Origin of the sequence: Amycolatopsis nivea (genome assembly GCF_004522235.1) — a bacterium.
Lineage (GTDB): Bacteria > Actinomycetota > Actinomycetes > Mycobacteriales > Pseudonocardiaceae > Amycolatopsis > Amycolatopsis nivea.
Genome location: NZ_SDLT01000010.1, coordinates 1 through 54,903 on the forward strand (window position 1 = coordinate 1; position 54,903 = coordinate 54,903).

Annotated in this window: 56 protein-coding genes and 1 tRNA gene (1 of these 57 only partly in view); 31 read left to right on the plus strand and 26 right to left on the minus strand. The window is 69.6% G+C overall.

The window, feature by feature from the left end:
• Positions 1–669 precede the first annotated feature (669 nt).
• Complete coding sequence (locus EIZ44_RS13965) at positions 670–1,266, minus strand: TetR/AcrR family transcriptional regulator (protein WP_043839820.1); 597 nt, start codon at positions 1,264–1,266, stop codon at positions 670–672.
• A 9-nt stretch (positions 1,267–1,275) separates the two neighbouring features.
• A complete protein-coding gene (locus EIZ44_RS13970) occupies positions 1,276–2,034 on the minus strand; it encodes a creatininase family protein (RefSeq protein WP_134728962.1) in 759 nt (252 codons plus the stop codon).
• 117 nt (positions 2,035–2,151) lie between these two features.
• On the opposite strand from EIZ44_RS13970, the gene EIZ44_RS13975 reads away from it, so the two are divergent.
• From EIZ44_RS13975 to EIZ44_RS13995, 5 genes are read left to right on the plus strand one after another with little or no spacing between them, the layout of a single operon-like run.
• Positions 2,152–3,324, plus strand: coding sequence for an LLM class flavin-dependent oxidoreductase (locus tag EIZ44_RS13975; protein WP_134728963.1), 1,173 nt, complete (start codon positions 2,152–2,154; stop codon positions 3,322–3,324).
• Positions 3,321–4,133: an enoyl-CoA hydratase/isomerase family protein gene (locus EIZ44_RS13980; protein WP_134728964.1), complete on the plus strand. Its 813-nt coding sequence runs from the start codon at positions 3,321–3,323 to the stop codon at positions 4,131–4,133. The genes EIZ44_RS13975 and EIZ44_RS13980 overlap by 4 nt, the downstream gene beginning before the upstream one ends.
• On the plus strand, positions 4,130–4,897 hold the full coding sequence (locus EIZ44_RS13985) for an enoyl-CoA hydratase/isomerase family protein (RefSeq protein WP_134728965.1): 768 nt from the start codon (positions 4,130–4,132) through the stop codon (positions 4,895–4,897). The genes EIZ44_RS13980 and EIZ44_RS13985 overlap by 4 nt, the downstream gene beginning before the upstream one ends.
• A complete protein-coding gene (locus EIZ44_RS13990; protein ID WP_134728966.1) occupies positions 4,890–5,432 on the plus strand; it encodes a flavin reductase family protein in 543 nt (180 codons plus the stop codon). The genes EIZ44_RS13985 and EIZ44_RS13990 overlap by 8 nt, the downstream gene beginning before the upstream one ends.
• Positions 5,423–7,219, plus strand: a complete 1,797-nt coding sequence (locus EIZ44_RS13995) for an AMP-dependent synthetase/ligase (protein ID WP_134728967.1) — start codon at positions 5,423–5,425, stop codon at positions 7,217–7,219. Before EIZ44_RS13990 ends, EIZ44_RS13995 begins: the two co-directional genes overlap by 10 nt.
• A gap of 37 nt (positions 7,220–7,256) precedes the next feature.
• On the opposite strand, the gene EIZ44_RS14000 is transcribed toward EIZ44_RS13995, so the two are convergent.
• Entirely contained in the window at positions 7,257–7,616 is a 360-nt protein-coding gene (locus EIZ44_RS14000; protein ID WP_240691297.1) for a VOC family protein, read from the minus strand.
• 72 nt (positions 7,617–7,688) lie between these two features.
• Here EIZ44_RS14000 and EIZ44_RS14005 point away from each other — a divergent pair, with 72 nt between their 5' ends.
• Positions 7,689–7,880 (plus strand): DUF2795 domain-containing protein, encoded by a 192-nt coding sequence (locus tag EIZ44_RS14005; RefSeq protein WP_199817499.1) that lies wholly within the window; start codon positions 7,689–7,691, stop codon positions 7,878–7,880.
• A 7-nt stretch (positions 7,881–7,887) separates the two neighbouring features.
• On the opposite strand, the gene EIZ44_RS14010 is transcribed toward EIZ44_RS14005, so the two are convergent.
• The 9 genes from EIZ44_RS14010 to selD all read right to left on the minus strand — a co-directional run bounded on the left by EIZ44_RS14010 (position 7,888) and on the right by selD (position 13,590).
• Entirely contained in the window at positions 7,888–8,325 is a 438-nt protein-coding gene (locus EIZ44_RS14010; protein ID WP_043839832.1) for a PPOX class F420-dependent oxidoreductase, read from the minus strand.
• Between the two features lie 71 nt (positions 8,326–8,396).
• Complete coding sequence (locus EIZ44_RS14015) at positions 8,397–10,178, minus strand: complex I subunit 5 family protein (RefSeq protein WP_134728969.1); 1,782 nt, start codon at positions 10,176–10,178, stop codon at positions 8,397–8,399.
• Positions 10,179–10,180: 2 nt separating this feature from the next.
• A complete protein-coding gene (locus tag EIZ44_RS14020) occupies positions 10,181–10,534 on the minus strand; it encodes an NADH-quinone oxidoreductase subunit K (RefSeq protein ID WP_134728970.1) in 354 nt (117 codons plus the stop codon).
• Positions 10,531–11,244, minus strand: coding sequence for an MnhB domain-containing protein (locus EIZ44_RS14025; RefSeq protein WP_134728971.1), 714 nt, complete (start codon positions 11,242–11,244; stop codon positions 10,531–10,533). The genes EIZ44_RS14020 and EIZ44_RS14025 overlap by 4 nt, the downstream gene beginning before the upstream one ends.
• Positions 11,241–11,477, minus strand: a complete 237-nt coding sequence (locus tag EIZ44_RS14030) for a Na(+)/H(+) antiporter subunit B (RefSeq protein ID WP_037810690.1) — start codon at positions 11,475–11,477, stop codon at positions 11,241–11,243. Before EIZ44_RS14030 ends, EIZ44_RS14025 begins: the two co-directional genes overlap by 4 nt.
• The gene (locus EIZ44_RS14035) at positions 11,474–11,773 is read right to left on the minus strand and encodes a cation:proton antiporter (RefSeq protein WP_037810692.1); all 300 of its coding nucleotides are present in this window, start codon (positions 11,771–11,773) and stop codon (positions 11,474–11,476) included. Before EIZ44_RS14035 ends, EIZ44_RS14030 begins: the two co-directional genes overlap by 4 nt.
• A complete protein-coding gene (locus tag EIZ44_RS14040; protein WP_037810694.1) occupies positions 11,770–12,021 on the minus strand; it encodes a monovalent cation/H+ antiporter complex subunit F in 252 nt (83 codons plus the stop codon). The genes EIZ44_RS14035 and EIZ44_RS14040 overlap by 4 nt, the downstream gene beginning before the upstream one ends.
• A complete protein-coding gene (locus EIZ44_RS14045) occupies positions 12,018–12,473 on the minus strand; it encodes a Na+/H+ antiporter subunit E (protein ID WP_134728972.1) in 456 nt (151 codons plus the stop codon). Before EIZ44_RS14045 ends, EIZ44_RS14040 begins: the two co-directional genes overlap by 4 nt.
• Positions 12,474–12,594: 121 nt before the next feature.
• Positions 12,595–13,590, minus strand: coding sequence for a selenide, water dikinase SelD (selD, locus tag EIZ44_RS14050; RefSeq protein WP_205673149.1), 996 nt, complete (start codon positions 13,588–13,590; stop codon positions 12,595–12,597).
• A gap of 45 nt (positions 13,591–13,635) precedes the next feature.
• On the opposite strand from selD, the gene EIZ44_RS14055 reads away from it, so the two are divergent.
• From EIZ44_RS14055 to nrfD, 7 genes are all read left to right on the plus strand, one after another.
• Positions 13,636–13,730 (plus strand) — tRNA-Sec (locus tag EIZ44_RS14055).
• The gene (locus EIZ44_RS46155) at positions 13,730–13,864 is read left to right on the plus strand and encodes a hypothetical protein (protein ID WP_369127025.1); all 135 of its coding nucleotides are present in this window, start codon (positions 13,730–13,732) and stop codon (positions 13,862–13,864) included. The genes EIZ44_RS14055 and EIZ44_RS46155 overlap by 1 nt, the downstream gene beginning before the upstream one ends.
• A complete protein-coding gene (selA, locus tag EIZ44_RS14060; protein ID WP_134728974.1) occupies positions 13,857–15,140 on the plus strand; it encodes an L-seryl-tRNA(Sec) selenium transferase in 1,284 nt (427 codons plus the stop codon). Before EIZ44_RS46155 ends, selA begins: the two co-directional genes overlap by 8 nt.
• Complete coding sequence (selB, locus tag EIZ44_RS14065) at positions 15,131–16,894, plus strand: selenocysteine-specific translation elongation factor (protein ID WP_134728975.1); 1,764 nt, start codon at positions 15,131–15,133, stop codon at positions 16,892–16,894. Before selA ends, selB begins: the two co-directional genes overlap by 10 nt.
• A gap of 4 nt (positions 16,895–16,898) precedes the next feature.
• Positions 16,899–20,111 (plus strand): formate dehydrogenase, encoded by a 3,213-nt coding sequence (gene fdh, locus EIZ44_RS14075; RefSeq protein WP_240691298.1) that lies wholly within the window; start codon positions 16,899–16,901, stop codon positions 20,109–20,111.
• Entirely contained in the window at positions 20,104–20,931 is an 828-nt protein-coding gene (locus EIZ44_RS14080) for a 4Fe-4S dicluster domain-containing protein (protein ID WP_037810706.1), read from the plus strand. The genes fdh and EIZ44_RS14080 overlap by 8 nt, the downstream gene beginning before the upstream one ends.
• Positions 20,928–21,866: an NrfD/PsrC family molybdoenzyme membrane anchor subunit gene (gene nrfD, locus EIZ44_RS14085; RefSeq protein WP_134728977.1), complete on the plus strand. Its 939-nt coding sequence runs from the start codon at positions 20,928–20,930 to the stop codon at positions 21,864–21,866. The genes EIZ44_RS14080 and nrfD overlap by 4 nt, the downstream gene beginning before the upstream one ends.
• A gap of 16 nt (positions 21,867–21,882) precedes the next feature.
• Here the strand turns inward: nrfD and EIZ44_RS14090 are convergent, their stop codons facing one another.
• Positions 21,883–23,073, minus strand: a complete 1,191-nt coding sequence (locus tag EIZ44_RS14090; RefSeq protein WP_134728978.1) for a zinc-dependent alcohol dehydrogenase — start codon at positions 23,071–23,073, stop codon at positions 21,883–21,885.
• A gap of 35 nt (positions 23,074–23,108) precedes the next feature.
• Entirely contained in the window at positions 23,109–23,726 is a 618-nt protein-coding gene (locus EIZ44_RS14095; RefSeq protein ID WP_134728979.1) for a UdgX family uracil-DNA binding protein, read from the minus strand.
• 77 nt (positions 23,727–23,803) lie between these two features.
• Here EIZ44_RS14095 and EIZ44_RS14100 point away from each other — a divergent pair, with 77 nt between their 5' ends.
• From EIZ44_RS14100 to EIZ44_RS14125, 6 genes are all read left to right on the plus strand, one after another.
• Positions 23,804–24,364, plus strand: coding sequence for a hemerythrin domain-containing protein (locus EIZ44_RS14100; protein WP_134728980.1), 561 nt, complete (start codon positions 23,804–23,806; stop codon positions 24,362–24,364).
• Entirely contained in the window at positions 24,364–25,176 is an 813-nt protein-coding gene (locus EIZ44_RS14105) for a family 1 encapsulin nanocompartment shell protein (RefSeq protein WP_037810716.1), read from the plus strand. The genes EIZ44_RS14100 and EIZ44_RS14105 overlap by 1 nt, the downstream gene beginning before the upstream one ends.
• A 121-nt stretch (positions 25,177–25,297) precedes the next feature.
• Complete coding sequence (locus tag EIZ44_RS14110; RefSeq protein ID WP_134728981.1) at positions 25,298–26,422, plus strand: NAD(P)-dependent malic enzyme; 1,125 nt, start codon at positions 25,298–25,300, stop codon at positions 26,420–26,422.
• Between the two features lie 11 nt (positions 26,423–26,433).
• On the plus strand, positions 26,434–27,861 hold the full coding sequence (locus EIZ44_RS14115; protein WP_134728982.1) for a CYTH and CHAD domain-containing protein: 1,428 nt from the start codon (positions 26,434–26,436) through the stop codon (positions 27,859–27,861).
• Positions 27,862–28,047: 186 nt separating this feature from the next.
• Positions 28,048–28,542, plus strand: a complete 495-nt coding sequence (locus EIZ44_RS14120) for a hypothetical protein (RefSeq protein WP_134728983.1) — start codon at positions 28,048–28,050, stop codon at positions 28,540–28,542.
• Between the two features lie 476 nt (positions 28,543–29,018).
• Positions 29,019–29,819 carry a SigB/SigF/SigG family RNA polymerase sigma factor gene (locus tag EIZ44_RS14125; RefSeq protein WP_167754119.1) on the plus strand — a complete coding sequence of 267 codons (801 nt, stop codon included), beginning with the start codon at positions 29,019–29,021 and terminating at the stop codon, positions 29,817–29,819.
• On the opposite strand, the gene EIZ44_RS14130 is transcribed toward EIZ44_RS14125, so the two are convergent.
• Positions 29,809–30,588 carry a helix-turn-helix domain-containing protein gene (locus EIZ44_RS14130; RefSeq protein WP_134728984.1) on the minus strand — a complete coding sequence of 260 codons (780 nt, stop codon included), beginning with the start codon at positions 30,586–30,588 and terminating at the stop codon, positions 29,809–29,811. The genes EIZ44_RS14125 and EIZ44_RS14130 overlap by 11 nt on opposite strands.
• Positions 30,589–30,647: 59 nt before the next feature.
• Between EIZ44_RS14130 and EIZ44_RS14135 the strand changes: the two genes are divergently transcribed.
• Positions 30,648–31,514, plus strand: coding sequence for an alpha/beta fold hydrolase (locus EIZ44_RS14135; RefSeq protein WP_134728985.1), 867 nt, complete (start codon positions 30,648–30,650; stop codon positions 31,512–31,514).
• Positions 31,515–31,546: 32 nt separating this feature from the next.
• Here EIZ44_RS14135 and EIZ44_RS14140 read toward each other — a convergent pair whose 3' ends face one another.
• Positions 31,547–32,881: an MFS transporter gene (locus tag EIZ44_RS14140; protein WP_134728986.1), complete on the minus strand. Its 1,335-nt coding sequence runs from the start codon at positions 32,879–32,881 to the stop codon at positions 31,547–31,549.
• A 16-nt stretch (positions 32,882–32,897) separates the two neighbouring features.
• The gene (locus tag EIZ44_RS14145) at positions 32,898–34,163 is read right to left on the minus strand and encodes a hydroxyacid-oxoacid transhydrogenase (RefSeq protein ID WP_134729183.1); all 1,266 of its coding nucleotides are present in this window, start codon (positions 34,161–34,163) and stop codon (positions 32,898–32,900) included.
• Positions 34,164–34,292: 129 nt separating this feature from the next.
• Here EIZ44_RS14145 and EIZ44_RS14150 point away from each other — a divergent pair, with 129 nt between their 5' ends.
• The gene (locus EIZ44_RS14150; RefSeq protein ID WP_134728987.1) at positions 34,293–37,157 is read left to right on the plus strand and encodes an FAD-binding and (Fe-S)-binding domain-containing protein; all 2,865 of its coding nucleotides are present in this window, start codon (positions 34,293–34,295) and stop codon (positions 37,155–37,157) included.
• 207 nt (positions 37,158–37,364) lie between these two features.
• On the opposite strand, the gene EIZ44_RS14160 is transcribed toward EIZ44_RS14150, so the two are convergent.
• Positions 37,365–38,156 (minus strand): IclR family transcriptional regulator, encoded by a 792-nt coding sequence (locus tag EIZ44_RS14160; RefSeq protein WP_134728988.1) that lies wholly within the window; start codon positions 38,154–38,156, stop codon positions 37,365–37,367.
• Positions 38,157–38,220: 64 nt separating this feature from the next.
• Entirely contained in the window at positions 38,221–39,153 is a 933-nt protein-coding gene (locus EIZ44_RS14165; protein WP_134728989.1) for a zinc-binding dehydrogenase, read from the minus strand.
• A gap of 95 nt (positions 39,154–39,248) precedes the next feature.
• Between EIZ44_RS14165 and EIZ44_RS14170 the strand changes: the two genes are divergently transcribed.
• Together EIZ44_RS14170 and EIZ44_RS14175 are read left to right on the plus strand one after the other, a co-directional pair.
• Positions 39,249–39,839, plus strand: coding sequence for a TetR/AcrR family transcriptional regulator (locus EIZ44_RS14170; protein ID WP_037810731.1), 591 nt, complete (start codon positions 39,249–39,251; stop codon positions 39,837–39,839).
• 53 nt (positions 39,840–39,892) lie between these two features.
• Positions 39,893–40,411: a MarR family winged helix-turn-helix transcriptional regulator gene (locus tag EIZ44_RS14175; RefSeq protein WP_134728990.1), complete on the plus strand. Its 519-nt coding sequence runs from the start codon at positions 39,893–39,895 to the stop codon at positions 40,409–40,411.
• On the opposite strand, the gene EIZ44_RS14180 is transcribed toward EIZ44_RS14175, so the two are convergent.
• Both EIZ44_RS14180 and EIZ44_RS14185 read right to left on the minus strand, forming a co-directional pair.
• Positions 40,360–41,175, minus strand: coding sequence for an SDR family oxidoreductase (locus tag EIZ44_RS14180; RefSeq protein WP_134728991.1), 816 nt, complete (start codon positions 41,173–41,175; stop codon positions 40,360–40,362). The two genes, EIZ44_RS14175 and EIZ44_RS14180, sit on opposite strands and share 52 nt — an antisense overlap.
• A gap of 47 nt (positions 41,176–41,222) precedes the next feature.
• A complete protein-coding gene (locus EIZ44_RS14185) occupies positions 41,223–42,236 on the minus strand; it encodes a DNA topoisomerase IB (RefSeq protein ID WP_134728992.1) in 1,014 nt (337 codons plus the stop codon).
• 141 nt (positions 42,237–42,377) lie between these two features.
• On the opposite strand from EIZ44_RS14185, the gene EIZ44_RS14190 reads away from it, so the two are divergent.
• The 3 genes from EIZ44_RS14190 to EIZ44_RS14200 all read left to right on the plus strand — a co-directional run bounded on the left by EIZ44_RS14190 (position 42,378) and on the right by EIZ44_RS14200 (position 45,266).
• Entirely contained in the window at positions 42,378–42,812 is a 435-nt protein-coding gene (locus EIZ44_RS14190; RefSeq protein WP_134728993.1) for a DUF4383 domain-containing protein, read from the plus strand.
• A complete protein-coding gene (locus tag EIZ44_RS14195) occupies positions 42,812–44,299 on the plus strand; it encodes an FAD-dependent oxidoreductase (protein ID WP_134728994.1) in 1,488 nt (495 codons plus the stop codon). The genes EIZ44_RS14190 and EIZ44_RS14195 overlap by 1 nt, the downstream gene beginning before the upstream one ends.
• A gap of 100 nt (positions 44,300–44,399) precedes the next feature.
• On the plus strand, positions 44,400–45,266 hold the full coding sequence (locus tag EIZ44_RS14200) for a manganese catalase (protein ID WP_134728995.1): 867 nt from the start codon (positions 44,400–44,402) through the stop codon (positions 45,264–45,266).
• A gap of 47 nt (positions 45,267–45,313) precedes the next feature.
• On the opposite strand, the gene EIZ44_RS14205 is transcribed toward EIZ44_RS14200, so the two are convergent.
• Positions 45,314–46,057: an SDR family oxidoreductase gene (locus EIZ44_RS14205; RefSeq protein WP_043839889.1), complete on the minus strand. Its 744-nt coding sequence runs from the start codon at positions 46,055–46,057 to the stop codon at positions 45,314–45,316.
• Between the two features lie 175 nt (positions 46,058–46,232).
• Here EIZ44_RS14205 and EIZ44_RS14210 point away from each other — a divergent pair, with 175 nt between their 5' ends.
• Entirely contained in the window at positions 46,233–46,973 is a 741-nt protein-coding gene (locus EIZ44_RS14210; protein ID WP_134728996.1) for an SDR family NAD(P)-dependent oxidoreductase, read from the plus strand.
• Between the two features lie 37 nt (positions 46,974–47,010).
• On the opposite strand, the gene EIZ44_RS14215 is transcribed toward EIZ44_RS14210, so the two are convergent.
• From EIZ44_RS14215 to EIZ44_RS14230, 4 genes are all read right to left on the minus strand, one after another.
• A complete protein-coding gene (locus EIZ44_RS14215) occupies positions 47,011–47,841 on the minus strand; it encodes an IclR family transcriptional regulator (RefSeq protein ID WP_134728997.1) in 831 nt (276 codons plus the stop codon).
• Between the two features lie 155 nt (positions 47,842–47,996).
• A complete protein-coding gene (locus EIZ44_RS14220) occupies positions 47,997–48,260 on the minus strand; it encodes a ferredoxin (protein WP_134728998.1) in 264 nt (87 codons plus the stop codon).
• Entirely contained in the window at positions 48,257–49,402 is a 1,146-nt protein-coding gene (locus tag EIZ44_RS14225; protein ID WP_037810750.1) for a 3-ketosteroid-9-alpha-monooxygenase, oxygenase component, read from the minus strand. Before EIZ44_RS14225 ends, EIZ44_RS14220 begins: the two co-directional genes overlap by 4 nt.
• Before the next feature lie 89 nt (positions 49,403–49,491).
• Entirely contained in the window at positions 49,492–49,878 is a 387-nt protein-coding gene (locus EIZ44_RS14230; protein WP_134669212.1) for a nuclear transport factor 2 family protein, read from the minus strand.
• A gap of 224 nt (positions 49,879–50,102) precedes the next feature.
• Here EIZ44_RS14230 and EIZ44_RS14235 point away from each other — a divergent pair, with 224 nt between their 5' ends.
• From EIZ44_RS14235 to EIZ44_RS46085, 4 genes are all read left to right on the plus strand, one after another.
• Entirely contained in the window at positions 50,103–51,122 is a 1,020-nt protein-coding gene (locus tag EIZ44_RS14235) for a 2Fe-2S iron-sulfur cluster-binding protein (protein ID WP_134728999.1), read from the plus strand.
• Positions 51,123–51,203: 81 nt separating this feature from the next.
• On the plus strand, positions 51,204–52,388 hold the full coding sequence (locus EIZ44_RS14240; protein WP_134669207.1) for an acyl-CoA dehydrogenase family protein: 1,185 nt from the start codon (positions 51,204–51,206) through the stop codon (positions 52,386–52,388).
• A 15-nt stretch (positions 52,389–52,403) separates the two neighbouring features.
• Positions 52,404–53,327, plus strand: a complete 924-nt coding sequence (locus EIZ44_RS14245; RefSeq protein ID WP_037810757.1) for a VOC family protein — start codon at positions 52,404–52,406, stop codon at positions 53,325–53,327.
• 28 nt (positions 53,328–53,355) lie between these two features.
• Positions 53,356–54,903, plus strand: partial view of a flavin-containing monooxygenase gene (locus EIZ44_RS46085; RefSeq protein ID WP_167754121.1) — the 5' portion only. 957 nt of this gene lie beyond the right edge of the window; the window shows 1,548 of its 2,505 coding nt (coding positions 1–1,548); the start codon lies at positions 53,356–53,358; its stop codon lies off the right edge, out of view.

Consider the following 54,903-nt stretch of genomic DNA (forward strand, 5'->3'; position numbering starts at 1 on the left):
CGCTTGACAAACAAAACCCAGGGATGTCTTCACGGACCTCATCGAGAGAGGGGCAGCCCGGCGCGTCTCCTCGACTGGTGCTCCGCAGGGCCTTGGCCAGCACAGCTACCGCCGACCCGCCGCGCACCACGCAGTCGGGGAAACCTCAGTGGGGCCATGAGTCCCACCGCCCAACCGTCAGGCGCCGCGCTGCCGGAACCCTCATTGGTGGGCTAGTCCCATCGCCGGGCCGCCGCACATCGCACTGCTGGGGAAACCTCAGTGGGGCCGTGAGTCTCAGGGCCTGGCAGCCGAACATCGGACTGCCGGGAAACCTCATCGGTGTACAAGTTCTGCCACTCAACTGCCCATCGCCGCGCTGCCGGGGGAACCTCGTTGGGGCACTAGCTCCGCCACCCAGCCACCGCTCACCGCGCTATCGGAAAGACCTCATTTGGGGCGCGAGCCCCACCATCCAACCGCCGCCGTTGCACCCAAAACATCGAGGCACCCAGCCCCTCCCGCGCACCCCGATACGAAGCCTCCCTGCGGTTCGGGGGTGCTTGTCAAGGCATCTTTCCCGCCTTGACAAGCACCCCCGAACCGTCAGCACAATCAAGCTTCGGGGTGCCCCACGCAACCACCGTGCGCAATGTCGCCGCCAGGCGACGAGCCGACCCCCCCAGAGGATCAAACACCCCCAGCAGGCACAAGCAACGCATTAACCGCCGCAGTACGAATCGTAGAAGCCACACTCTCCACATCCAGCCCGCTATTAAACTGCGGCACCGAATTAATCATAGAAAAAACAGCATGCGTCAACACCCGATTCTGCGCATCCGACAAATCCGGCCGCAACCGCTCCACCAGCGCACTCCACTCCTCGGCGTAGAGCCGCATCATCCGCCGCATCCGATGCCGTTCCTCCTCGGGCACGTTGTGCTCATTCTTCAAGAACACCAACGTAGAAGGCACATTCTGCAGACTCCGCGTAACGTGATAGTCGATCATCGCCTCAAGCGCCTTGCGCGGATCAGTAACCTCCGCCGCGGTCTCGCGCGCATTGGCCAGCAAATCCTTCAACGGATCCTCGAGCACCGCGATCAGCAACGCCTGCTTGCTGGGAAAATGCCGGTAAAGAGCAGGCCCAGTGACGCCAGCCCGCGCACCGATCATCTCGGTGGTGACCGCGTCGAAAGCCCGCTCGTGGAACAACTCGCCGGCGACCTTGATCAGCGTCTGCCTGCGCGAGGAACGCGGCGACGCGGCGCGAGATGAGCTCGTCATGACCCGAGTCTAGGTGAGAGGCCGATAACGAGCCGCCGCGTACTCTGCCAGCAGGGCCGCGACCGCGCTGAGGCAGGCAAAGCCCAGGTCGGTAGACATCCCGCGCGGATCGCCGAGCACCCCGTTCGGAGCAACCGCCTTGACGCCTCCGGTTAATACCCGAGCCAGCAGAGCATCGTCCATCGGCTCGGCAAGGCCAGGAGTGGCACGATCAGCGCGCACCGCCTCCGGCCGAAGCGCGAGCATGATCGAGCCTTCGGCGACATCGGCATGTCCGCCGACTTGGCTGGCTAGATCGGCGACGGCGGTGCGCCAGGCATCGAGCACCGCGGCCGAGTCGGCGAACGCGACCACATCCAGCTCAGCAGTCAGACGCGAGGAGAGCTTCGCCTCGATCTCGCTCAGCAGCGGATAGTTGCCGATGTGCGCGGAGAAGATCAACACCCGGCGAAACCCATGTACAGCAAGACTTTCGCAGCAGTCGAAACAGATGGCTTCCAGTGTTTCGGGCCGCACCGACAACGTCCCCGGGAAGCCGAGATGATGGGCGGAGCAGCCAAGGCGCACGGTCGGCAGGACGAGCGCATCGCCGAGCCGCTCCGCCACGAGCACGCCCAGCCGGTCGGCATGGTCGCTGTCGACTGAGAGCGGCAGGTGCGCGCCGTGCTGTTCGGTAGCTCCCAGCGGGAGGATCGCGGTCCGCATGCCGCTCGCCAGCGCGTCGGCGACTTCGGGCGAGGTCAGGTGCTCGATCCGTAGCTCGCTCATGCGCTCCTCCAAGCAAAGTTAGTAGCAAGTAACACGTTTCCTCCCAGATGGAGCCTTGACCACGGGTTGACTGCGTCTTATGTTATCGGTCAATAACATCGGCTGGAAGGGGCGATCATGGACTTCATCCTCATGTCGGAGGGGGACACCCCGGTCGGGCTCACCCACGAACACCGCTACCGAGAACTGATCGAGGAAGTGCTGCTCGCCGAGCAGGTCGGCTTCGACGCGTTCGGGAGTTCCGAACAGCACGTCGCCATCGGCACGGCGACCGTGTCCGCGCCGGAGGTGCTCTACCCGTACCTGATGGCGCTCACGAGCCGGATCCGCTTCATCCACCTCGTGACGCTGCTGCCGACGCGCATGAACCACGCGCTGCGCGTCGCGGAACGGATCGCGACCGAGGACATCCTCTCCAACGGCCGGATCGAACTCGGCACCGGCCGCGGCAACACGACGCTCGCGCTACGGGCGTTCGAGGTGGACCCGACGGAGAACAAATCCCAGTGGCGCGAAGGGATCGAGCTGATCCGCCGGGCGTTCCTCGACGATCCGTTCTCCTTCGTGGGCGAGCACTACAAGATCCCGCCGCGCAGCCTGGTGCCGAAGCCGTTGCAGACGCCGTATCCGCCGATCTCGGTCGCCGCGGGCAGCCCGAGTTCGGTCGAAACCGCCGCCGCGATGGGCATCGGCGCGATCATGGGCGGGTTCTACCTCGGCTACGACCTCGTGGAGAACATGCTGAAGCTCTACGACGAGACCCTCGCCGCCACCACCCACCCGTACCCGATCACGCCGCGCAAGATGGTGCTGGTCAGCGGCGGCATGCACTGCGCCGAAACGACCGCGCTGGCCCGCGAACAGGCCCGGCCGCTGTTCGAGATGTCCAAGCTTTCCACCGACGCGTACGGGCGGCTGGCGAAGCTCTCCCAGGACTACGCCTACATGGGCGCGATCAACGACGTCGATTTCAGCGACGAGGAGTACCTGTTCGAGCGCTCGCAGGGCTTCCTCGTCGGCGACCCGGAGCATTGCGCCGAGCACGTCCAGCGGTACGCGGACATGGGCGTGGAGTCGCTGGTGTTGCGAGTGGACAGTCTCCCGCACGACCAGTTGATGCGGTCGATCGAACTGTTCGGCAAGTACGTGATCCCGCGGTTCAAGCATCCGCGCAACGTGGTGCGCCCTGCCGACGACGTGCTGGCCGGCATCCGCGCCGCGCGTCCGGCGCACGAGGAAGCGCTGCGCCGGTTCCAGTCCGAGAACCAGACCGCGGAGGCAGTCCGATGAGCGGCCTTTACCAGCACGGCAGCGGAAACGTGCTCGTCGAGCGCCCGGCCGACGGCGTCCTGCTGATCACGATCAACCGGCCCGAGCGGTACAACGCGCTGCTGATGCCGATGTTCGACGAGCTGAGCGAGATCTGGGCCGACGTGGAGCGCGACGACGAGACGCGGGTCGTCGTGGTGACCGGGGCGGGCAAGGCGTTTTGCACCGGAATGGACGTGCGCGAACCCGATCCGACGCCGGAAGCGGCGCTCGCGATGCTGGAATCCGAGCGCCGGCGGATTTCGACGGTGCTCCGGATCGAAAAGCCGATCATTTCCGCGATCAACGGACCGGCGGTCGGCTACGGCCTGTCGACGGCGTTGCTCGCGGACATCAGCATCGCCGCCGAAGACGCGGTGCTGATCGAGGGCCACACCAAGGTCGGCGTGACCGCGGGCGACCACGCCGCGTTGATCTGGCCGCTGCTGGTCGGGATGGCCAAGACGAAGTATTACGTGCTGACCTCGGAAAAGCTGACCGGAGCGGAAGCTGAACGGATCGGGCTCGTGAGCCTGGCCGTGCCTCGCGAACAAGTGCTCCCGCGTGCCTTGGAGGTCGCCTCTCAGCTCGCGCAGGGATCGCAGCAGGCGCTCCGGTTCACGAAACGCGCGCTCAACATGTGGCTCACGAATGCGTTGCCGCAGCACGAGTTGTCCGGCGCGCTGGAAATTCTCGACTTCGCCGGAGCTGATTACCGGGAAGCGCGCCAAGCATTCCGGGAAAAGCGTGCTCCGGTTTTCCCGTCCGCTTCCGGCGTACCGGCGACATGACCACCGCTTCGCTCAGCGCCGTCCAGGTGTCCAGGGAAACGGACGGCGCGGTGGTCCTGACCCTGAGCCGTCCGCCCGCGAACGCGCTCAGCAACTCGCTGATCAGCCGGCTGACCACGACGCTGGAAGACCTCGCCCATGGCCCGGACGCTCCCGCCGTCGTCCTGACCGGCGCGGGCGACCGGTTCTTCTGCGCGGGCGGCGACCTCAAGGAAGCGGTCGGTTACGACGCCGAGTCGATGGCCGAACGGATGACCGCGTTCCACGCGCTGCTCTGCGCACTGGAGAACTATCCCCGGCCGCTGGTGTGCGCGGTGAACGGCTGGTGCGTCGGCGGCGGGATCGAGATGGCGCTGTTCTCCGATTTCGTTTACGCGTCATCGCGAGCGCGGTTCGTCTTCCCCGAGGTCGACCACGGGATGTTGCCTGCGGTGAAAGGGATCGCCCGCGTCCGCGAGGTGCTGGGCGACCGTGGCGCCCGGCGGCTGTTGCTGGGCGGGGAATCCGTCGACGCGTCCGAGGCGAAAGCGCTGGGCATCGTTGACGAAGTGGTTGAGCCGGGGGAGTTGCTGGAGGCCGCGTCCGCACACACACGCGCGGCGGCGGCGAAACCGCCCGCGGTGTTCGCGGCCTTGAAACTGGCTCTCCTCCAGGAAACCGCCGGCTGGCCGGACGAGAAACAACTGCAGGTCACGGCCGCCGACGCGCGAACAGTTTTCACCGACCCTGCCGCACGAGCTGCCCGGGAGGCATGGAATGGCTGACGTATCGCACGATCTGGACCCGGCCGTCTTCCGTTCGGCGCTGTCCCGTTTCCCGTCCGGCGTCACGATCGTGACGACCCGCGGCGAGGACGGCACGCTGCACGGATTCACCGCGAGTTCCTTCGCTTCGCTGTCGCTCGATCCGCCGCTGGTGCTCGTGTGCCTCGACCGGGGCGCGACGTGTTTCCCGGTTTTCATGGCGGCCGAGCGATTCGTCGTGAACGTGGTGACTCCCTCGCACGCCGAGCTGGCGACGCGGTTCGCCACGAAGGGCGAGAACAAGTTCGCGTACGGGAGCTTCGAGTTCGACGACCAGGGCCATCCGCTCCTTCCGGACGCGGCGGCGATCCTCCACTGTGAACTGGAGCAGGCGGTGCCCGGCGGGGATCACGTGATCCTCATCGGCCGGGTGCGCGAGGCGCGGGTCGGCGGCGGGCGGCCCGTGACGTGGTACCGGGGTGACTTCCTCCACCTCGGCGAGCGTGCCGCCGGAGCCGGGCTCGCGGCGGGAAGTGAGGGCTGGTCATGGAGCTGACCGAGTTCGAACCGGAGCGGACGCTGCCGGGCCTGCTGCTGGACCGCGCCCGCCGCGAGCCGGACGCCGTCGCGCTGCGGTATTCGCGCGGCGGGGCGATGCGGGCGATCACCTGGCGGACCTACCTCGACCGGGTGCGCGAACTCGCGTTCGGCCTGGTCGCGCAGGGGGTCCGGCACGGCGACCGGATCGCGGTGATGAGCAGCGCGCGTCCGGAATGGGTGTTCGCCGCGCTGGCGGTGCAGAGCGTCGGCGGGGTCGTGATCGGGGTGTATCCGACCAACTCGCCTGCCGAGATCGAACAGGTGCTCGCGCACAGCGAGGCGGTCGCGTTCATCGGTGAGACGGAAACGGAACTCGCCAAGGTCGCGAAGATCGCCGGGAACACTCCGGACCTGCGGCTGGTCGCCGGAATCGAGGCGGCCCCACCGGACCTGCCCGCGGGGATCACCGGCGTGAGCTGGGACGACCTGCGTGCGGCCGGGGAACCAGACGCGTTGACAGAGCTGATCGCCGCCACGACGCTCGACGACCCGGCCGTCCTCTTCTACACGTCCGGCTCCACCGGGGTGCCCAAGGGCGTCACCCATTCCCACCGCACGCTCCAGCACGCGATCCAGAGCGTCATCGGCCTCTACCCGGAGAGCCGGACCGCGCGGCACGACGTCGTCGGGTTCCTGCCGCTGGCGCACGTCGCGCCCGCGGTGCTGCTCGTTTTCACCCCGTTGCACACGCGGTTGGTCGTGACCTTCTGCCGGATCGAGGACTACGGCGAGGTGCTGCGTGCGGTACGGCCGACGGTCGTGCTGTGGCCGCCTCGGTTTTACGAGAAGCTCGCCGCCGAGCTGATCGCCCTCGCTGAGTCCTGGATGGGAATCCGCCGCCTCGCGTACCGGGCCGCGATGCGGATCGGCCGCCGGATGGCCGAGCGGCGGTGGGCCGGCCGCCGTGCGCCGGTGGTGCTGAGGATTGCTTACGCCGTCGCGGTTCGGGCAGTTTTCGTTCCGCTGCGGGCAAGTCTCGGCATGGACCGGCTGCGCGTCGCGTGGACGGCTTCGGCGGCCATGCCGGAAAGCGTCGTGGCGCTGTGGCAGATCTGGGGCCTCGACCTGCGCGAGAACTACGGGCTCACCGAGACCGGCGGGTGCCCGATCGGGCAGTTCGGGCAGCCGTTCCCGCGCCCGGGGCGGATCGGCCGGGAGTTCGCGGACCCTCGCTACCAGGTGAAAATCGCCGGCGACCGGGAGATGCTGATCCGCGCGCCGTTGTTGTTCAGCGGGTACTGGCGCAACCCCGGGGAAACCGAAGCGGTCTTCGAGGACGGCTGGTTCCGCACCGGCGACCTGATGGAGCGGACCGCCGACGGGGACATCCGGCTGATCGGGCGGAAGAAGGATGTGATCATCACCCGGGGCGGCAAGACCGTCGACCCGCAGCCGATCGAGATCCGGCTGAAGGAGAGCGTGCTGATCGAGGAAGCGATCGTGGTCGGCGACGGGCGGAAGTACCTGACCGTCCTGATCGAACCGAGCGCGGCCGCGAGCGCGGAGCTGGACGGGCGCTTGCGGGCCGAGGTGGAGCGGGTCAACGCGGACCTCGCGCGGGCGGAGCAGCTGAAGGATTTCCGGGTGTTGCCGCGGCCGTTGGAAGCTGCGCGAGGCGAGCGGACGGCGAACGGGAAGGTCAAGCGCGCGGCGGTGGTGGGTTCGTTCGCGGGGTTGATCGACGAGATGTACGGCGCGGACGACGACGCGGCGATCGCGGACCACGTACGGAGGCCGCGGTAGGCGAGCCGCAGCGGGACGGGGTCCCGCTGCGGTTCTGTTACTGGGGTCCGTAGACGACGATGGTGTTGCCCCACGGGTCGCGTGCTACGGCACGGACTTCGTGCGGGCCTTGTTCCGGTTGCCGGACAACGGTTCCACCACCGGCGACCAGCGCGGCCAGCGCGGCGGCGACGTCAGGCACCTTGAACGACGCGGCCGGAACCCCGTCGGTGACGTCTTCTTCCGGACCGGCGAGGGCGAGGGTCGTTCCGCCCGCGTCGAGGGCTGCGTAGCGGTCTCCGTCGACGAATTTCGCGGACAGGCCGAAGGTCGTGGCGTAGAACCGCACGGCTGAGCTGACGTCGGCGACGGGATGCAGCACGTTCCCGATCTTGGCCGGTTCCGGGGATTCGTTCACCAGTCGAGCCTAACCCGCATGATCCCGGAGCGGGCGGGTATGCCGGAGGGAGAACCCGAGGAAGGGAGCGCCATGTCTGACGTCCGGGAGTATTTAACGGAAGTCGAGTATCCGTGCGAGCGCGACGAGCTCCTCCGCCGGGCCGCCGCGAAGGGGGCGGGCGACGACGTCATCGGGCATCTCGGCAAGCTGCCCGAGCAGCGGTACGAGAACCTCGACGCGGTGCATCGGCTGCTCGGCGACGACATCGACCCGCACGGGTGAGGGCGCCTCAGTCCGCGACGCCTTTCTTCTGGTCGATGAACGTCTGCCGCTCCGGGGTGACCTGGAGGATGACGCGTTCGGACTTGATCGCGTCCGGCGGGTAGTCGCCGCCGGTGTACTTGCGGGCGAGCTGGTCCACCTGCGACCGCGCTCGCTCGCCGGTCTCGATGCCGGTCACGCGGCCGCGGACTTCCGCGTACCGGTACGGGTCCTGCTCGTCTCGGATGAGGACGGTGATCCGGTCGTCGCGCTCGACGTTGCGGTACTTCACCCGGTGGGTCTCGGTGTTGAGCACGATCCTGCCGTTCTCGACGTGCACCCAGATCATCTGCGTCTGCAGCCTGCCGCTTGGCAGCACCGTGGTGACCGCGGCGAAGTTCTTGCCGGTGGCGAGCTCTTCGGTTTCGGGCAGCAGTTTCGGGCCGTCGGCGGTGCTGGCGGGCACGGCAACTCCTCACGGTCGACGTCACGGGCCGCCCTGCGGGTAGCCCGGCCGACCGGCGGGTAAACGCGACGTCAGAGCCAGACCAGCCCGGCGAGGACGGCGACCCCCGCGAGCAGCCACGCCACGTAGTCGCCGACCTGGCCGGAGTGCGCGCGGTGCAGGACGGTGAGGGCTTCGTGCACCGGTTTCGGGGCGCGGCGTCGCGACCACAGCGCGAGTGCGGTGGCGGCGAGGGTGAGGACGGCGGTCGCGGCGGCGGACAGCAGGCCGGGGCCGGTCCAGGAAAGTTCGGGAGCCGTCGCGGGGAGTGGCGAAGGCAGCGTCGGCAGGACGTCGTGGAGGTAGCCCGCGCGGTCGACCGCCTGCGCGCCGGCGGCCGCGGCGACGTCGCGGATCCACGGCACGATCCCGGCGGCCAGCGCGAAAGCGAGCAGGACGACGATGGCGGCCAGCATCGGGATCGGGGTGCGTTCGATCGGCCGGCCGGTCTCGGGTTCCTCGCCGGAACCGGGTGTCGTGTCCTCGGAATCGTCGTCGGGCGGCCTGCCGAGTCCGAAGTAGACTCGGAGCCCGGCACGCAGCACTGCCGCGGCGGTCAGGGCGGAAATGATCGCGAACACGATCATCAGCCACTCCGGACCGGCGTGTTCGGCGGCGTCTTTGCCGAGCGCCAGACCGAACGGCGGCAGCCCGGCGAGGGCGGCTGCGGCGATGAGGAACAGCACTGCTTCGGTCCGTGAATGTGTTGCGCGGCCGAAGAGATCGTCCTCGTCGACGCTGCCGTAGCGGTCCTTCAACACGCCGGTCAGGAGGAACAGTGCGCCCTTTGCTCCGGCGTGTCCGAGCACGGAGAGCACGAACGCGGCGGTCGCTTCGCCGCCGGTGGCGGCGAGTCCACAGAGGAACAGTCCGATGTGGGCGATGGTCGAATAGGCCAGCAAGCGTTTCAGATGCCGCTGAGTGAAGCACAGCACGGCACCGAGGACAGCGCTGGCGATCCCGGCGGTGAGGTAGATCCGGCTGACGGTGGCGTCGTCGAGCACTGCCCCGAACACAGTCGTGCGGACGCGGAGCACGCCGTAGAGCCCGAGTTCGACCATGACGCCGGAGAACAGCACACACACCGGCGTCGGAGCGACGGCGTGCGCGTCGGCGAGCCAGAAATGGAACGGCACGCTCGCGGCTTTGACCAGCAATCCGGTGCACACCAACACGAACGCGGCGATGACCAGCGCGTCCGCCGGACGGCCGTCGAGCGCTACGCCCAGCTGAGCGAGCCCGAGCTGGCCGCCGCGGGCGTAGAGCAGGCCGATGCCCATCAGCGTGAAGTACGCGCCGAGTGAGTTGACTACGCCGAAGTTCAGCGCGCCCTGCACCGAGTCCGCCTCCTCGATCCGGTACCCGGTCAGCGCGTAGGCGACGCCGCTCATCAGCTCGAAGAACACGAACAGCGTGAACAGGTCGCCGGTGAAGAGGAAGCCGATCATGCCGGTCAGGAAGAGCAGCATCATCGCGTGGTAGCGGGCTTCGACGGCCTCGAAGTAATGCCAGCTGTAGAGCAGCGCGCAGACGGTCAGGAACGCGGCCAGCACGGCGAACGTCGTGTTCAACCCGTCCGCGACGAGCACGATGCCGACCGAGCGGGTGCCTTCCGGACTTTGGCGGCCGAGCCAGCTGACCACCCGCTCGTGGTGCGCGGCGGTCAGCAGGACCACGCACAGTGCGCACACCGCCGCCGCGGTCACCGTGGCCGTCACGTCGACGACGACGCGGGGGAGTTTGCCGCCGAGGCCGAGCAGCAGGCAGGCGGCGAGCAGCGGGACGGCGATGGCGAGTGCGGGCAGGGTCGTCATGGTCAGCCGCGCAGGGCCCGCAGCTCGTCGGGATCGACCGTGCCGTGGCGGCGCGAGATCTGCAGCGTCAGCGCGAGCAGGAGCGCGGTGATGGTCGCCGAGACGACGATGTCGGTGAGCGTCATGGCCTGCACCATCGGGTCGACCACCGGCTGCGCCTGCCCCTGCGACACGATCGGGGCGGTGGCCTGGTCCTGGTAGCCGATCGCGAGCAGCAGGACATACGTGCCGGATTGCGCGACCGACAGCGAGACCACGGTGTGCACGAGATGGCGGCTGCGCATGATCCCGGCGCAGCCGAGCAGCAACAGCCACGCCGCCACGCCGTAGCAGGCCGCCGACACCAGGCCCGTCACCGTTCCTCCAGCCCGTGCACGAAGAACCGCGAGAGCAGGACGACGAATCCGGCGGCGACCTCGATGCCGATCAGCACGCTCAGCACGAGGACGGTCCCGGACGACAGCAGCGAGCCGAATTGGCCGAGTGGCAATACGTTCGCGAGGAACGAGCCGCCGATGGCGAGTCCCAGCAGACCGGTCACGACGTACAGGCCGGTGGCCGCCGCTTCGGCGTATTCGCACCAGTCGATCGGGCGCAGCCGGGCCAGCGCGCGGTAGCTGCCGGAGAGGTAGAGCAGATGCCAGCCGGTGGCGAGGACGACGCCGCCTTGGAAACCGCCGCCGGGGGTCAGGTGCCCGTGCACGACGATGTCGATGCCCAGCAGCACCGAGACCGGCAGGAGCAGGAAACCGGCGAGCTTCACGGCGGGCAGGACGTAGCCGGTCCCGTCCGTTTCCGGCTCCTTCTCGGGCGGTTGCAGCAGCGCGAGCGTGCCGACGACGGCGGCGGCGACGATGGTTTCCTCGCCGAGGGTGTCGAGCGCGCGGAGGTCGAAGTTGATCGAGGACACCAGGTTCGGGGTGATTTCCCGGAACCCCATCGGCAGCACCAGGTCCCGGTAGACGTGGCTCGCGGACCCGGCGGCGGGCATCCGGGTGAACGCGGCGACGAACAGCGCCGCGACCCCGGCCAGCCCGGCGGCTCCGACGACGTCGCGGGTCCTCATCGCTTCCCCGTCTTCCGCAGGGTCAGCAGGACGAGCAGCGGGACGATCGCCGCGCCGACGGCGAGTTCGGACAGCGCGACGTCCGGGGCTTGGAAAACGACGAAAAGCACGGTGAGACAGAGGGAAAACACCGTGAGCGTGATCGCTTGCCGCTTCGGGTCGTGCGTCGCGACGACGGCGAAACCGGCCACGGCGACCAGTGCGAGGGCGACGAGCAGCACGGCGGCTGTCATGACGGAAGGTCCTCGTCGATCTCGCCGCGGTGGCGGGCTTCGAGCCGGGCGTTGGCCGATTGCAGGATCGGACTGGTGACCGCCAGCAGGACGACCGTCGCGAGGATCGCGCCCGAGCCGAGGTGGACGCCGTTGACCAGGACGAGCCCGACCCCGATGAGCGGCGCGCCGAGCGTGGTCGCCGGGGTGAGCAGGTGCAGGCGGGTCAGCAGGTCTTTCGCGCGCAGCAGGCCGACGGCCGAGGCGAGGACGACGAACACCCCGGCGAACACGAGAATCTGCGCGGCGAGGGTCATCGGGTCCCCAGGAGCCGCGCGAAGACGAGCGTTCCGGCGAAGGCGAGGACGGTCAGCGTCAGAGGGAGGATGACGGCGCTGGACGGGCCGTACGCTTGGACGAGCAGCAGGAGCGTCAGGATGGTGACGGTGCCGGCGAACTGCATCCCGGCGAGACGCTCGATCGCGGTGCCCCGGGCGGCGAGCCACAACGCGGTGCCGAGACCGCCTGCCATCAGCAGCAGCGCGGCGAGGAGCAGCCACGTCATCGCGTCACCCGATCGAGGGTCGAGGAGCCGGGGAGCAGCCGGTGGATGACGAGGTCGGTGTCGTCTGGCGGGCTCGCGACGACCATCGCGCCCGGGGTGCAGCCGACGACCACTGTCGCGATGGCGAGGCGTGCTTCGTGCTGCGCGCGCGGTTCGGCTGGGACGGTGACTTTTTCGCACTTTCCGGCAGACGGTCGTTGGAAGACCATGCGCAATGCAGCGACGGATTCGCTGACGGCGGCTTTGGGCAGCGGTGCCAGCCAGGTGAGCCAGCTCGGTTTGAGCTGCCACGCACCGTGCATCGCCCGGCGTGCGGAACGGGCGGCGACCGCGCAGACCGCCGCGGCGCCGGCCCCGACGATCAGTTCGGGTGCGGACGGGGTGGACAGCGTGAGGGTCCACAGCCCGGTCAGGGCAAGCCACCACAGCAGAATCTCGATCGCAGCGCGCATGTCTCACCTCGGGCAGGGGCTACCCACTTCGGAGACCCGCCAATCCGGCGCGGGTTCCGCCAGCCGTCCGTGAAGGGCTCCTTGAGGGAATCCAATTCCCTCAAGGAGCCCTTCACGGACCTCAGCCGACGACGATGGTGTGGCCGGTGCGGGACACCAGCTCGCCGATCACGGGGTAGCCGGGCAGTTCGCCCGCCACGAGCAGGCCGCCGGAAGTCTGTGCGTCGGCCAGCAACAGCGCCTCCTCCTCGGAGACCCGGGAGAGATCGGTGTGCGGCCGGACCCAGTCGAGGTTCCGGCGAGTCCCACCGCTGACATACCCGTCGCGCAGCGCCTCCCGCGCGCCCTCGAGATACGGGACAGCCGCCGGGTCCAGTCGCGCGGTGACGCCGCTCGCCCGCGCCAGTTTGTGCAGGTGGCCGAGCAATCCGAAGCCGGTGACGTCGGTCGCGCACACCGCGCCCGCCTCCAGCGCGGCGGCCGACGCGGCGCGGTTGAGCTCGGTCATCGCGGCGATCGCCTCCTCGGAGCGTTCGCCGGTGGCCTTGTGCCGCGAGTTCAGCACGCCGATCCCGAGCGGCTTGGTCAGCGTGAGCGGCGTGCCCGGCTTGCCCGAATCGTTGCGCAGCAAGCGGTCCGGGTCCGCGGTGCCGGTGACGGCGAGGCCGTACTTGGGTTCCGGGTCGTCGACGCTGTGCCCGCCGGACAGATGGCATCCGGCTCGCGCGCAGACGTCCAAGCCGCCGCGCAGCACCTCCGCGGCCAGCTCGAACGGCAGCACCTCGCGCGGCCAGCCGAGGAGATTGACCGCGACCACCGGGACGCCGCCCATCGCGTACACGTCGGACAGCGCGTTCGCGGCGGCGATCCGGCCCCAGTCGTACGGGTCGTCGACGACCGGGGTGAAGAAGTCCGTCGTCACGATGAGGGCGACGTTCCCGGCGATGCGCACGGCCGCCGCGTCGTCGCCGTCGTCGAGGCCGACCAGGAGTTCCCCGGGCGGGTTCTCCGGCGCTGCACCGGACAGGCCGCGGACGATCGTTTCCAGTTCGCCGGGCGGGATTTTGCACGCGCAGCCGCCGCCGTGGGCGTACTGGGTCAGCCTCATGGTTTTCATCATGCGGGGGCGCGACGGTCTTGGCAGGATGGCGGAATGCCCCAGGGAGGCGTATCCGGCCTGGTGACCGGCGCGGTCTTCAACACCGTTGAGCGGCAGGTCCTGCCGCTGGCGGGTTCGATTCCCGTCCGCCTCCGCCATGGGTGACCCGCGCCGGGCGATCCCGCGCACCGACGCGGTGCTCGGCGAGCCGAGAGTGGCGAGAGCTGTCGAGGTGCTTGGTGGTGGCCTGGTTGTGGGTCGATTGTTCGTGAGGGCGGCCGGTCATGGATGACCCGCGCCGGGCGATCCCGCGCACCGACGCGGTGCTCGGCGAGCCGAGGATCGCGAAAGCCGTCGAGACACTCGGCCGGGACTTGGTGAAGGCCCTGGTCTTAGCCGCGCAGCAACGGGCGCGCGCAGGCGAGATCGAGCCCGGCGAGGTCGTAGCGGAGGTGGTGGCCCGGCTGCCCTCGACGGTGTCCTCGCTGCGTCCGGTGCTCAACGCGACCGGCGTCCTCGTGCACACCAACCTCGGCCGTGCCCCGCTGTCCGCTGCCGCGTTGGACGCGGTCGTCGCGGCGGGCGGGGCCACGGACGTGGAGTTCGCGCTCGAAACAGGGGAGCGTGCGAAACGCGGCCGCGGCACCCTCGCCGCGTTGGCGGAGGCGGTGCCGCGCGCGGGGGCGGTGCACGTGGTCAACAACAACGCGGCGGCGTTGCTGCTGTGTGCGCTGACCTTGGCTCCAGGCAAGGAAATCGTGGTCAGCCGCGGCGAACTGGTCGAGATCGGCGACGGCTTCCGCATCCCGGACCTGCTCGCCTCGACCGATGCGCGGCTCCGCGAAGTCGGGACCACGAACCGGACTTCGGCGGCGGATTACGCGGCGGCCATCGGTCCGGACACGGGATTCGTGCTCAAAATCCATCCCTCCAACTACCAGGTCACCGGGTTCACCTCGGAGGCGAGCGTCGCCGAACTGGCCGGGCTCGGCGTGCCGGTGGTCGCCGACGTCGGGTCCGGGCTGCTCGCGCCGCATCCGCTGCTGCCGGACGAACCGGACGTCGCGACCGCGCTGGCCGACGGTGCGAACGTCGTCACGGCGAGCGGCGACAAGCTCCTCGGCGGTCCGCAGGCGGGCTTGCTCTTCGGAGACGCCGAACTGGTGTACCGGCTGCGACGGCATCCCGCGGCTCGCGCGCTCCGGGTCGACAAGTTGACCCTCGCCGCGCTCGAAGCCACCCTTCGCGGGCCGGAACCACCCGTGCGGGCGGCGCTTGTCGCGGAGGGTCTTCACCAACGTGCCGAGGCGCTTGCTCAGTCGCTGCGTTCGGCGGGCGTGGATGCCGAGGCGGTGGATTCGACCGCGGTCGTCGGCGGCGGTGGCGCGCCGGGAGTTGAGCTGCCCAGCGCGGCGGTCGCGTTGCCTGCCCGGTACGCACAGGCGTTGCGGCTGGGCGAACCCGCGGTGGTCGGCCGGATCGTGCGGGACCGGTGCCTGCTCGACCTCCGGACGGTGGCCCCGGCGGACGACGCGACCCTGCGGGAGGCGGTCCGCCGATGCGGGTGATCGCCACCGCCGGCCACGTCGACCACGGGAAATCCACCCTGATCCGCCGGCTCACCGGCATGGAACCGGACCGGTGGGCCGAGGAACGCCGCCGCGGCCTGACCCTCGACCTCGGCTTCGCCTGGACCCGCCTGGGCGGCGAGGAGATCGCCTTCGTCGACGTCCCCGGGCACCAGCGATTCGTCCCGAACATGCTGGCGGGCGTCGGTCCCGTCCCGGCCGCGTTGTTCGTCGTGGCGGCGGACGAGGGCTGGATGCCGCAATCCGCGGAACACCTGGCGGCACTCGACGCGTTCGGCGTCCGGCACGGTCTGCTCGCCGTCACCAAAGCGGACCGCGCCGATCCGGCGAGAGCGACAGCGGCGGCCCTTGAGGAGATCGCGGCGACGGTGCTCGGCGAGGTGCCCGCGGTGCGCGTGAGCGGCACGACCGGCGAAGGGCTCGACGAACTGAGCGCGCAACTCGCCAAGCTCGCCAGCCGCTTGCCGTCACCCGACCTGAACGCGGACGTCCGGCTCTGGATCGACCGCGCGTTCACCATCAAAGGCGCGGGCACCGTCGTCACCGGAACCCTCGGCGGCGGCACACTGCGGGTCGGCGACGAGTTGACGCTCGGCGCGAACCGCGTGCAGATCCGCGGTCTGCAGGCGCTCGGCGAACCGCGCGAAACCGTGTCCGCGGTGGCTCGGGTCGCGGTGAACGTGCGCGGCGTGCCCAAGGATTCCGTCGGACGGGGCGACGTGTTGCTGACCCCGGGTGCGTGGCGCCCGGCGACCGAAATAGACGTCCGGTTGCGCGGCGCACCGTCCGGCAAACTGCACCGGAACCTCGTGCTGCACTTCGGATCCGCAGCGGTGCCGGTCCGGGTCCGTCCGCTCGGGACGGACACCGCGCGGCTGCTGCTCGCGAGCCCGCTGCCGCTCCGGACCGGCGACCGGGGACTGCTGCGCGACCCCGGCGAGCACCGGATCCCGGCCGGGTTCGACGTGGTGGACGTCCGGCCGCCGTCGCTCGCACGCCGCGGCGCCGCGCGTGCCCGGGGCGAAGAGCTGACCGCGGTGGAGCCGGGCTGGGATTACCTCCGCCGGGCGGGTTTCGTGCGCCACGGGGACTTCCGCGCGCTGGGGCTGCCGGAGGTAGGCGAGCGGCTCGGCGGCTGGCACGCAGACCCGGCCCGCCTCCGCCAGTCGCGAGCGGAGGCCGCCGAAGTCGTCGCGGCGTGGACCCGGGAACATCCGCTGGCGGCGGGCATCCCGGCCGAGGCGTTCCGGCAACGGCTCGGACTCCCGGACGCGGACCTGATCCCGGCGGTCCTCACCGGCGAGCTGGTCCTCAAGGACGGGCTCGTCCGCAAGCCCGGCACCGGGCTGACCGCCGAAGTCGAAAAGGCCGTCGCAGTCCTCGAAGAACGGTTCGCTGAGCACCCGTTCCGCGCGCCGGAAGCGGACGAACTGCGGGAACTCGGCCTGGGCAAACGGGAATTGGCCGCCGCCGTCCGGGTCGGCCGGCTGCGGGCGATCGCCGACGGAGTGGTGCTGGGCCCGGACGCGCCGGAGCGCGCGGCGGAGGCGCTGGCCGCGCTCGGCGAGCCGTTCACCGTGTCGCGGGCGAGGCAGGCGCTGGACAGCACCCGCCGGGTGATGATCCCGCTCCTGGAGCACCTCGACGCGGCCGGGCTCACCGAACCGCTCGGCGACGGGACCCGCCGGACGTGTGGACGAGGCTGCGCCGGGCGGGAGAACGGATTACCGTGACAGCGTGGGCATGCGGCAGTGGATCGAAGGCTGGCCGGTGTACCGGCAGCTGGCCGGTCCCGACCGCACTGCGCGCGCCTCGGCGGCGAAATCCCGCGGATCGGAAAGCTGGCACGCCCGCACCGAGGACGCCGACAAGGTAGTCCGTTCCGTCTGTCCGTATTGCGCGGTCGGCTGCGGGCAGAAGGTGTACGTCAAGGACGGCGCGGTCACCCAGATCGAGGGCGACCCGGATTCGCCGATCTCCCGCGGCAGGCTGTGCCCGAAGGGCTCGGCCAGCAAACAGCTCGTGACCAGCCCGAGCCGCGTCACCGAGGTCCTCTACCGCCGTCCGTACGGCACCGACTGGGAACGGCTGTCCCTCGACCAGGCGATGGACATGATCGCCGACCGCGTGCTCGAGACGCGCGCCGCGACGTGGCAGGACGCCGACGACCAGGGCCGCAGGCTCAACCGCACGCTCGGCTTCGCGAGCCTCGGCGGCGCGACGCTGGACAACGAAGAGAACTACCTGATGAAGAAGCTGTACACCGCGCTCGGCGCGATACAGATCGAAAATCAGGCCCGTATTTGACACTCCGCCACGGTTCCCGGTCTGGGGACCTCCTTCGGTCGTGGAGGCGCCACGACGTTCCAGCAAGACCTCGCCAACGCCGACTGCATCGTCATCCAGGGCTCGAACATGGCCGAATGCCATCCCGTCGGGTTCCAGTGGGTGATGGAGGCGAAGGCCCGCGGCGCGAAGATCATCCACGTCGACCCGCGGTTCACCCGCACGAGCGCGGTCGCGCACGTCCACGCCTCGGTGCGGGCGGGTTCGGACATCGCGTTCCTCGGCGGGCTGATCAACTACGTCCTGCAGCACGAACTGGACTTCCGCGAGTACGTCGTGGCCTACACGAACGCCGCGGCGATCCTGACCGAGGAGTTCGCCGACACCGAGGACCTCGACGGCCTCTTCTCCGGCTTCGACCCGGAAAAGCGCCAGTACGACAACTCGACCTGGGCGTACGAGGACGCTGAGGCGGCCCCGGCGGCCGGCCACCGCGACCCGGGGCAGCCGGGCGGGCACCACGGCGGCGAGAAGCACCAGACGTCCGCGCGCGCCGAGTCCTACGGCAGCGGCGGCGCGGCGATCGACACCAAACCGAAAACCGACGAGACCCTGCAGCATCCGCGCTGCGTCTACCAAGTCCTCAAACGGCATTTCTCCCGCTACACGCCCGAGGCGGTCGCCGACGTCTGCGGCCTGCCGGTCGAGCAGTTCACCGAAATCGCCGAGGCGATCACCGCGAACTCCGGCCGCGACCGCACCACGGCGTGGGTGTACTCGGTCGGCTGGACGCACCACACGGTCGGCGCGCAGTACATCCGCACCGCTTCGATCCTGCAGACGCTGCTGGGCAACATCGGCCGTCCCGGCGGCGGCATCCTCGCGCTGCGCGGGCACGCCAGCATCCAGGGCTCGACCGACATCCCGACGCTGTTCAACCTGCTGCCCGGCTACATCCCGATGCCGCACGCGCACCAGCACCTCGACCTCGACAGTTTCGTCGAGGCAGACGCCGGCAAGACCGGCTTCTGGGGCAACATGCGCTCGTACACGGTCAGCCTGCTCAAGGCGTACTGGGGCGACAGCGCCCAGCCGCACAACGATTTCCGCTTCGACTACCTGCCGCGGCTGACCGGCGACCACGGGACATACCAGACGGTCCAGCAGCAGATCGCGGGGGAGTGCAAGGGGTACTTCCTGGTCGGCGAGAACCCGGCGGTCGGCTCGGCCAACGGGAAGTTCCAGCGGCTCGGGCTGGCGAATCTCGACTGGCTGGTGGTCCGCGACCTGCAGCTCATCGAGAGCGCGACGTTCTGGAAGAACGGCCCGGAAATCGAGACCGGCGAACTGAAGCCCGAGGAGATCGGCACCGAGGTCTTCTTCCTGCCCGCCGCCGCGCACACCGAAAAGGACGGCAGCTTCACCAACACCCAGCGGCTGCTGCAATGGCACCACAAAGCGGTCGAACCGCCCGGCGACGCCCGCAGCGACCTGTGGTTCTACTACCACCTCGGCAGGCTGATCCGGGAGCGCGCCGGCAGCGGCGAACGCGACGCCCCGCTGCGCGATCTCGCCTGGAGCTATCCGACCGAGGGCCCGACCGCCGAGCCGAGCGCGGAGTCCGTGCTCGCGGAGATCAACGGCCACGGCCCGGAAGGTCCGCTCTCGTCGTACACCCAGTTGAAGGACGACGGTTCGACGTCCTGTGGCTGCTGGATCTACTGCGGCGTCCGCGCCGACGGCCACAATCACGCCGCGAACCGGCAGCCGGGCTCCGAACAGGACTGGATCGCGAGCGGCTGGGCCTGGGCGTGGCCGGCGAACCGGCGGATCCTGTACAACCGCGCCTCGGCGGATCCGGACGGGAAGCCGTGGAGCGAACGGAAAAAGCTGGTGTACTGGGACGCTGAGGAGTCCAAGTGGACCGGCCCGGACGTCCCGGACTTCGAGGCCACCAAGGCGCCGAGCTACGTCCCGCCGGACGGGGCGAAGGCGCAGGACGCGCTGAGCGGCCGCGATCCGTTCATCATGCAGACCGACGGCAAGGCCTGGCTGTACGTCCCCGCCGGGCTGGCCGACGGCCCGCTGCCCACGCATTACGAGCCCTTCGAGAGCCCGGTCGCGAACGCGCTGTACGGCCAGCAGGAATCGCCGGTGCGGCAGACGCTGGACAGCCCGGTGAACCAGTACAACCCGGCGCGCAGCGAGGTCTACCCGTACGTGTTCACCACCTACCGGCTCACCGAGCACCACACGGCGGGCGGGATGAGCCGGACGCTGCCGTATCTGTCCGAGCTGCAGCCGGAGTTCTTCTGCGAGATCTCGCCCGCGCTGGCCGCCGAACGCGGGCTGGTCCACCTCGGCTGGGCCACCATCGTGTCGGCGCGGACGGCGATCGAGGCCCGCGTGCTGGTCACCGACCGGGTCAAACCGCTCAAGGTGCGCGGCCGGACCGTCCACCAGGTCGGGCTGCCGTACCACTGGGGCCCGAACGGGCTGTCCCGCGGCGACGCGGCCAACGACCTGCTCTCGATCGTGATGGACCCGAACGTGCACATCCAGGAGGCCAAAGCGGCCACCTGCGACATCCGTCCCGGACGGCGGCCGCGCGGGCCGGAGCTGCTGGAGTTCGTGGCGGAGTACCGGAGGCGAGCCAATGGCTGAGTACGGCGCCCAGCCCCGGATGGGCTTTTTCACCGACACGTCGGTGTGCATCGGGTGCAAGGCGTGCGAGGTCGCGTGCAAGGAGTGGAACGGCGTCCCGGAGGCGGGCGGGGAGGACCTGCTCGGCCTGTCCTACGACAACACCGGCGACCTCGGCTCGAACACCTGGCGGCACGTGGCGTTCATCGAACAGCCCGCGGTCGACCTGGGGATGCCGACGGTCGGGGCGCCGGAGCAGCAGCCGGAAGAACCGGGGGTGCGCTGGCTGATGTCCAGCGACGTCTGCAAGCACTGCACGCACGCGGCCTGCCTCGACGTCTGCCCGACCGGCGCGCTGTTCCGCACCGAATTCGACACGGTCGTGGTGCAGCAGGACATCTGCAACGGCTGCGGCTACTGCGTTCCGGCGTGTCCGTACGGGGTCATCGAGAAACGCGAGAGCGACGGCCGCGCGTTCAAGTGCACCCTCTGCTACGACCGGCTCGGCGCCGGGATGGAACCCGCGTGCGCCAAGGCGTGCCCGACCGACTCCATCCAGTTCGGCGAGCTGGACGAACTCCGGGAACGCGCCGCCGCGCGGGTGTCGGCGCTGCACGACGACGGTGTGCCGGAGGCGCGGCTCTACGGGCACGATCCGGGCGACGGGGTCGGCGGCGACGGCGCGTTCTTCCTGCTGCTGGACGAACCCGAGGTCTACGGCTTCCCGCCGGACCCGGTCGTGACGACCCGCGACCTGCCGCAGATGTGGAAGCGGGCCGCGACGACCGCCGCCGGGGTGGCCGCGGCGCTGGTCGTGTCGTTCCTGGGACGGCGCCGATGAGCCCCCGCCGCGAACGCGCGATGGTCGAGCCCGCCGAATTCCGGTCGTACTACGGCAGGCCGATCCTCAAGGAGCCCGCCTGGAAGCAGCCGGATGTGCCGTTGTACCTGTTCCTCGGCGGCGCGGCCGGTGCGTCCGCGTCGCTGGCCGCGCTCGCCGACATGACCGGACGGCCGGAGCTGGCCAAGGTCGGTCGGCTGGCGGCTTCGGGCGGGTCGATCGCCAGTGTGGTCGCGTTGATCCACGACCTCGGCAAGCCGACACGGTTCCTGAACATGCTGCGCGTGTTCAAGCCGACGTCGCCGCTGTCGGTGGGATCGTGGATCCTGTCGCCGTTCTCCGGTCTCGCCGCCGGTGCGGCTTTCTCCGCGGTGACCGGCCGTTTCCCGCGGCTCGGCCGGTTGGCGGGCGCGGGCGCGGGCGTGCTGGGCCCGGCGATGTGCACGTATACCGCGGTGCTGCTGGCCGACACTGCGACGCCGTCCTGGCACGAGGCGCACGGGACGCTGCCGGTGCTGTTCGCGGGCAGCGCGCTGACCAGCGGGGCGGGGATCGCGCTGATCGCGGTGCCGCGGAAGGAAAACGGTCCCGTCGTGCGGGCTGGAATTGCCGGTGCCGCCGCGGAATTGGCTGCCGAGCATCACTTGGAGACCGGCTTGGGGCTGGCTTCGGAGCCGTACCGGACCGGCCGGGCCGGTCGGTTGTTGAAGGCGGCCAAGGTTCTCACCGCGGCTGGGGCGGCGTTGTCGTTGGCTGCGCGTCGCCATCGCGCGGCGGGGGTTGCCGCGGGGGCGGCTTACCTGGCGTCCGGGCTGTGCACGCGGTTCGGGGTGTACGCGGCCGGGGTGGAGTCCACAAAGGACCCGAAGTACGTCGTGGTTCCGCAGCGGGAACGGCTGGCTCAGCGCGCGGCGGAGGAACGTCCGGGCCGTTAAGCCCGGACGCACCCCGTTACGCCGCTGGTTCGAGCAGGATCTTCTGCACTCCGTCGAGTTTCTTCTGGAACATCTCGTAGGCGCGCGGCGCATCGGTCAGCGGGAGTTTGTGCGTCGCGAAGCCTTCCACGCCCAGCGGGTCCCCGTCCGCGGTGAGCACCGGCAGGACGTCGTCGATCCACCGGCGGACGTTCGCCTGCCCGGTATGCAATCGGATCTGCTTGTCGAACACTTCCATCATCGGGATCGGGTCGGCCATCCCGCCGTACACGCCGGACAGCGAGATCGTGCCGCCGCGCCGGACGCTGTCGATGGCCGCGTACAGCACGCTCAGCCGGTCGATCCCGGCCTTCTCGGTCACCTTCGCGCCCAGCGTCTGCGGCAGCAGCGCGACCAGGTTGTGCGCGAGTTTCCCGATCGGCGCGCCGTGCGCTTCCATGCCGACCGCGTCGATCACCGAGTCCGCGCCGCGGCCGCCGGTGAGATCGCGGATCGCGTCGCCGATCTGCCGGTGGTCGCGCAGGTCCAGCGTCGTTGCGCCGTGTGCGCGGGCCCGGGCCAGCCGTTCCGGCACCAGGTCGACGCCGATCACCTCGCCCGCACCCTGGTGCAGCGCGACCCGCGCGCACATTTGGCCGATCGGGCCGAGGCCGAAGACCACGACGGAACCGCCGTCGGGGACGTCCGCGTACTGCACGGCCTGCCACGCCGTCGGGACCACGTCGGACAGGTAGACGAACCGTTCGTCCGGCGGGCCCTCGGGCACCTTGATCGGCCCGTACTGCGCCTGCGGGACGCGGAGGTACTCGGCCTGCCCGCCGGGCACCTGGCCGTAGAGCTTCGTGTAGCCGAACAGCGCCGCGCCCTTGTCCTGATCCTTGACCTGGGTGGTCTCGCACTGCGATTGCAGCCCGCGCTCGCACATCCAGCAGTGTCCGCAGGAAATGTTGAACGGCACCACCACGCGGTCGCCGGGCTTCAGCGAACTCACGCCGCTGCCGACCTCCTCGACGATTCCCATCGGCTCGTGGCCGAGGATGTCGCCCTCGGTCATGAACGGGCCGAGAACCTCGTAGAGATGCAGGTCGGACCCGCAAATGCCGGTCGAGGTCACCCGCACGACGGCGTCGGTCGGCTCCTCGATCTTCGGGTCAGGGACGTGGTCGACTCGCACGTCCCGCTTGCCGTGCCAGGTCACTGCTTTCATGGCGGCCGGATTCCCCTTGCCGGGAGCGGCAAACGTCAGAGGCCGCGCAGGTCGGCGACGAACTCGTCGTACGCGGTGTCGCGGTCGGGCGCGCGCAGCACGGCGGACGGGTGCACGGTGGCGACCGCCGAGGCGAACAGTTCGGCGAACTCTTCCGGCGGATCCAGCGGTTCGCCGCGATGCTGGGTGAGCCGGAAACTGCTGCCGTACACCGATTGCGCCGCCGTCGCGCCCAGCAGCAGCACGAGCCGCGGCTGTACCGCTTGCAGTTCGGCCACCAGCCAGGGGCGGCACGCGACGACCTCGGATCGGGCCGGCTTTTCGTGGATCCGGCGTTTGCCGCGGAGCTTGAACTTGAAGTGCTTGACCGCGTTGGTGAGATACAGCGAATCGCGGTCCAGTCCCGCGTCGCCGAGCGCCTTGTCGAGCAGCTTCCCGGCCGGTCCGACGAACGGTTCGCCGCGCCGGTCCTCCTGGTCGCCGGGCTGCTCGCCGAGGGCGAAGATGTCCGCACTCTTGGCGCCCACGCCGAAAACCGTCGCCGTGGCGTCGCGATAAAGCCCGCAGCCGCGGCACTCGCCGGCTGCTCGGCGGAGCTTGTCGAGGCTGGTGGTGTCCGGCGGCTCGGCTCCCGGTTCCTGACGCGCGACCATCGGATCCCGTTACCCGCAAGCGGCCTCGGGCAAACACGACGAGCGCGCCGCCGCCGGGAGAGCTAACGTCGAGGGCCATGACGGACATCACCAGCCTGATCCTCGACGATCACGAGCGGTTCCGGCGGGCGTTCGCGGCACTGGACGACCTCGACGGCCCGGACGAGCTGGCGCGGGCCTGGGAACCGCTCGCCGACCTGCTGGACCTGCACGCGGCCGCGGAGGAAGCGGTCTTCTACCCCGAGCTGATCCAGCGCGGCGCCGACGCTGAAGACGAGACGCTCGACGCGGTCGGCGACCACAACGAGATCCGCGACGCCGTCGCCGAAACCCGCCGCCACCCGGCGGGCAGCGCGGCCTGGCTCGAGGCGGTCCGGCAGGCCCGCACCGCCAACAGCGAGCACATGGCCGAGGAGGAGGACGACGCGCTCGCCGATTTCCGCAAGCACGCCGACCCGGGCCTGCGCGAGGAACTCGGCCGGAAGTTCCTGGCGTTCAAGGCCGAGCACGAGGGCGGGAAGGGCATCGACACCGGGGACGTCGACCCGGAGCGCTACGTCGAGGAGCAGGAGCGCAAGGCCGGCAAGACCCCGCCGGACGACGGTTCGCTGGGCATCGGCAGCCTGAAGGGAGCATGATGAACCACCTGATGCGCGAGCTCGCGCCGATCCCGGCCGAGGGCTGGAAGCAGATCGACGACGAGGCGCGGGAACGGCTGGCGACGCACCTGGCGGCGCGCAAGATGGTCGACGTCGAGGGCCCGCACGGCTGGACGCACTCGGCGACCTCCCTCGGCCGGACCCGGCGCGTCGATCCGCCGGAAACCGCCCGCGAACGCGAAACCCTCGCGCAGCAGCGCCGGGTGCTGCCGCTGGTGGAGGTGCGCGTGCCGTTCACCGTCGAGCGCAAGGAACTCGAGGACGCCGAACGCGGCGCCGACGACCTGGAGTTCGACGACCTCGACCAGGCCGCCGCGCAGGTCGGCCTGCTGGAGAACCGCGCGGTGTTCCACGGCTGGCCGGAGGCGGGGATCACCGGCATCGTCGAGGCGAGCCCGTACGACCACGGCACGCTGGGCACCGATCCGGAACGCTATCCGCACGTGGTCGCCAACGCGGTGAACACGTTGCGGTGCAACGGAATCGAAGGACCGTACGCGCTCGCGATCAACCCCGACGGCTACACCGCCATCGTGGAGAGCACCGAACACGGCGGCCTGCTCGTGCTCGACCACCTCCGCCGCGCCCTCGGCGGCGGCCGGGTCAAGCGCACGCCGGGGCTGACCGGCGCGGTCGTGCTGAGCCTGGCGGGCGGGGACTTCGTGCTGGAACTCGGCCAGGACCTCTCGGTCGGCTACCGCCACCACGACGCCGAGACGCTCACGCTGTACCTGGAGGAAAGCTTCAGCTTCCGGGTGACCGAACCGGACGCGGCGCTCGTGCTCGACTGACGGCGCCCGGCGCGGGTCTTCCCGGTACGTGAGGGGAACCCTGAGGGAATCAGAGTCAATGAGGGTTCCCCTCACGGACCGAGCAGGATTCCGCCGCCGCGCGGCCGGGTATCCGGCTGCCATGAGCAGTCGCGGAAAGATCCAAGTCACCACCCGAGTGCGGCTCGACGACGCCGACGACCTCGCCGAGCACTACACGCCCGGCGTCGCCGAGCTGGCCAAGCGCGTCGCGGAGGACCCCTCGGTGCTGGCGCGGGAAACCGTGCGCAGCAACTCCGTCGCGATCGTCTCCGACGGTTCCGCGCTGCTCGGGCTCGGCGACCAGGGCCCGGCCGCCGCGCTGCCGGTGATGGAGGGCAAAGCGGCGCTGCTGAAGCGCTTCGCCGACGTCGACGCGTGGCCGATCTGCCCGGTCAGCCGCGAGCCGGAGGACCTGGTGCGCACGGCCAAGGACCTCGCGACGTCCTTCGGCGCGATCAACCTGGAAGACATCGCCGCGCCCCGGTGCTTCACCGTCGAGCGGCAGCTGCACGACGAGCTGGACATTCCCGTCTTCCACGACGACCAGCACGGCACCGCGATAGCCGTGCTCGCCGCCCTGCACAACGCGCTGAAGCTGACCGACCGCACGCCAGGGGACACCTCGGTGGTGATCTCCGGCGCGGGCGCTGCCGGGTCCGCGATCGCCAGGCTGCTGCTGAAGGCCGACTTCAGCGCGGAGCGGATCGTGGTCTGCGACAGCAAAGGCGCCCTGCACGGCGAACGCGATCTGACCGGCGAGAAGCAGTGGCTCGCGGAGAACACCAACCGCGGCGACGCGGTCCAGGGAAGCCTGCAGGACGCCTTGCGCGACGCGGACGTCTTCGTCGGCGTGAGCGTCGGCGGCCTGCTCAAGGGCGACGACCTCGCGCGGCTGGCCGACCGGGCGATCGTGTTCGCGCTGGCCAATCCCGATCCGGAGGTCGACCCGGACGCCGCGCACGAGCACGCGGAGATCGTCGCGACCGGCCGCAGCGACCTGCCCAACCAGATCAACAACGTCCTCGTGTTCCCGGGGATGTTCCGCGGGCTGCTCGACTCCGGCGCCCCGAAGGTGACCGCGCGGATGCTGCTCGCGGCCTCGCACGCGCTGGCCGAGACGGTCGGCGACGATCTCGACCGGGAGCACATCGTGCCCAGCGTCTTCGACGAGGGCCTCGTGCCCGCGATCGCCGAGGCCGTCGCCGGCGCCGCCGACAACGACTGAAGGAGCGGGGAATGCGAAGAGCAGAGTCCGGACGCAAATACGAGCTGAGCTTGAAAGCCCGGGTGCCGCAGCTGGCGGGCAAGGGGATCACACAGGAAGCACCCGCCGAGCGGACGCTGGAGACCGTTTACTACGACACCAAGGACTTCCGGTTGACCAGAGCCGGGATCACGCTGCGAAGAAGCAGCGACACCGGGTGGTGCCTGAGAACGTCCGGTCACGAGCTGCGGTTTCCGCTCGACGACTCGACGATGCCTGCGGCCGTCGTGAAGCTGGTCCGCGCGTACACGCTGGACCGCAAGCTGCGTCCGGTCGCGCAACTGCGGACCGACCGGTTCACACACCGTCTGGCCGACGCGTCCGGCCGGACCCTGGCGACGCTGGCGGACGACCATGTCACCGGAGAATTCCTTGGGGGACAAGCGGTTCGGCTGGACCGCTGGCGCGAGCTGGACGTCGAGGCGGGACCTGAGCTGCTCGACCGGCTCGATCGCACCTTGCGGAAGCGCGGCGCCGAGAACGCCTGGTGGCCGTCGAAGCTGCAACGCCTGATCGGAGACACCGCCGAAGGCAAGCGTGGCTCGAACGAGGTCCTGGCTGCGTATCTCCGCGAGCAATTCGAGCGATTGCGTCGCGCTGACCTGGGCTTTCGCGTCGGGGAAGACGATTCGGTGCACCAGCTCCGGGTCGCGGCGCGGAAGCTGCGGAGCGCGCTTCAGACGTTCAAACCCTTGGTGGGCAAGAAGAAAGCCAACGCGATCGCGGCGGAACTGAAGTGGCTCGGAAGCGAACTCGCCCCCGCGCGCGACACCGAGGTCAGCCAAGCGCGCCTCGAATCCTGTCTCGACGAGGTCCCGCCGGAGCTGGTTTTCGGGCCACTGCGGCAATACCTGACCCGCGACTTCGCCCGCGCTTCCCAAACTGAACTGGCCCGCGCGACGGAAGCCTTGTCCAGCACCCGATACGTGACTTTGCTGGGGTCGATCGCCGCGCTGCTCGACACGATGCGCCCGGCGGGCAAAAAGTCGTTGCGGAAACCTCTGCGCAAGACCGCGCGCAAGCTCTCTCGAGCCGCCGCGGCGACGGAGGGGCTCAGCGGTACCGAACTGGAGAAGGCACTGCACAACGTCCGGAAGAAGGCCAAGCGCGCTCGCTATGCCGCGGACGCCGTCCGGCCGGTGTTCGGCAAGAAGCTGCGCACGTGGCGCAAGCACGTCAAGGCGGTGCAGCAGACGCTGGGCAAGCATCAGGACACCGTCGTCGACCGAGCGGCGTTGCGGCACTTCGCGATCGACGGCTTCAGCGAGAAGCAGAACACGTTCACCTTCGGTCTCCTCTACGGCCGGGACGAAGCCGCGGCGAAGATGTTGCAGGACCGGTTCGCCGAAGAATGGCGCACACTGCGCAAGGGCGCTCGTCCTGCGTGGCTGAAGACCTGAACGTCTGAGTCCACTGTGGACAGCAGAAACGCCGGCGGTGTCTTGGCACCACCGGCGTCCCCGCGGCAACGAAAGTCCGGGAGCGGAAGGGGTTCCGCGCCGCGCTCTTGGTACCCCGGCCGGTGAAGGTCCAAACCTCTGCCGGACCGGGTTTCAGCGCGGCCGGATCGGGGAAGATCAGCGGAAATGGGATCACAACTGACCGCGACGTGGGTATCGGCGATCGGGAGCGCGGGCTCGCTGCTGGGGTTCGCCTCGTATGTGTGGATCATGCTGCTCAACCGGAAAGACCAGGCGGAAGTCCGGCAGGAGCAGCAGGCGCAGTCGGTCTCCGCGTGGCTCGACGAGGGCGCTCGGCACGACCGGGACGAGGACTACGTCGTGTGCGCGCACAACAGCGGCGATGCACCGGTGTTCGACTGTTCGCTGGAGATCAACCGTCCGGACGAGGACGAGCCGCACTGCACCCGGCTCGCGATCATCCCGCCGGGCGCGACCGCCGTCCGCGCGCTGCCGTTCGGCGAGGACGCCATGCCGGTGGACGACCTGTACTCCGCGGCCGCCGTGCCCGGCCTGTCCTTCACCGATTCCCGCGGCGGCCACTGGACACGCGACACCTCGGGCGTGCTCAGCCGCGCCGACCGCCGTTCGGTGCGCGGGCGATGGCGGTCCGGAAGCTGATCCTTCCCGCTGGAGAGGCGTCCGCAATTCTGCTGTCGCGACCCAGGTCCACGGATGGTTGACCGCGGTCGAAACCGATTCCGGCGAGGATCTCGTCGTTCTCCGCCATTTCGCCGCTGCCAGCGTCGTTCCGCAGGTTCTCCGGTTCGTCACCGCATCGCGCGAGGGACGGTCACCGCATCGGGCAACTCGCCCCGCCGGTCTTGCGTTCCGTCGGCGATCGCGCCACTCTGCCGCGTCGGCGCGATGTGACTTGAGCCCCCATTCGGGTGGCCGCCTGATTGATCTTGCTCTCGGGCGGGTACCACCCGGCCATGACACTCCGGCTGCCTGGCGCCCCGGCGAGCACGCGGATCCGCCGCCTGCTCGCCTTGCGGCGCCGAGCACTGTCCACTAAGGATGATTAGCGTCGGCGACGCGATGCGCTCCATGGCACTACACGAGTCACGTTCCCTTCGGCTGTCAGGAGGATTTACATGACCGCGGCGACCATGACCCGCACCCGGCGCGACGACTACCGCCACTGCGCGGTGCTGTTCGAGGAGATCAGCCACCTCGCCGAGGACACCGACGAGCACTCCCGGCTGCGCCGCCGCCTCATCGAGGAACACCTCCCGCTGGCCGAGCACATCGCGCGCCGCTTCGCCCGGCGCGGCCAGCCGTCCGAGGACCTCCTGCAGGTCGCGCGGATCGGCCTCATCAACGCCGTCGACCGCTACGACCCGGCGCGGCAGACGGATTTCGTCGCCTTCGCCGTCCCGACGGTGATGGGCGAGGTCCGCCGGTACTTCCGCGACCACACCTGGTCGGTCCGCGTCCCGCGGCGGCTCAAGGAACTCCACGTGACGATCGGCCAGGCCGCCACCGACCTGGGCCAGCGCCTCGGCCGCGCGCCCACCGCGCGCGAACTCGCCGACCACCTCGACCTCGATCTCGACGAGGTCACCGAGGCCCTGCACGCCGGGAACGCGTACCAGGCCGCGTCCATCGACTACCCGGCCCACGACGACAGCGGCTCGATCGCGCTGGCCGACACCCTCGGCGACGAGGATCCGGAAATCGAGAAGCTCGAGGACCGGGAAACGCTCAAGCCGCTGCTGCGGAGCCTGCCGGAACGGGAGCGCGCGATTGTCGTCATGCGGTTCTTCTCGAACATGACGCAGAGCCAGATCGCCGAACGGGTCGGACTGTCGCAGATGCAGGTTTCGCGGTTGCTGGCCCGGACGCTGGGCACGCTGCGGGAGCAGCTCACCGAGGCGGCCGGCCCTACCCGGTGACGTATTCGGTAGGGGTACACCCGGTAAGACTGCGGAAATCGCGGTTCAGGTGGGATTGATCGGCGTATCCGCAGTGGAGCGCCAATTCTGCCCAGGATCGCGCCGCCGGGAGCCGGGACACCGCGCGGTGCAGGCGGGCGATCCGTCCGACGGTTCCCGGCGAGAGGCCGATCTGCTCGCGGAAGCGGGCCGTCAGATGCTGCCGCGTCCAGCCGATCTCGGCGGCCACCGCGTCGACCCGGACCGGCGCGGAAGTCAGCCGCTGCCACGCGGCGTGCACCGGGCGGGCCAGGGCCGGTCCGGACCGGACGCGGGGGAGCAGGAAGTCGTCGAGCAGGGCGAACCGCGTGGTCCAGTCGGGCGCGGACGCGAGCTGTTCGGTGAGCAGGACGGCGTCAGGGCCGAGGAGATCGGTCGCGGAGACGTTCGCGTTCGCCAGCAGGCGCAGCGGCAATCCGAACAACGCGTGCGCGGCGGCGGGCGTCAGCGCGACCGTGACGCCCCGTGCGGGTCCGGCTTGCGAGACGAGCAGGGGCCGGTCTCGCAGCCCCAAGACCGGCGACAGCGGCAGCGACCGGGCGGGCGCCTCGAAGTCCAGGATCATGGTGAGCGCGCCCAATGGCGTTACCCGCCAAGGCATTTCGGCGGAATCCGGGAACTCGTGGCCCGCGTAGTCGAGGACGCCGGGGACTCGGGAGCTTCCGAAGACGTGCCGCCCTCGGGAGGCCGTGATGTCCCGGCGGGGGACGACGAGCGACCACTCTGCCATGCCGCCATCTTACTTTCGTCCAAGACCGGCCGGGTGCCCGCGAACTAGCGTCCCGGACCATGAAGAAGATCGGCCGGTTCAAGAATCCCGAGGCACGGCACCGGTATTTCACGGTCTATGAGCAGGCGTTGCGGGAATGCCCGCGGCCCGACGAGGTCCTCGACGTCGCGTGCCGCCACGGAACGACTCGCGTGTACCGGTTCGGCACTGGCGAGCGCCCGGTCGTGCTGCTGCCAGGCCTGATGGCCACGTCCGGGTGTTACGCGCCGCTGATTCCCGGGCTCGACGGTCCGGTCTATGCGGTCGACACTCTCGGCGAAGCCGGGCGCAGTGTCCAGACCAGGCCGTTCGCCGATATCCGCGACCGTGCCCTCGGGCTCGACGACGTCCTGGCCGGGCTCGGCTTGACTGAGGTCTGCCTCGTCGGCGGCTCGACCGGTGGCTGGCACGCGGTCAACCAGGCGATCCACGCTCCGGACCGGCTCGCCGCGATCTGCCTGCTCGACCCGACGACGGTCAGCGTCAAGTTCTCGGCCGAGACCCAACGCCGCGCCCTGACGGCGATGGTGCTGAACCGCGACCGCGACTGGCGCCGTTTCGTGGCTTGGTCGGCGGGGGAGGACGTGTTCGATCAGCCCGCCGCGCAGGTGGTCGTCGCGGGGATCCATGCCTACCGGGCCAGGATCCCGCTGCAGACTTGTCCGTCGGACGAGGAGCTTCGCGGGATTCGGACGTCGGTGGTGGCGTTGTTCGGCGGGCGCAGTGTCGTCCACGATTCGGTTGCGGCGGCGGCGAATCTCCGGCGGTTGGTTCCGCGGGCGGAGGTGGAGATCCTGCCCGAGGCGGGGCATTACCTCTGTCTCCGGTCCGCGGATCGGGAGCGGGTGCTCGAGGTGATCGGCGTCGTGAGCCGGCGGTGCCGGTGAGAGCCGGCGCCGCCGCTCACGAGGCGCGCCGCTCAGGTGAACCGGGGAATCTCCTTGGCCGGCGCGGAAATCCGCTCGTCGTCCTCGAACAGGTCGCTCTGCCGGATCGCCAGCGTGCAGACCACGCTCACCACCGTCGTCGCGGCGAGGTAGACCAGGATGCCGGTCGTGCCGGTCTTCCCGGCGAGATACGCCAGGATCAGCGGGGTCAGCCCTGAAGCCACGACGCCGGAAAGCTGGTACACCACCGAAATCCCGGTGCACCGCCGCGAAATCGGGAACAGTTCGGCATAGAACGCCGCCTGCGGGCCGTACATCACCGGGTAGCTGATGCCCAGCACCGCGATCAGCGAGAGCGTGATCAGCACCGGATTGCCGCTGTGCAGTGCCGCCAGTGCGGGGATCGCCAGCACCAGCGTCGTCACGGCTCCGGTGGTGAAGGTCCGGCGTCGGCCGAGCCGGTCGGAGACCCGGCCGAACACCGGGATGAACACCACCATCACCGCGGCCGCGATCATCACGCCGACCAGCAGCGGCTGCCGGTCCAGCTTCAGCGTTCCGCTGCCGTAGGAGATCACGAAGACCGCCCACGCGTTGAACGCCACGCCCTCGGTGAAGCGGCTGCCCATGCCGAGCAGCAGATGCCGCCGGGAGAGCCGGTCGCGGACCAGTTCGACGGCGGGCACGGTCGCGGTGCCCTCCTCGGCCGCCATCGTGCGGAAGGCCGGGGTTTCCATCACCTTGACCCGGATCAGCAGGCCCGCCACCACCAGCACGGCGGACAGCAGGAAGCCGATTCGCCAGCCCCACAACAGGAACGCCTCGTCGCTGGTGACCGCGTTCAGCAGCGCCAGCACGCCGGTGCCCAGCGTGAGCCCGATGGCCAGCCCGATCTGCGGGAAACTGCCGTAGAGTCCGCGTTTCCCGGCCGGGGCGTACTCGGTGGCCATCAGCACCGCGCCGCCCCATTCGCCGCCGACCGCGACGCCCTGGGCCAGCCGGAGGACGACGAGGATGATCGGGGCGGCCGGGCCGATCATCCGGTAGTCGGGCAGCAGCCCGATGAGACAGGTCGCGGTGCCCATGATGAGCATGGTCGCGACGAGGATCTTCTTGCGCCCGACCCGGTCGCCGAGGTGGCCGAAGACGAATCCGCCGACCGGGCGGGCGAGGAAGCCGAGCGCGAAGGTCGCGAAGGCCAGCACGGTGCCGACCAGGGGATCGGAGCCGGGGAAATACAGTTTGTTGAAGACGAGTCCCGCGGCGGTGCCGTAGAGGAAGAAGTCGTACCACTCGACGGTCGTGCCGAACACGCTCGACGCGACCACCAGGCGGACGTCGGTGCTCTTTTCCGGAGTTGTCGCCATTGATAACTCCCGAGGGTCAGAGCGAACGGCGGAAGATGTCTTCGAGCGCGGCCCGGGTGACCGGACGGGGCACGACAGCCAGCTGACGGGTCTGCTTGAGGGTGCCGTCGACGAGGGTGGCGATGTCCTCGTCGCCGTATCCGAACGCGTGCAGTCCCTTCGGCATCTGGATGTCGGCCATCAGCTCGGCGAGCACGTGGGGGAGCGCGTCGGCGCCGTCGGTGGCGGTGAAGGTCTGGCCGCCGGACAGCAGGTGCGCGGCGTGCAGATGCCGTTCGGGCGCCGAGGGATAGGTCCAGCGGAAGACCTCGGCGGCGGTCGCGGACACGGCCTGGCCATGCGGGACCATCGGCATCTCCGGGTAGCCCTCGGCGCGGTACTGCTTCACCGCACCGGCGATCGGGTACGCGTTCGCGTGCGGCAGGTGCGTGCCGGCGTTGCCGAAACCGGTTCCGGCGTAGGTCGACGCGAGCGCCATCTGGGTGCGCGCGGTCAGGTCGCGTCCATTGAGGACAGCGGCGCGCAAATGCTTGCCCACCAACGTCAGCGCCATCTCGCACCAGACGTCGCTGATCGGGTTGGAGCCGCAGAACGCCGGCCGTTTCATCGGGTCTTCCGGCGCGGGCTTCGCGTCGAACGCGACGCTGGTGTAGCTCTCCAGCGCGTGCGAGAGGACGTCCATGCCGCTGGCCGCGGTGACCGCCGAGGGGAGGCTGATCGTCGTGCGCGGGTCGACGACCGCCAGCGACGGGCGCAGCGACGGGTGGCTCACCCCGGCCTTGAGGTGCAGGCCGAGCAGGTCGACGACGCAGATCGTGGTCGATTCGGACCCGGTGCCCGCGGTGGTCGGGACGGCGATCAGCGGCTTCAGCGGCAGCCACGGGGCCTTGCCCGCGCCGATCGGCGGGGTCACGAAGTCGAGCAGTTCGCCGGGGTGCGTGGTCAGCAGGTTGACGGCCTTGGCGGTGTCGATCGCCGAGCCGCCGCCGATCGCGACGAAGCAGTCCCATACCGGGTGGCGGGCGTAGGCGACGGCCTCGTCGATGCTCGCGTCGGTCGGTTCGACGCCGACGCCGTCGAAGATCTCGCTCTTCACGCCGGCCGCGCGGATCGAGTCGAGCGCCCGGTCCGGGATGCCGGTGGCGCGGACGCCGGGGTCGGTGAGGATCAGGCACGACCTGGCCTGCCGGGCGGCCACCTCCGCGCCCAGCTCGTCGAGGGCGCCGGCACCGAACTTCAGCGGGGGCGCGGCCCAGGTGAAGACGCTTTCGTTGCGGGGCATGTCGGTCAAGGAGACCACTCCTCACGTCGATGTTGACAACATGTGGAAGCTATATCCACTATGTGGCGAGCCTTCACGGTAGCCCGGCGACCGCGGCGCTGTGAACCCCCGATTTCCCAGGAGACGCCCATGCCGGCCCGAGCCCGTTCGCAATCGGCACTGCAGGAAGCACTCGCGCGGGCGGTGTCCGGCGAGGTCGCCGGCGACCCGGCCACGCTCGCCACCCACTCCACCGACGCGTCGAACTACCGGCACGTCCCGCTGCTCGTGGTGCGGCCGCGCAGCGCCGACGACGTGGTGGCGGCGCTGCGGGTGTGCGCGGACCACGGCGCGCCCGTCCTCCCGCGCGGCGCGGCAACGAGCATCGGCGGCCAGGCCGCGAACCGCGCGGTGATCCTGGATTTCACCCGGCACCTCAACCGCGTGCTGGACCTCGACTCCGCCGCCCGCACCGCGCGCGTCGAACCCGGTCTCGTGCTGGACCGGCTGCGCGAACGGGCCGCCGGGCACGGGCTCACCTTCGGACCGGACCCGTCGACGCACAGCCGGTGCACGATCGGCGGCATGATCGGCAACAACGCCTGCGGTTCGCATTCGGTGGCCTGGGGCAAGACGGTCGACAACGTCCGCGCGCTGGAAATCGCCCTCCTCGACGGAACCCGGCTCGAGGTCGGTCCCACCTCACCGGCGGAGCTGGAGGAACTCTGCGCGCGCTTGGATTCGGTCGGTGCGCTCTACCGCGGCTTGCGGGACCTGCGCGACGAATACCTGGCCGACATCCGGCTCGGCTACCCGAAACTGCCCCGGCGAGTCTCCGGGTACAACCTCGAATACCTGTTGCCGGAGAACGGTTTCGACGTCGCCAAGGCCCTTGTCGGCTCCGAGGGCACCTGCGTGACGATGCTGAGCGCGGTCGTCGACCTGGCTCCGATCCCGGCGACGCGCGCCCTCGCCGTGCTGGGTTTCGAGAACAGCATCGCCGCCGCCGACGCGGTCCCGTCGCTGCTCGACCTGCCGGTGCTGACCATGGAAGGCATCGAGGCCGGTCTGGTCGCCGCTCTCGACGCCCGGAAACCCGGCGACCGCAGCACCCTGCCGGACGGAACGGCGTGGCTGTACCTGGAAACCGGCGGCGATGACGCGGCGGAGGCGTTGGCCGTCGCCCGCCAGGTCGCTGCGCGTGCCCCGCAGGTCGGCGCGTCGTCGCTGGTCGTGGAGGATCCTGTTGCCCAGCGGAAACTCTGGCGGATCCGGGAGGAAGGCGCCGGTCTCGCGACGCGGCTGGCGGACGGCTCCGAGGCGTGGTCCGGCTGGGAGGACTCCGCGGTCCCGCCGGACCGGCTCGGCGCGTACCTGCGCGAATTCGACCTGCTGCTGGACAAGCACGGCCGGAAAGGCGTGGTCTACGGCCATTTCGGCGACGGTTGTCTGCACGTGCGGATCGATTTCCCGATGGCCGCCCCGGAAGCGAAGGAAGCGTATCGGTCGTTCATGGTCGAGGCCGCGGAACTCGTGGTATCCCACGGCGGCTCGCTGTCCGGCGAACACGGCGACGGCCAAGCGCGGGCGGAACTCCTGCCGCTGATGTTCTCGCCGCGGCTGATGCAGGCGTTCGCCGACTTCAAAGCCGCCTTCGACCCCACGAACGGCATGAACCCCGGCCGCGTCGTCGATCCCGCGCCGCTGGACGCCGACCTGCGCACGGTCATCGCCCCGCCGATCCTGCCGACCCGGGCCCGGCTCGCCCTGCACGCCGACGATGGCGACCTGGCCGCGGCGTCCCGGCGATGCGTGGGCGTGGGCAAATGCGTCTCCGCGTCGGGTGGGATGATGTGCCCGAGCTACCGCGCCACCGGCAAGGAAGAACACTCGACCCGCGGCCGGGCGCGCCTGCTGTTCGAAATGCTGGCCGGAGACGTCATCGAGGACGGCTGGCGCTCACCCGAAGTCCGCGACGCGCTCGACCTCTGCCTCGGCTGCAAGGCGTGCAAATCCGACTGCCCGGTCGGCGTCGACATGGCCTCCTACCGGACCGAATTCCTCAGCCGCCACTACGAGCGACGGATCCGCCCGATGTCGCACTACACGATGGGCGCGCTGCCGCGATGGCTCCGGCTGGGCGCCCCGTTCGCCCGCGCGATCAACGCCGTCGCGGGCGGCTCGCTCCGGCCGGTTCTGAACCGCCTGGGCGGGATCGCCGCCGAACGCGCTTTGCCGCAGCTCGCGTCGCCGACGTTCGCTTCGTGGTTCCGCCGCCGGGAGCGGGTGACGTCCTCGTCGAAAGTCGTGCTGTGGCCGGACACCTTCACGAACTTCTTCGACCCCCGGGTCGGCCGGGACGCGGTCGCGGTGCTGGAAGCCCTGGGTCACGAGGTGGTCATCCCGGAGCGGACCGTCTGTTGTGGACTGACCTGGCACAGCACCGGCCAGCTGAGCGCCGCGCGCCGGGTCTTGCGCCGGTCTCTCGATGCGCTGGATCCGTGGCTGCAGCAGGGAATTCCGGTGATCGGCCTGGAGCCGAGCTGCACCGCGACCCTCCGGGAGGACGGCTCGGAGCTGCTGCCGGAGGATCCGCGGACGGCCTTGCTGAAGCGCAGTGTCCGGACGTTCGCGGAGCATGTCGGGGAGAGCGAGCTTCCAGCGTTGACGAAGTCCGCGGCTCCGTTGCTCACTCAGGTGCATTGTCACCAGCACGCGGACCTCGGCTACGACGCCGATTCGCAGCTGCTCGGGCGGTTGTCGGAGCATTCGCAAGTGCTGCGCGAGGGCTGCTGCGGGTTGGCGGGGAATTTCGGGTTCCAGCGGGGGCATTACGACGTTTCCGTCGCGGTCGCGGAGCACCAGCTGATGCCTGCGCTCCGTGCGGCGCCGGAAGGGACGGTGGTGCATGCGGACGGGTTCAGCTGCCGGACGCAGATTCGGCAGTTGTCCGAGCATCAGCCTGCGCATCTTGCTTCGCTGACGGCGCGGGCCCTCGGAGTCAGTAGCGAGTGAGCCGGTCCGGCGGCAGGAACGGCGCGATTTCCTTGGCCGCCTCGATCGCAAGGGTGCCCAGCTCGGGAATTCGGTCCTCGGGCAGCCGGACAGTCGGCACTTGAATGACCATCGATGGGGCGCAGTCCGGCGGGGCCGAGGGTACGTGAGGGGAACCCTGAGGGAATCAGATTCCCTGAGGGTTCCCCTCACGTACGCCTGGCGACGTCAGTAGCGAGTGAGCCGGTCCGGCGGCAGGAATGGCGCGATCTCCTTCGCCGCCTCGATCGCAAGAGCGCCCAGCTCGGGAATCCGGTCCTCGGGCAGCCGAACAGTCGGCACCTGAATCACCACCGCCGCCCGGGCCAGACCGCGGTCGTCCAGGACTCCCGCGCCGACGCAGCGCACTCCGGCGACGTTTTCCTCGTTGTCGATGCTGTATCCGCGATCGCGCGTCTCGGCCAGCTCCACGGCGAGGGCGTCGCGGGTGGCGAGGGTGTGCGGCGTCAGCGCGGGCAGCTGCTCCGGGAGGCGCGCGAGGTAGGACTCCGCGTCGAGGGAATTGGCGAGCATCGCCTTGCCGGAAGCCGTGGCGTACAACGGGAAACGCGCGCCGGGGTGCTGCTCGAACCGCAGCGGGAGCGTCGACTGCGCGCGCAGCAGCACCACCGATTCGTGGCCCTCGCGGATCGTGATGTTGACCGATTCCCCGGTGTCGGCGTTGATCCGCTGGATGACCGGCAGCGCGAGCTGGAGCCCGTGCACCCGCTGCGCGGCCTGGCCGAGCAGGATCGAGCCGGGGCCGAGGTGGTAGCTGTCGGTGCGGGGGTTGTGCGCGACGAGCCCGTCGGCGCTCAGCGCGCCCACGACCCGGTGCGTCGTGCCCGGCGTGAGGTCCAGTTTGCGGGCGATCGCGGACAGCGTGAGTTCCCCGTCCTCGTCCATGAGGAGCCGCAGGATGCCGAGCGCCCGGCGGATGGCCTGCGTTCCGGCTGGCGGTTGTGCTCCGGTCTGGTTCACCTGGGTTCCGTGGTTCTCGCGCTGTCGGGTGAGGCCAGGTTAACGCGTGCCGCGTCCGGTCCGCTCAGCCGATCTCCAGTACCGCCTTTCCGCGCAACCTCCGGCCGACCAGCGCCTGCACCGCTTCCGCGTACCGGTCCCACGGCCCGCGCCAGCTGATGCCCGGGTCGAGCCGTCCGGCGGCGGTTTCGGCGGCCAGCCAGGTCAGGTCGGCGGAGAAGCCGGCCGCGGGATCGGCCAGCAGGAAGAACGTGCGGATCGACCGGTCGTGCCGCCCCTCGGTGCCCAAGAAGGCCTCCGGCGGCAGCACCGCGTCCGCTTCGGCTGAGCGGCCCACGTTGATCAGCGTGCCGCCCGCCTCCAACGCGGCGAAGGCGGCCACGAGATCCGGCCCGCCGACGTTGTCCAGCACCGCGAACACCGGCCGGTCGACATCGGCGACCGACGTGCGCACCTCGGCCGCACCCAGCGCGAGCAGGCCTTTCTCCTGAGCCGGATCCCGGCTGATCGCCACGACCTCCGCCCCGGCGCGGGCGGCGAGCTGCACCGCGTACCGGCCCACCCCGCCGGACGCGCCGGTGATCAGCACCCGCCGTCCGAGGACCGGGCCCATCCGGCGCAGCACGTGCAAAGCGCTCAGCGCGGCGACCGGCAGAGTGCTGATCGCGCCAAGGTCAGCGCCATCCGGAACGGTGCCGATCAGGTTCGTCGGCACCGCGCGCAGTTCGGCCCAGCCCGCTGTGCCGAGCGTGACGACCGGCGTCCCGGCGGCCGGGCCGGAACCGTCGGCGGCCGCCTGGACGACGACGCCCGCCGCGTCCCAGCCGATCACGGTGCCGTTCGGGACGGACGGATCGGTGGCGTCCTTGACCTCGCCGAAGTTGAGCGACGCCGCGGCGACCCGGACCAGCGCCTCGCCGGGCGCGGGGACCGGGTCGGCGACCTCGGCCAGGGACAAATGCGCGGGCGCGGTGTGGTCGACAACGAGTGCACGCACGGTCGGGAACCCCCTGGAAGTCAATGTGCCACAGTGTGGCAGTTGCTTCTGTATAGCATATGCGCCCGCGGTGCGTGCTGGGTAAACTGCCGCGGATGACCGACCCCGGACCGCTCACGCTGCGCGAGCGCAAGAAGCAGCGCACCCGCCAAGCGCTGGTGGAAACCGCGATCGCGATCTTCAGCGAGCGCGGATTCGACGCCACCCCGCTCGACGCGCTGCTCGACGAGGTCGAGGTGTCGCGCCGGACGTTCTTCCGCAATTTCCGCTCGAAGGAGGACGTCGCGCTCGCCGCGGTCAAGGAGCTCTGGAGCGCCTACCTCGAGGTCCTGGACGAGACCGCCAAGTCCGGCCCGCTCGCCGACGTCTTCCGCGACGCGATGCTCGCGACCCTCGGCCGGATGGACGAGAACTGGTACCAGCGGTTCCCCGCGACGCTCCGGCTGATCGACGAATCCCCGGCGCTGAACGGGCACACCCTGCGGCACTGCGCGGAAACCGAGGCGGAAATCGTGCGCAGGCTCGGCGATTCCCGTCTCGAACTGCGACTGCTCGTCGAGTTCTGTGTGGCGGCTTGGCGGTGTGCGCTGGACGAATGGCTGCCCGACTGCGCGCCGGGCGAACTCCCCGGGCACGTGCGGCGCGCTTTCGCGGCCATGGACGGCAGTGTGCGGCTGCGGGCGTGACCGGCCCGTATCATCGGATTCGTACGGTCCGCTAATGATGGGCAGGGGAAACGATGTCAGGTCCGCTGGTGCCGGGCGGGATCGGGGAGCACACGAGCTGCCTGCTGGTCAAACTCGGCCAGGTCGTGTTCCGGCTCGCCGAGGACCGGCTGCACGGGCTGGGCCTGCGGGTGCGGCACTACAGCGTCCTCCAGGCGCTGGCCGACAACGGCCCGATGTCGCAGCTGTCGCTGGGCGCGTACCTGCGCATCGACCCGGCGACCATGGTCAGCAGCCTGGACGACCTCGAGACCCTCGGACTCGCCGCCCGCGCCCGAGACCCCGAAGACCGGCGGCGCTACGTCGTCGACCTCAGCGACGCGGGGCGGAAGACGCTGCGCAAGGCGAACGAACTGCTGGTCGACCTCGACCAGCACGTGCTCAGCGACCTTCCGCAGCGTTCCCACGATTCGCTGCACAAGCTGCTGGCGAGGATGAACGAGGGCGAGACGCTGCCCGGGGAGTTCGACCGGATGCGGGATCAGGCCGGGTCGACGAAGATGTCGAGTGTCAGTTCGCCTTCGCCGCGCTGATAGCGGGATAGGTCGGTTACGCCTTCGGCGGCGAGTACTTCGTCGTCGATGAACAGATTCCCGGTGCATTCGCGCGACGGTCGGGTGAGGATCGCGTACGCAGCATCGGCGATGATCTCCGGCGTGCGCGCTTGGCTTGCGCCGCCGATGATGTTGCGCACCGCTGCGGTGTCGATGAGGGTGCGCGGCCACAGTGAATTCGCGGCGATTCCGTCCGCTTTCAGTTCCTCCGCGAGGCCCACGGTGCACAGGCTCATGCCGTACTTGGAGAGCGTGTAGCCCAGGTGCGCGCCGATCCACGCGGGGGAGAGGTTCAGCGGCGGCGAAAGCGTCAGGATGTGCGGATTCGCGGCCTTGCGCAGGTGCGGGATCGCCGCCTTGCTGAGCAGGAACGTGCCTCGCGTGTTGATGTCCTGCATGAGGTCGTAGCGCTTCATCGAGAGCTCTTCGGTGCCGGACCGGTCGAGCGCGCTGGCGTTGTTGACGACGATGTCGATGCCGCCGAACTGCGTCGCCGCCGCTTCGGCCGCGGAGAGCACGTCGTCCTCGGAGCGCACGTCCCCGACGATCGGCAGCGCCTGCCCGCCGGCGGTTTCGATCTCCTTCGCGGCGGTGTAGACGGTGCCTTCCAGCTTCGGATGCGGTTCGGCGGTTTTGGCCAGCAGAACGACATTCGCCCCGTCCCGCGCCGCGCGGGTCGCGATGGCCAGGCCGATGCCGCGGCTGCCGCCGGACATGAGGACGGTCTTTCCGGCTAGAGTCATGAGCGCAACATACCATTAGCGGTACATATGATTGAAGAGTCGAATCGTTATGACGCTCGCCGCAGCAGCCGGATCACTGCCTTCTCGATCCGCTCCCGCAGCTCCTCCTCGGCGAGCCCGTCCGCATCGGCCTTCCGCACCGCGCGGTGGATCGTGCTGTGCCGCTCGAATTCCCGCAGCACGCGCGGGTCGACGTACGAGCGCCGGGCGACGGCAGGCGTGTTGCCGAGTTCCTCCGCGACCTCTTTCATCGCCGCGGTCTCGGCCCTCGCCTGGCCGCGCTGGGACGTCGGTGCCTCCCGCGCGGCGAGGGAGACCGCAGCGAGCACCGTCGCGTGCCAGGTCCGCAGGTCCTTCACCGTGAACTCCTCCCCGGCGAGTTCCTTGAACCGCTCGTTGACGTCGCTGGCGTGCAGTTCGTGCCAGCCGTCGTCGGTGCGGTACACGAACAGGCGCGTGGTGCCGGTGCGGCAGCGGCGGAGCGACTTGAGGACGGCGGCGAGTTCGCCGTCGCGCATGCTCAGCGACCGGACCAGGCCGCTTTTGGCGGGATAACAAAAGGTCAGCTCGTCGCCGCTGATTTTCACGTGTTCGCGCAGCAGCGTGGTCGCGCCGTGAGAACCGTTGGTTTCGGCGTACTCCTCGCCGCCGCTGCGGAAGACTCCCCGGTCGATCATCCGCAGCGCGGCGGCCGAGACTCGCCGACGGTCGAGGTGGCGCCGGCGCAGATCCTCCTGGATAGCAGCGCGGACGTTCGGCAGTTCCGCGGCCAGGTCGAGCACCCGATCGTGCTTCTCCTCGTCGCGCGCTCGGCGCCATTCGGGGTGGTAGAGGTACTGGCGACGGCCCGCGTCGTCGGTTCCGACCGCCTGGATGTGCCCGGTCGGATGCGGGCAGATCCACACCCGCCGCCACGCGGGCGGGATCACGAGATCGTGGATGCGGTCGAGCACCTCGGAGTCGGTCACCGGGGAGCCGTCCGGCGCGAGGTACCGGAAGCCGCGGCCGCGTCGCTGCCGCTTGATGCCTGGCGAGGACAGCTCGCTCCGCCGTAACCGCATGCTCGCGGTTGCCCGCGGCGGCGGGCTTCAAACCGGATTCCGGACGCGCGACCGGCAGTCGAGGTTTGCCCGGTCCCGCACCGGTTATCCGGATATCTCCGCGCCGGACCCGGTGCGGGGGATTCAGGGAGGGCTCCGGTCATGAGTACTGCCGTCGCGCAGCGCACGCCGCGCCAGCTCGTCGCCGCCGGTGTGGGGGCGGTGTTCCTGCTCGTGGGCATCCTCGGGTTCGTCCCGGGCGTCACCACGCATTACGACCAGCTCACCGGTGCCGGGCACCATTCGGGCGCGCTGCTGCTCGGGCTGTTCAGCGTGTCGATCCTGCACAACGTCGTGCACCTGGCCTTCGGCGTCGCGGGGCTCGCGCTGGCCCGCACGCCGGCCGGGGCGAAGAACTTCCTCGTCGTCGGCGGGGTGGTCTACCTGGCGTTGTGGGTGTACGGGCTGGTCATCGACCACGGCAGCTCGGCCAACTTCATCCCGGTCAACACCGCCGACAACTGGCTGCACCTCGGCCTGGCGGTGGCGATGATCGTGCTCGGCGTCCTCCCGATGGGCACCCGGAGGAGCCTGTGATGACCACCACCGCAGATCAGTCCTTGTGGCTCGCGACCGCGTCGGCGACCGGCCGGTCGTCCTTGCGCGGGCGGGAACGCGCCGAGGTCGCCGTCATCGGCGGTGGCATCGCCGGGATGACCACCGCGTTGTTGCTCGCCCGGCGAGGCGTGAACGTGGCCGTCCTCGAATCGGGACGCATCGCGGAAGGAGCCAGCGGCAATAACACCGCGAAGGTCACCGCGTTGCAGTCCACTGTGTACTCGACGCTCCTCAGCGAGCACGACGCGGCCACCGCGATGGCCTACGCCGAGGCGGCGCTGGCCGGGGTCGAACTGGTCGCGGAGCTGGCCGAACCCATTGACTGCGGCCTGCGCAGGCTGCCCGCCGCGACGTTCGCGATGGACGCCGACGAGGTGGACACCGTGCGAGCGGAGTACGAAGCCGCGACGCAGGCGGGTCTTCCGGTCGAATGGACGACCACGCTCGATCTGCCGGTCCCGGTGCGCGGTGCGGTGCGGCTGCCCGGGCAACTCGCGCTCCATCCGGCCGACTACGTGCGCGGGCTCGCCGACGCCGTCGAGGCCGAGGGCGGCCGCGTCTTCGAGAACAGTCGCGTCCGGCAGGTCAGCGCCGCACCGCCGTACCGGGTCACGACCGAGGACGGTGCGCTCGACGCCGAAAACGTGGTCGTCGCAACGCATTACCCGATCCTCGACCGCGGGCTGTTCTTCCCCCGGCTGGAGGTGCAACGGTCGTATTGCGTCGCCGCGACCCTGAAATCCGGCAAGCCGCCGCAGGAGCTGGCGATCAGCGCCGGGAGTCCATTGTGGTCTTTCGCCTCCTATGAAGACCGGCTGATCCTCGGCGGGCAAGGACATCCGGCGGGCGACCCGGTCGACTTCGCGCGGTACACCGAGCTGGGCGAATTCGCGGCGCGCCACTTCGACGTCGACGAGGTCACGCACCGCTGGTCCGCGCAGGATCCGAAGGCCTACGACAGCATCCCGATCGCCGGGCCGTACTTCCCGGGCGCCCGGAAGCTGTGGGTCGAAACGGGTTTCGGAAAGTGGGGCCTGGCGATGGGGACCGCGGCGGCGACCGTGGTGGCCGACGGGATCACCGGATCCGCCAATCCGCATCGGGACCTCTTTTCCCCGCAACGGATTTCGCTGAAGTCGGCGTCGAAGCTGATGCAGCAGAACGCGAAGGTGGCGAAGGACTTCGTCGGCGACCGGCTCGCGCAAGCCGACGCGAAAAGCACCGACGACATCGCCGTGGACCAGGCGAAAGTGCTGGCGGACGGACACGGTCGCAAAGGTGTCTACCGTGACCGGGAAGGCACATTGCACGCGGTTTCCATGCGCTGCACGCATCTCGGCTGTTTCGTGCGGTTCAACGCCGCCGAGCGCAGCTGGGACTGCCCGTGCCACGGTTCGCGATTCGACGTCGACGGCATCGTTCTCGAAGGTCCCGCCACCGCGCCGTTGCCTCGCCGAACTCCCTGAAAAGACCCCGGAATCCCGGGTGTAGGACGGATGATCGCGGGCATTCCTGCCGGACTCGCCGGGCGCGCCGCCCGGCTCGAATCCCCGGGAGAGGACGCTGATGTTCCGACACACCAAGCTGCTGCAGTTCGAGGCGAAGCCCGAGAAGCCGGATCCGGTGTACGCGCACAAGCTCCAGGAGCTGATCGGCGGCGCGTTCGGCGAGATGACGGTGACCATGCAGTACCTGTTTCAGGGCTGGAACTGCCGCATCGAGGGCAAGTACAAGGACCTGATCATGGACACCGCGACCGAGGAGATCGGGCACGTCGAAATGCTCGCCACGATGGTCGCGCGGCTGCTGGAGGGCGCGCCGGCCACCGCGACCGCGGAAGCGGTGAAGGACCCGGTGATGGCCGCGGTGATCGGCGGGATGGACCCGCAGCAGGCGATCGTGGCCGGCGGCGGCGCGCTGCCCGCCGACTCGAACGGCACGCCGTGGAACGGCAAGTACATAGTCGCCTCCGGCAATCTTCTCGCCGACTTCCGCGCCAACGCGGCGGCCGAGGCACAGGGCAGGCTGCAGACCGCGCGGCTGTACCGGATGACCGACGACCCCGGCGTGAAGGCGATGCTGCAGTTCAACCTCGCGCGCGACACCGTGCACCAGAAGCAATGGCTGGCCGCGATCGAGGAACTCCAGGCCGACGGCCTGGAAAGCGACATCGCGCCGACTGCGTTGTTCGACGAGGAAAACCAGGACCACAACAACACGGTGTGGCATCTGTCCGACGGCCCGGACGGCGCGAAGGCGGGCTGGAGCTTCGGCGGGGAAGGCATCGAGTACCTCACCGACCCGAAACCGCTCGGTGGCCCCGGCACGGCACCGAAGCCGGACCCCGCGCTGTACGGCACGTACTCGCCGACGCAGAACGCGGCGGGTTCGCTGAAGGGGAAGGCCAAAGAGGCGAAGAACAAGGCTAAGTGACGGGTGCGCAGGGACCCCGGGCCGATCGTGTCCGGGGTTCTTGCCGGTCAGACGCCGTATCCGCCGTCTACGTCGAGCTTCTGCCCGCTGATGAACCTGGCGCGGTCCGACGCCAGGAAGCACACCGCTTCGGCGATGTCCTGCGCGTTGCCGAAGGTGCGCAACGGGATGGCGCGCCGGGCCGCTTCGAGGGCACGGTCGTCGAGGTCGCCGTTGGCCATCAGGTCCGCGGCCATCCCGTCCGTCAGCATTCCGGGCCCGACACAGTTGACCCGGACGCCGAACCGGCCTTCCTCGGCCGCGAGTGCCCGGGCGGTCGCTTCCACCGCACCCTTGGGTCCGGCGGAAAGACCGTCGCGGACTGGATAGCGCTTGGTCGCGGCTGTGGTGACCGCGACGATCGAACCTTTGCCGGCACGCAGGGCGGGCAGCGCCGGATGGACGAGGTTGAAGAACGCGGCGGCTTCCGCGGTGAGATGCCTGCCGAAGCCGGCGGGATCCACTGTGGACAGATGCTGCTGCGGGACGAGCGGCCCGGCGGCGTGGACGAGGGCGTGGATCGCTCCGAAACGCTCGATGTACGCCTTGGTCTGGTGCGCATCGGTGAGGTCCAGGGGATCCGCGGTCGCTTCGAGTTCGGTGGCTAGCCGCTTGGCTGCTTCGTGATCGCTGCGGTAAGTGAAGGCGACCGCGGAGCCGCGTTCGGCGAGGGTCCGGCAGATCGCGGAGCCCAGCCCTCCGGTGCCGCCGGTCACGACCGCGACGCCCGGCTTGCCGTGGAAATCCTTCAAGGGCAGCCTTCTTCCGTCGGCGCAAAGCAAGCGCTTGGTGCGAGCTTACGGTCCCGCGCGGTGCCGGTCAAACGGCGAAATCAGGTGTCCGCTGAGCCGACGCATGCGTTCCGCGGCCCCCTTCGACGAAGGTACCTTCGCGCGGCTGAGTGCTCCGAGCCGAAGGAAGTGGAACGTGCCCGATCAACTCGTCGACCTGCGGGACAAAATCGTGTTCGTCACCGGTGCCGCGCAAGGGCAGGGTGCCGAGCACGCCCGGACCACCGCGCGGCTGGGCGCCCGCGTCGTCCTGGCGGACCTGGACGAAAGCGCCGTCGCCGCGGTCGCGGACGAGATCGACGGCGAGACGCTCGTCGTCGGATTGGACGTGCGCAGCAAGGAAAACTGGGCCACCGCCATGGAACGCACCCGTGCTGAGTTCGGCCGGGTCGACGTCCTTGTCAACAATGCCGGTTTCTACCGCAAGGCACCGTTGGCGAGCTTCGAGGAGGACCACCTGACGCACACCTTGGGGGTCAATTTGATCGGCCCGGTCCTCGGGATGCAGGCCGTGCTGCCGTTGATGCGCGAACGCGGCGGTTCGATCGTCAACGTCGCCTCGACCGCGGCGCTGACCGGTTTCGCGGGCGGACTGGGATACGGCGCGTCGAAATGGGGGCTGCGCGGGGCGAGCAAATCGGCGGCGAAGGAACTCGGCGAGTTCGGCATCCGGGTCAACTGCGTCTGCCCGGGCGCGATCGACACGCAGATGATCTCCGAAACGACCCGCGCGGGCGGCGGCGCGGTGGCGGGGCAGCCGATCCGCCGTCCCGGCACGACGGGTGAGGTGGCGGCGTTGGTGGCGTTTCTGGCCAGTGATGCGAGCAGTTACTGCACGGGGCAGGATTTCGTGATCGACGGCGGTCAAACTGCCTGACGCACCGGCGGGGTCGGCCCTCCCCGGCGAGGGCCGATCAGCCGGAAGCAGACCCGCCGTTGGCCAGCTGCAATTCGACCTCCGACGGCGGCAAGTCCGGCACCGCCCGCGGTCGCAGCGTGGGCACGCCGTTGGCGACCCGCCACACCGTCGCCGCGGCATTGCGCACCTCGGTGATCGTGGCGACCAGATCGAGCGCTCGCGTCGGCCCGCACACCGACAGCGCGAAGTGCCCGTCGTCGTCCATCGTGGTGATCGGCGCGGCCACCACGGTCACGCCGTGATGGGTGCCCTGCGCGTCCACGGCCACCCCGCCGCGGTCGCGGACCCGGGCGAGGTCGCGCATGAGCTGGCTGCGGGTCTGGATGGAGTACTGGGTCGGCGCGTAGCCGAAATGCAGCTCCGGCCAGTGGTCGGGGGAGAGGGTGGCGAGCAGCGCCCGGCCCGGCGCGGTGAGCGTGACCGGCTGCCGGGCGCCCGCGCTCCACTGCCCGGAGGCGGACGGCCACGAGCCGATCCGTTCGAGGTGCATGATCTCCGCGCCGACCAGCATGCTGAGGTACACCGTCAGCCCGCTGCGGCGATGCAGCTCAGCCATCACCGCGACGGCGGCGCGGGGGACAGTGCGCCGGCGGGTGAACTGCGAGCCGAGCTCGAACATGCGCACCCCGAGCGTGTAGGTGAACTCCTTGCGCTCCACCCAGCCGAGCTCGACCAGCCGCTGCAGGATCCGGTGCGCCGAAGACCGCGGCACGTGCGAGCGGCGGGCGAGTTCGGCCAGAGTCAGCGGCCGTTCGCCCACGAAGGACTCCAGCAGCGACGCGACGCGGTCGATCATCGCCGCGGGGGCTTCCTCGATGTGCGCCATTGCAACACCACCTCCAGACTGCGTATGTCAGATTGAGACTACCTGTCAGAATCTGACACCTTGGAGTGTAGGCACACCGGAGCTCGGCTGTAAACCGCCTCCGGACAGCAAGATGCGCCGTGCCCGGGGAAACCGGACACGGCGCATCTGTGCGGTCATACGGTCTGGACGATCCGCAGCCGCCCGGCGGCGACCTCGGCGTCGAGGGACTCCTTGAGCCGCGAACACCCCGCCAGTGCGGGACCTGGCATCGGCGACGTGCCGAGTTCCGCGCAAGCCTCGATCGCGGCGGCGTTCCATTGCAAGCTCGTCTGGTGCACCGTGCTCTTGCGCACCAGCAGCCGCGCCGCGCAGTGTTGGCAGTGCAGCGGCTGCATCGGCATGTCGTCGAGCCGGTTGTCGGTCCTCGGTTCGCTCACGGCGCGGTCTCCGTCGGCTTGGCCTGGCGGGCGATGTTGGCGGCCACCTCGTCGTGCCACGCCTGGGTCGGCCGGGTGAGGTCGAGTTCGTACTCGAAGCGGTCGACCATCTCCGGGCGGATGTCGGCGACGTCGACGTAGAACTGCTCGTACCAGCGGCGCAGCTGGTACACCGGCCCGTCCTCCTCGCACAGCAGCGGGTTGTCGATCCGGGCCTTGTTCTTCCAGATCTCGACGTCCTGCTCGAAGCCGACCTTGATGTAGTCGCCGAGCGCGATCGCCGAGCGCATCGCCGCGTCCTCGGGCAGGGTTGCCGATTTCTTGACGATGATCCCGTACTGCAGCACGAACGAATCCGCCGTGATCGGGTAGTGGCAGTTCAGCAGAACCGTGTGGTGGTCGCCGAATTCGTAGTGATAAGTCAGGTCGTCGATCATGAACGACGGGCCGTAATACGACGCGACGGAGGTGCTGCCGAGCATTTTCGGCTGTCCTTCGGGCGCGGGGTAGTCGTCGCGGGAGTCGCCGTTCATGTACTGGGTCGCGACGTGGCCCTCGAAGACGTTCTTGAAGTACGTCGGCAGCGATCCGTGCACGTAAAAGAAATGCGCCATGTCCACGACGTTGTCGATGATCTCGCGGCAGTTGGTGTTGACGACGGTCGTGTACCAGTGCCAATCGGTCCACTCGTCGCTTTCCGCGCCCTCGATGCGGGGGATGGCGACCTCGTCGGTCGGCTTCGTGCCTTCCGGGTCGTTCCAGACGAACAGCAGACCGTCCTGCTCCAAGGTCGTCCACGCCTGCGTGCGCGCGAGCATCGGGACGCGTTTGCTGTACGGGATCTGCTTGCACCGGCCGTCGCCGCCCCAGCGCCAGTCGTGGAACGGGCAGGCGATCTCGTCGCCCTTGACCTCGCCCTGGGACAGGTCGCCGCCGAGGTGCCGGCAATAGGAATCGAGGATATTGATCTTTCCGTTCGCCCCGCGGAACACCACGAGTTTCGTGCCGAAGGCGTGCACGGTATGCGGTTTCCCGTCGGCGAAATCGCGGACGAGACCGAGGCAGTGCCAGCCGCGGGCGAAGCGGGCGGGGGCGGAATCCGCTTCGATCCGGCGGATCTCGTCCTGGTGCAGAGAAGTCATCGCGCTCTCCTGGAAAGGGTTGGTGGGGAGCTGTCGGTCCGGTGCGTTCCGGTTCTAACAAGCACCGGGGCCATGAACCCGGTCACAGTTCACTGACTGGAACGCCGCTGGTGCACTACGTCGGCCGGGCTCCAGATCGCGCGCATGCTCGTGATCCGGCCGCGCTCGTCGAACGTCATGACGTCGATCGGCTCGATCGCGCTCACGAACTCCTCGGTCGTGGTGATCACGCGCAGGTGGAAGGCGGCCGTGTCGCCGGCGGCCCGGACGGCCAGCAGTTCGGCGGTGAGGGCGAGGCCCTCGAGTTCGCTGTAGAACGCGGCGATGGCTTCCCGGCCCTTGCGGACGGCACTGCCCGCGGGGTCCTCGACGGTGGCGTCCTCGGCGTAAAGGGCGGCGATCCGCGCCGGGTCGCCTGCTTCGAGCCTGCGCGCGTACTCCGCGACGGTGCGGGTGATCTTGTCGGTGGTCAGCATGCGGGGGATGCAAGCACAGCCGGGGGCGGGAGCGAGCCCGAGCAACCGCTTGGTGGGAAGCCGCGTCGAATTATGCCGTTGACGTGGGCGGAAGCGCCTGCCGCACAAGATCTTTCGCGACTCGTCTCCCAGTCAGCGAAACGACCGCGATCCGGCGGGCGGGCGCGGCCGTACCGTGCGCAGGCCCCGTCCGGCGGGGCGAGGGACGACGACCAGGAGGGTGGATGTCCGCCGAAACGAGTACCGGCCGCGGGAAACGGGTCCGGGTGACCGCCGTCGTGGAGGAGACCGCCGACGCGCGCTCGTTCGTCGTGGAGCCGGCCGGCGACCCCGCGTTCGGCTACCGCGCCGGGCAGTTCCTGACCGTGCGGGTCCCGGACGCCGGAACGGGTTCCGCCCGCTGCTACTCGCTGTCGAGTTCGCCGCACTGCGACGAGGCGATGAAGTTCACCGTCAAACGGGTGCGGGGCGGGCACGGGTCCAACTGGCTGTGCGACACCGTCACCGCGGGCGCTGAGCTGGACGTGCTCCCGCCGGCGGGGACCTTCACGCCCGCGTCGCTGGACCAGTCCGTGGTGCTGCTCGCGGGCGGCAGCGGGATCACTCCGGTGATCGCCATCGCGAAGTCGATCCTGTTCGGCGGCAGCGGGGAAGTCGTGCTGCTTTACGCGAACCGTGACGAAGCGTCGGTGATCTTCGCTGCCGAACTGGCCGCCCTCGAGAGCAAGTTTCCCGATCGCTTCACGGTGATACACCTGCTGGAATCACTGCAAGGCTATCCCCGCCGGAACCTGCTGACCGTGTTGCTGCGTCCGTTCGCCGACCGCGACCTCTATCTCTGCGGCCCGGAGCCGCTCATGGACGTGGCCGCGGAGGTCGCCGCGAGCGTCGGAATGGCCGGGGTGCACTCCGAACGGTTTCTTTCCCTGCAGCAAGATCCGTTCGCACCAGCGGAATCCGGGACCGGCGAGGTCGCGTGCACCATGCGGGTCTCGCTCGACGGCGAGGACCACGTCGTCCCGTGGAGAGCCGGGGCGAAACTCCTCGACGCGCTGCTGGCCGCGGGCGTCGACGCACCGTACTCGTGCCGCGAAGGCGCCTGCAGCGCGTGCGTGTGCTCGCTGACGGAGGGCAAGGTGAACTTGGCTCGCAACGAGATTCTCACCGAGGACGATCTCGCCGAGGGTTACGTCCTGGCGTGCCAGGCCGAACCGGTCAGCGACGAGATCGCGATCGAGTACTGAAACCGCTGTTCCACTCATCAGGAGACCGGGCCCGATCCGGTTTCCCGGTTGGCAAGCTCGACCCACACACAAGGAGCCGTCATGCCGCATGCAGCAATCGACAACATCGAGGCGATCGCCGAGGAACTCCGGGCCGGCGCCGACGAAGGCGAGTCGCTCGGCCGGTTGCCGGACGACATGGCGAAGCGGCTCAAGCAAGCGGGCATCATCCGCTTGCTGCAGCGCAAGAAGTACAACGGCTACGAGGCGCACCCGCGCGAGTTCGCCGAAACTGTCATGAAGACGGCGAGCATCTACGGGTCGGCCGGATGGGTGGGCGGCATCGTCGGCGTGCACCCGTGGCAGCTCGCCTTCGCCGATCCGAAGGTGCAGGAAGAGATCCTGGGCGAGGACACCGACACCTGGCAGGCGTCGCCGTACATGCCCGCCGGGGTCGCGGTTCCGGCTGATGGCGGCTTCGTGCTGAACGGCCGCTGGCAGTTCTCGTCGGGCACCGACCACTGCGACTGGATCTTCCTCGGCGCACTGCTCGGCGGCAAGGACGGCCAGCCGTTGATGCCGCCGCACAGCATGCACGTGATCCTGCCGCGTTCGGACTACGAGATCATCGACGGTTCCTGGGACGTCGTCGGCCTGCGCGGCACCGGCAGCAAGGACATCGTGGTCAAGGACGCATTCGTGCCGGCGTACCGGGTGATGGACGCGGACAAGGTCATCGACGGCTCCGCGGCGAGGGAGTACGGCGTCACCGAGACGCTGTACAAGATGCCGTGGTCGACGATCTTCCCGCTCGGCATCACCTCGGCGACCATCGGCATCTGCGAGGGCGTGCTGGCCGCCGGGATCGACTACCAGCGCAACCGAGTCGGCGCGACCGGCACCCTCGTCAAGGACGACCCGTACGTGCTGCACGCGCTCAGCGATTCGGCCTCGGAGATCGACGCCGCGCGCCAGCAACTGCTGTCCAATGTGGACCGCGTGTGGGACAAGGTCGACCGCGGCGAGGAGATCGACTTCGCCACCCGCGCCCGGATCCGCCGGGACCAGGCCCGCGCGGCGTGGCGGGCGGTGCGCGCCGCGGACGAGATCTTCGACCGCGCCGGCGGCAACGCGTTGCGGATGGACAACCCGTTGCAGCGCTTCTGGCGCGACGCGCACGCCGGTCTGCACCACGCCATCCACGTCACGAGCACCACTTACCACGCCGCCGCGCTGGCGTCGCTGAACGTCGAAGTCCCGCAGGGCCCGCTGCGCGTGATGATCTGAGAAAGGACACCCACGATGAGCGAAATCAAGGGACTCGGCTACGTCCGGGTCATCGCCACCGACCTCGAACGCTGGCGCGAACTCGGCTTCGACGTGCTCGGTTTCGCGCCGGGCTTCGGCGACGAAAAGGACGCGCTGCACTTCCGGATGGACGAGCGGCCGTCCCGGATCACCGTCGAGCACGGCGACGCCGACCGCGTGACGGCGGTCGGCTGGGAGGTGCGGGACGCCCCGGCGTTGCGCCGGCTCCGCGAGACCCTCGAAAAGGCCGGGGTGGACTGCACGCCGATGTCGCAGGAACTCGCGGACCGGCGCAAGGTCGAGGCCGGGTTTTCCGCCAAGGACCCGGGCGGGACGCCGCTCGAGTTCTTCCACGGGCCGGTCCTCGAACACAGCCCGGTGCTCACCAAATACGCCCACAAGTTCGTCACCGGCGCGCAGGGCCTCGGGCACGTGGTCATGCCGACCACCAGCTTCGACGAGTCCTTCGAGTTCTACACCGAAACGCTCGGCTTCCTGTCGCGCGGCGCGTTCCGGATGCCCGGCCCGCCGGAAGCCGGCCCGCTGCGGATCCGGTTCCTCGGGATCAACCGGCGCCACCACAGCCTGGCGATCATGCCGAGCCTGGAGGGCCGCGACCCGGGCCTGATCCACGTCATGGTCGAGGTCGATTCGCTCGACGCGGTCGGCCGCGCCTACGACCAGGTCCTGGCGCGCGATTTCCCGGTGTCCTCGACGCTGGGGCGGCACACCAACGACAAGATGATCTCGTTCTACGTCCGCGTCCCCGGCGGCTGGGACATCGAATACGGCTACGGCGGCCAGCTCGTCGACGAAAGCTATTACACCGCCGAGGAAATCACCGCGGACAGCTACTGGGGCCACGAATGGCTCTGGATGAAGGAAATGAAGGAAGCCGCCGCGCGCGGAGAAGCCTGAGCCGACTGCCGCACCTAGGGGAACCAACGTGGAAAACTGTTTCGACGCAGTCGTCGTCGGGGCCGGGATCGCCGGTCTTTACGCGGTGCACAAACTCCGCGCGCACGGCATGCGGGTGCGGGGCTTCGAGAGCGCGGCCGGGGTGGGCGGCACCTGGTACCACAACCGGTACCCCGGTGCGCGGTGCGACGTCGAAAGCATCGACTATTCCTACTCGTTCGACGAGGAACTGCAGCAGGACTGGACGTGGAGCGAACGGTTCGCGACCCAGGAAGAGATCCTGCGGTATCTCGACCACGTCGCGGACCGGCACGACCTGCGTCCCGCGTACGAGTTCTCGACCCGGGTGACGGCGGCGGAGTACGACGAACGGTCCGGGCGGTGGACGGTCAGCACCGACACCGCCCGGACCGTCAGCGCGCGGTTCCTCGTGCTGGCCACCGGTGTCCTGTCCGCGACGAACCTGCCGGAGATTCCCGGACGGGACAGTTTCGCGGGCGAGCTGTACCACACCGGCGCCTGGCCGCGGCACGCCGTGGACTTCGCGGGCAAGCGGGTCGGCGTGATCGGGACCGGGTCGTCCGGGATCCAGGCGATTCCGGTCGTCGCCGAAACCGCCGCGCGGGTCACGGTTTTCCAGCGCAGCCCCAACTATTCGATTCCCGCGCGGAACCACCCGCTCACCCCGGAGTACGTCGCGGAAATCAAAGCCGGCTACCCCGAACGGCGGCGGCTGTCGCGGATCAGCGGCGGCGGCACGCCGAACAGCCCGCACCCGCGCGGCGCGCTCGAGGTCGATGCCGCCGAACGGACCCGGATCTACGACCAGTGGTGGGAGCGCGGGGGATACCTGTTCGCCAAGGCTTTTCCCGACCAGACCACGAATCTCGCCGCCAACGACACCGCCCGCGAGTACGTCGAGGCGAAGATCCGCGAACTCGTGCACGATCCGGAGATCGCCGAGCAGCTCATCCCGGACGACCATCCGATCGGCACGAAACGCATCGTCACCGACAGCGGCTATTTCGAGGCGTACAACCGGGACAACGTCAAGCTGGTCAACCTCCGGCGTACGCCGATCAGCGAGATCACGCCCGACGGAGTACGCACGTCGGACGCTCTCCACGAACTCGACCTGCTGATCTTCGCCACCGGCTTCGACGCCATGACGGGTTCGCTGTCCCGGATCGACATCCGCGGCCGGAACGGGCGCACGCTGCGCGACGCGTGGTCGGCGGGCCCGCGCACCTACCTCGGGCTGACGGTCGCCGGATTCCCCAACATGTTCGTCGTTTCCGGGCCCGGCAGCCCGAGCGTCCTGGCGAACATGGTGCTGACCGCGGAACAACACGTGGACTGGATCGCGTCCTGTGTGGACTATCTCGACGAAAACCGGGTGTCGACCATCGAGGCGACCGAAGAAGCTGTCGCACACTGGGTGGTCGAGTGCAACGCCAACGCGGCGGCGACGTTGTTCCCGGCCGCCAACTCCTGGTACCTCGGCGCGAACATCCCCGGCAAGCCCCGGGTGTTCATGCCCTACATCGGCGGGCTCGGCAAGTACCGCTCGATCTGC

What these genes read in the sequence shown, in the direction of transcription:
- EIZ44_RS13965 (WP_043839820.1), bottom strand. Translation starts at nt 1,266, where the DNA reads ATGACGAGCTCATCTCGCGCCGCGTCGCCGCGTTCCTCGCGCAGGCAG.
- EIZ44_RS13970 (WP_134728962.1), bottom strand. Translation starts at nt 2,034, where the DNA reads ATGAGCGAGCTACGGATCGAGCACCTGACCTCGCCCGAAGTCGCCGAC.
- EIZ44_RS13975 (WP_134728963.1), top strand. Translation starts at nt 2,152, where the DNA reads ATGGACTTCATCCTCATGTCGGAGGGGGACACCCCGGTCGGGCTCACC.
- EIZ44_RS13980 (WP_134728964.1), top strand. Translation starts at nt 3,321, where the DNA reads ATGAGCGGCCTTTACCAGCACGGCAGCGGAAACGTGCTCGTCGAGCGC.
- EIZ44_RS13985 (WP_134728965.1), top strand. Translation starts at nt 4,130, where the DNA reads ATGACCACCGCTTCGCTCAGCGCCGTCCAGGTGTCCAGGGAAACGGAC.
- EIZ44_RS13990 (WP_134728966.1), top strand. Translation starts at nt 4,890, where the DNA reads ATGGCTGACGTATCGCACGATCTGGACCCGGCCGTCTTCCGTTCGGCG.
- EIZ44_RS13995 (WP_134728967.1), top strand. Translation starts at nt 5,423, where the DNA reads ATGGAGCTGACCGAGTTCGAACCGGAGCGGACGCTGCCGGGCCTGCTG.
- EIZ44_RS14005 (WP_199817499.1), top strand. Translation starts at nt 7,689, where the DNA reads ATGTCTGACGTCCGGGAGTATTTAACGGAAGTCGAGTATCCGTGCGAG.
- EIZ44_RS14015 (WP_134728969.1), bottom strand. Translation starts at nt 10,178, where the DNA reads ATGACGACCCTGCCCGCACTCGCCATCGCCGTCCCGCTGCTCGCCGCC.
- EIZ44_RS14025 (WP_134728971.1), bottom strand. Translation starts at nt 11,244, where the DNA reads ATGAGGACCCGCGACGTCGTCGGAGCCGCCGGGCTGGCCGGGGTCGCG.
- EIZ44_RS14030 (WP_037810690.1), bottom strand. Translation starts at nt 11,477, where the DNA reads ATGACAGCCGCCGTGCTGCTCGTCGCCCTCGCACTGGTCGCCGTGGCC.
- EIZ44_RS14035 (WP_037810692.1), bottom strand. Translation starts at nt 11,773, where the DNA reads ATGACCCTCGCCGCGCAGATTCTCGTGTTCGCCGGGGTGTTCGTCGTC.
- EIZ44_RS14040 (WP_037810694.1), bottom strand. Translation starts at nt 12,021, where the DNA reads ATGACGTGGCTGCTCCTCGCCGCGCTGCTGCTGATGGCAGGCGGTCTC.
- EIZ44_RS14045 (WP_134728972.1), bottom strand. Translation starts at nt 12,473, where the DNA reads ATGCGCGCTGCGATCGAGATTCTGCTGTGGTGGCTTGCCCTGACCGGG.
- selD (WP_205673149.1), bottom strand. Translation starts at nt 13,590, where the DNA reads ATGAAAACCATGAGGCTGACCCAGTACGCCCACGGCGGCGGCTGCGCG.
- EIZ44_RS46155 (WP_369127025.1), top strand. Translation starts at nt 13,730, where the DNA reads ATGGGTGACCCGCGCCGGGCGATCCCGCGCACCGACGCGGTGCTCGGC.
- selA (WP_134728974.1), top strand. Translation starts at nt 13,857, where the DNA reads ATGGATGACCCGCGCCGGGCGATCCCGCGCACCGACGCGGTGCTCGGC.
- selB (WP_134728975.1), top strand. Translation starts at nt 15,131, where the DNA reads ATGCGGGTGATCGCCACCGCCGGCCACGTCGACCACGGGAAATCCACC.
- EIZ44_RS14080 (WP_037810706.1), top strand. Translation starts at nt 20,104, where the DNA reads ATGGCTGAGTACGGCGCCCAGCCCCGGATGGGCTTTTTCACCGACACG.
- nrfD (WP_134728977.1), top strand. Translation starts at nt 20,928, where the DNA reads ATGAGCCCCCGCCGCGAACGCGCGATGGTCGAGCCCGCCGAATTCCGG.
- EIZ44_RS14090 (WP_134728978.1), bottom strand. Translation starts at nt 23,073, where the DNA reads ATGAAAGCAGTGACCTGGCACGGCAAGCGGGACGTGCGAGTCGACCAC.
- EIZ44_RS14095 (WP_134728979.1), bottom strand. Translation starts at nt 23,726, where the DNA reads ATGGTCGCGCGTCAGGAACCGGGAGCCGAGCCGCCGGACACCACCAGC.
- EIZ44_RS14100 (WP_134728980.1), top strand. Translation starts at nt 23,804, where the DNA reads ATGACGGACATCACCAGCCTGATCCTCGACGATCACGAGCGGTTCCGG.
- EIZ44_RS14105 (WP_037810716.1), top strand. Translation starts at nt 24,364, where the DNA reads ATGAACCACCTGATGCGCGAGCTCGCGCCGATCCCGGCCGAGGGCTGG.
- EIZ44_RS14110 (WP_134728981.1), top strand. Translation starts at nt 25,298, where the DNA reads ATGAGCAGTCGCGGAAAGATCCAAGTCACCACCCGAGTGCGGCTCGAC.
- EIZ44_RS14115 (WP_134728982.1), top strand. Translation starts at nt 26,434, where the DNA reads ATGCGAAGAGCAGAGTCCGGACGCAAATACGAGCTGAGCTTGAAAGCC.
- EIZ44_RS14120 (WP_134728983.1), top strand. Translation starts at nt 28,048, where the DNA reads ATGGGATCACAACTGACCGCGACGTGGGTATCGGCGATCGGGAGCGCG.
- EIZ44_RS14125 (WP_167754119.1), top strand. Translation starts at nt 29,019, where the DNA reads ATGACCGCGGCGACCATGACCCGCACCCGGCGCGACGACTACCGCCAC.
- EIZ44_RS14130 (WP_134728984.1), bottom strand. Translation starts at nt 30,588, where the DNA reads ATGGCAGAGTGGTCGCTCGTCGTCCCCCGCCGGGACATCACGGCCTCC.
- EIZ44_RS14135 (WP_134728985.1), top strand. Translation starts at nt 30,648, where the DNA reads ATGAAGAAGATCGGCCGGTTCAAGAATCCCGAGGCACGGCACCGGTAT.
- EIZ44_RS14140 (WP_134728986.1), bottom strand. Translation starts at nt 32,881, where the DNA reads ATGGCGACAACTCCGGAAAAGAGCACCGACGTCCGCCTGGTGGTCGCG.
- EIZ44_RS14145 (WP_134729183.1), bottom strand. Translation starts at nt 34,163, where the DNA reads ATGCCCCGCAACGAAAGCGTCTTCACCTGGGCCGCGCCCCCGCTGAAG.
- EIZ44_RS14150 (WP_134728987.1), top strand. Translation starts at nt 34,293, where the DNA reads ATGCCGGCCCGAGCCCGTTCGCAATCGGCACTGCAGGAAGCACTCGCG.
- EIZ44_RS14170 (WP_037810731.1), top strand. Translation starts at nt 39,249, where the DNA reads ATGACCGACCCCGGACCGCTCACGCTGCGCGAGCGCAAGAAGCAGCGC.
- EIZ44_RS14175 (WP_134728990.1), top strand. Translation starts at nt 39,893, where the DNA reads ATGTCAGGTCCGCTGGTGCCGGGCGGGATCGGGGAGCACACGAGCTGC.
- EIZ44_RS14180 (WP_134728991.1), bottom strand. Translation starts at nt 41,175, where the DNA reads ATGACTCTAGCCGGAAAGACCGTCCTCATGTCCGGCGGCAGCCGCGGC.
- EIZ44_RS14185 (WP_134728992.1), bottom strand. Translation starts at nt 42,236, where the DNA reads ATGCGGTTACGGCGGAGCGAGCTGTCCTCGCCAGGCATCAAGCGGCAG.
- EIZ44_RS14190 (WP_134728993.1), top strand. Translation starts at nt 42,378, where the DNA reads ATGAGTACTGCCGTCGCGCAGCGCACGCCGCGCCAGCTCGTCGCCGCC.
- EIZ44_RS14195 (WP_134728994.1), top strand. Translation starts at nt 42,812, where the DNA reads ATGACCACCACCGCAGATCAGTCCTTGTGGCTCGCGACCGCGTCGGCG.
- EIZ44_RS14200 (WP_134728995.1), top strand. Translation starts at nt 44,400, where the DNA reads ATGTTCCGACACACCAAGCTGCTGCAGTTCGAGGCGAAGCCCGAGAAG.
- EIZ44_RS14215 (WP_134728997.1), bottom strand. Translation starts at nt 47,841, where the DNA reads ATGGCGCACATCGAGGAAGCCCCCGCGGCGATGATCGACCGCGTCGCG.
- EIZ44_RS14225 (WP_037810750.1), bottom strand. Translation starts at nt 49,402, where the DNA reads ATGACTTCTCTGCACCAGGACGAGATCCGCCGGATCGAAGCGGATTCC.
- EIZ44_RS14230 (WP_134669212.1), bottom strand. Translation starts at nt 49,878, where the DNA reads ATGCTGACCACCGACAAGATCACCCGCACCGTCGCGGAGTACGCGCGC.
- EIZ44_RS14235 (WP_134728999.1), top strand. Translation starts at nt 50,103, where the DNA reads ATGTCCGCCGAAACGAGTACCGGCCGCGGGAAACGGGTCCGGGTGACC.
- EIZ44_RS14240 (WP_134669207.1), top strand. Translation starts at nt 51,204, where the DNA reads ATGCCGCATGCAGCAATCGACAACATCGAGGCGATCGCCGAGGAACTC.
- EIZ44_RS14245 (WP_037810757.1), top strand. Translation starts at nt 52,404, where the DNA reads ATGAGCGAAATCAAGGGACTCGGCTACGTCCGGGTCATCGCCACCGAC.